Raw genomic sequence first — 56,432 nt, 5'->3', positions numbered from 1 at the left:
TTGGTCTGAGCCTGTTCGCGTTGTACTACCTGCTCATCGAATTCCGTCGATCCCGATCAATGGAAAGCGGCGCGGCGGATTAAACACTTGTATGAACTTTATCTCCTGCGTACCTTGAAGGCCTGGTCGCGCGGGCATAATCTGGGCCGCACGCATCATCGGAATAATGCTGCTGTCGACGTTTTTCAGAGCCGGCTTTCATAAGCATCGGGCCGGATCGTGAAGCGATTCAAGGCAGCATGCCCCTGAAGGGAAGAGAGAACATCATGCTGGAAAGTTGTCAGAACGCTCAGGAACGCTGGGGTGGGGTTCACAAGCTGATCGATCGTTGGCTGCTGGAGCGCAACGAGCTGATCAAGGCTTACGATGATCTGGGTGCGGAGCCGGACGCTTTGTCTGAAACGCGCAAGCAGTTGCAGGAATTCTGCGGCACCTTGGTCGACTACGTGTCGGCAGGTCATTTCGAAATCTACGAACAGCTCACCGGCGAGGCGAAGGCCTTCAATGACCAGCGTGGTCTTGAACTCGCCGACACGATCTACCCACGTATCGATGTCATCACCGAAAAGCTGTTGGCGTTCAACGATCTCTGTGATGAAGGCAAATGCGTCGCCGAGAAGTTCAAGGAACTGGGCGGATTGCTGCACGAGCGCTTCGAACTCGAAGACTGCCTGATCGAAGTGCTGCACAACGCGCACAAGGCACAGGATGCGGTTCAGGCCTGACCTGTAGGGTGATGCAAAAAAGGGTGCCTTGGGCACCCTTTTTTATTGGCTGTGAAACGGCGTTCGTTATTGCGATACGGAGAGCAGCTCGATTTCGAACACCAGTGGCGTGTACGGGTCGATCAGATCGCCGGCGCCTTCAGCGCCATAGGCCTGGGCCGATGGAATGACCAGCCTCCATTTCGCACCGACCGGCATGTCGACCAGCGCGGTGGTCCAGCCCGCGATCACACTGTCCAGACGAAACCACTGAGGCTGCTGGCTCTGATCGAAGATCGTGCCGTCAGGCAGACGTCCAACGTATTTCACCTGAACGCGACCGTTGATGTCTGGTTTGGGTCCGGTGCCTGGCGTCAGTTCGGTCATCAGGATGCCGTCGGCGAGCTGGCGCACACCGGGTTTGGCTTTTTCAGCATCCATGAAGCGGCGCTCTTCCTTCAGCGCGGCTTCGGTCTGGGGTTCGGACTGGCCGGAGTTTTCGGCCTGGGCCAGGGCGGCGTCATGATCACTGAGGATCTGCTCCATGCGCTCCTGCTTTATTGCCAGCGGCTTGTTTTGGTAGGCCTGCTGCAAACCTTCAATCAACGCCGGCAGTTGCAGGTCCGGAGCCTCTTGGCGCAAGCGCTCGCCCAGGCTTGCCCCCAAGCTGTAAGACAGGTCATGAGCGTTGTCGGAAGGTGGAGCGTCGGCCGCGTGAGCAAGGGGTACCAAGAGGAACAACGACATTAACAAGTAGCGCGACATGAATGCTCTCCGGCCTGGGAAGTGAGCGATTATGCCAGCGCCGAGTGCTTAATGTGATGATGATGTGAGGGGATTTTACCCAAGTTGCAACAGACCGTAATTTGTAGTGTCAAGATGGCCTAGCGGCGGTGCGGGCAGAGGTCTAGTATGAGCCGCATTCAAATCAGCCAGGAGGTAAGTCATGTCGGCCACCAAGAAGCCAGTAAACACTCCGTTGCATTTGCTCCAACAACTCTCGAGCAGCTTGCTCGAACATCTTGAAGATGCCTGCTCTCAAGCGCTGGCCGATGCGGAAAAGCTGCTCGCCAAGCTTGAAAAACAACGCGGTAAAGCCCAAGAAAAACTGCACAAGTCCCGCACCAAGCTCCAGGACGCCGCCACTGCCGGTAAAGCCAAGGCACAAGCCAAAGCCAAAGGCAGCGTGGGCGAACTCGAAGCACTGCTCGATGCGCTGAAAGATCGTCAGACCGAAACCCGCACCTACATTCTCAACCTCAAGCGCGATGCTCAGGAAAGTCTGAAGCTGGCGCAAGGCGTGGGTCGTGTGAAAGAAGCCGTGGGCAAAGCGCTGAGCGATCGCGCTGCCAAAGCCAAGGCGACGGCAAAACCTGCTGCCAAAACTGCTGCTGCCAAGGCCCCTGCGAAAGCACCTGTCAAAGCCGCTGCCAAGCCAGCTGCTAAAGCGCCTGCTAAAACCGCAGCGGCAAAACCTGCTGCCAAACCCGCAGCCAAAGCGCCGGTTAAAGCCGTAGCTGCCAAGCCTGCCGCCAAGCCTGCTACCAAGACCGCAGCCGCCAAACCTGCTGCTGCCAAGGCACCTGTCGCTGCTAAAACTGCCGCTAAACCTGCTGCCAAAGCCGCGAGCAAACCTGCCGCCAAACCGGCCGCGAAAGCACCGGTTGCTGCCAAGGCCCCTGCGAAAACTGCCGCCGCAAAACCCGCAGTTGCCAAGCCTGCCGCAAAACCAGCCGCTAAAGCACCCGCGGCCAAACCCGCGGCAAGCGCAGCGGCCAAACCTGCTGCTGCCAAGGCACCGGCTAAACCTGCTGCCGCCAAACCGGTTGCCAAAGCAACCGCTGCAGCGAAACCTGCGACTGCCAAGCCCGCTGCTAAACCTGCCGCTGCCAAGCCAGCCGCTAAGCCAGCGGCCGCCAAGCCTGCCGCAAAACCCGCCGCCAAGCCGGCCACTCCAGCAGCGGCTACCGCTGCCAAGCCAGCGACGCCTGCTCCGGCAGCCTCGACGTCGACCGCCACGCCAACCGCTCCAGCCGCGCCTGCTACGCCAGCCGCCGCTCCAGTGACCGGCTCGACGTCGAACAGCGCTTCCTAAGCAAGGTCTTCCCCGGCGCGCCGCACGACCTGCAGCGCGTCGGGGGCTTTGTTGGCGGCATCGCCTGCGAGTGCTTCCAGCCAGGCGCCAGGCGTCAGGGCCGCTTGCTCGGTCCAGTCCTGAGTCAAACGTTGCAACCTCACCAGCAGCTCACGTTCTGCATCCAGTTCCAGCCCCTTCAGCCGTTCACGCAATGCCCCGAGTTCGACGTCAGTGGCCGTTGCGGCTTTCCATTGCGTGCGCAGCGCTCTTAGCGGGCCGACCACCTGGTCGTGCCACGGGGTCGCCAATTGTCCGATTTCCTGCGCCCGTTGCGGGTTGAAAGGAACGCCCAGCTGATCCAGCCAGGCCCCGCACAACAGCGCACACACGTTGCCGCCGTGGGCTTGCAGCGTGAGACACGCCTGCTCAACGCCTGGACGTGCATAAAAATCCAGCGTGAAACTCCATAGGTCCGAAGGCATCGTCATCTACCTGTTTTGGGCGAAGCTGGTAGACTCCGCCGCCATTATGATCAGACTTCAAAGCCTTACCTTACAGCGTGGTCCGCAACGTCTGCTAGAAGACGCCGAGCTGACCCTGCACGCCGGCCAGAAAGCCGGCCTCATCGGCGCGAATGGCGCCGGCAAATCCAGCCTGTTCGCGTTGCTGCGGGGTGAACTGTCCCCTGACAACGGCGATTGCTCGCTGCCGGCCGACTGGCGTATCGCGCACATGCGTCAGGAGGTCGACACGCTCGATCGCCTGGCCGTGGATTACGTCCTCGATGGCGACCTGCGTCTGCGCCAGGTGCAGCGTGATCTGGCCGCTGCCGAAGCCGCTCACGACGGTGCCGCTCAGGCGCGTCTGCACTCGGAGCTCGACGGCGCCGATGGCTACACGGCTGATGCTCGTGCACGCAAGCTATTGGCGGGTCTGGGCTTCACCAATGAGCAGATGGACCGACAAGTCGGCGACTTCTCCGGCGGCTGGCGTATGCGTCTTAACCTGGCGCAGGCCCTGATGTGCCCATCGGACCTGTTGCTGCTCGACGAACCGACCAACCACTTGGACCTTGACGCCATTCTCTGGCTTGAAGACCATCTGAAGAGCTACCCGGGCACGTTGCTGCTGATCTCCCACGACCGGGATTTCCTCGACGCGGTGGTCGATCACGTCGCCCACGTCGAGCAGAAAAAAATCACGCTTTATCGCGGCGGGTACAGCGCCTTCGAGCGTGCGCGTGCCGAACGTCTCGCCCAGCAACAGCAGGCGTACGAGAAGCAGCAGGCGCAGCGCGCGCACATGGAGAAATTCATCACGCGCTTCAAGGCCCAGGCCACCAAGGCCAAGCAGGCCCAAAGCCGGATCAAGGCCCTTGAGCGAATGGAAGAACTGTCGGCGGCCCATGTCGACTCGCCGTTCGATTTCACCTTCCGCGAATCCAGCAAGATCTCCAGCCCGTTGCTGGATCTGTCCGAAGCCAGCCTGGGCTACGGCGACAAGACGATCCTGCAGAAGGTCAAGCTTCAACTCACGCCCGGTGCGCGGATCGGTTTGCTCGGCCCGAACGGTGCCGGTAAGTCCACACTGATCAAAAACCTGGCGGGCGAACTCGAGCCGTTGAGCGGCCGCATGGTGCGTGGCGAAAACACCGTCGTCGGTTACTTTGCCCAGCATCAGTTGGATTCGCTCGATGCCAAGGCCAGTCCGTTACTGCATTTGCAGCGGATCGCCCCGACAGAGCGCGAGCAAACCCTGCGCGACTTCCTCGGCGGCTTCGACTTCCGCGGCGCGCGACTGGACGAACCGGTGCTGAATTTCTCGGGCGGCGAGAAAGCCCGTCTGGCGCTGGCGTTGATCGCATGGGAAAGGCCAAACCTGTTGCTGCTCGACGAACCGACCAACCATCTGGACCTGGAAATGCGTCTTGCGTTGACCATGGCGCTGCAAGAGTTCAGCGGTGCGGTGTTGGTGGTCTCCCACGATCGTCATCTGCTTAAGAGCACCACCGACAACTTCATGTTGGTCGCCGATGGCGTCGTGCAGGAGTTCGATGGCGACCTTGATGACTACGCGCGCTGGCTGGTGGATTACCGCCTTCGCAACGCGCCGGTCAGCAACGCGCCGGTGAATGCTGACAAGACCGACAAGAAAGCCCAGCGTCAGCAGGCCGCTGCGTTGCGCCAGCAGTTGGCGCCGCACAAGCGCGAAGCCGAGAAGCTGGAGAAAGAACTCGGCACCTTGCACGAGAAACTGGCGAAAATCGAAGCAGCCTTGGGCGACAGCGCGATTTATGAGGCGGCCAACAAGGACAAGCTTCGTGACCTGCTGGCCGATCAGGCCAAGCTGAAAACTCGCGAATCGGAGCTTGAAGAGGCCTGGATGGAGGCGCTCGAACTGCTGGAGTCGATGCAGGCCGAGCTGGAAGCGCTTTCCTGATCTGAGGTCGGCGTTGCCTGGTAACAGGCGCGCCTGCAGTGCTGTGCGGGACAGCCAGCGTTCGCCATGGACCCGCACAGCTATCTGCCAACTCGCCACAACAGTTAGAAATCATTGGTCTTTGAGTGGCGGAAACACTAGGTTAGAGCGAGTTTTCGCTTTTGCTTGAGGTGTGTGATGTCGCTCGAAACGTGGCTGGCGTTTTTCGCCGCTTGCTGGGTCATCAGTCTTTCTCCGGGCGCAGGTGCCATCGCCTCGATGTCCAGTGGTCTGCAGTACGGGTTCTGGCGCGGTTACTGGAACGCGCTTGGGCTGCAATTGGCGCTGATTGTTCAGATCGCGATCATCGCTGCCGGCCTGGGTGCCGTGCTCGCTACCTCGGCGCTGGCGTTCACGCTGATCAAATGGTTCGGCGTTGCCTACCTGGTGTATCTGGGGGTAAAGCAATGGCGGGCTTTGCCGAGCGACCTGTCCGACGACTCGAGCATTCGCCCGATCGGCAAACCACTGGCGTTGGTCGCGCGGGGTTTTCTGGTCAACATCAGCAACCCCAAGGCGCTGGTGTTCATGCTGGCGATCCTGCCGCAGTTCATCGATACCCATCTGCCTTTAGTGCCGCAGTACCTGACCATTGCCGTCACCATGGTGAGCGTCGATCTGATCGTGATGGCGGGTTATACCGGACTGGCGTCCAAGGTGCTGCGTTTGCTCAAGACGCCGAAGCAGCAACGGCGCATGAACCGCACGTTTGCGGGGCTGTTCGTCAGTGCAGCGGCATTTCTGGCGACCTTGCATCGCGCGTGATCAAGGCGTGGCGCAGAAGCCCGTGGGAGCGAATTCATTCGCGAGAGGCCATTAGATCCGACGCATGTGTGTCGGCTGATCAATAGCTTCGCGAATGAATTCGCTCCCACAGTGGTCCTTCATGCTTCATGCTTCATGCTTCATGCTTCGAGGTTCAACGCAAAATCTTCGGCGCTTCGTCTCGTGGCAGGCTGTTGCGTGGCGCGGGCTGTTCCTGCGAATACTCGACCTCACCGCGCAACTGCTCCCTTAACTGACGCGCGACGTCCATCCCGATCGATTTCGACACTTCACGCACCACGCGGCCACGGTTAGGCGAGACGCGGACATCGTTGCCGTTGACCAGCCTGGTGTCCTGACCTTCGCCCATGGCCGTGAAGGCCGAGGTGATTTCGTAGGTCCGCGTATTGATCAAACTGAAATCCCCTACCAGCGTCAGGCCCAATACGGCGGAGTGACTGTTGGTGTTGGCGATCTCGTTGACGTCCTGGCGGAAGTCGATATCTGACACGGTGCCGAACAGCACGTAATCGGCACCCTTGAAGTTGCCGTTCTTGATTCGCTTGATGACGTCGTACACGTCTTCTTTGGCGTCGGCCGTGTAAGGCGTGCCTTGCACCAGTTGAAACATCCCGGACTTGAGAATCTCGCCCTTGATGTCGCCTCTGAATTGACGCAGCTCGCTCTGCTCGATGTAACTCGTGCGCGCTTCGTATTCGTTGTAACTGGCCGATCCGCTGGCGCTGTAGGCATTGGCCTGAAAGCTGCTCTGCGCCGACACCGTGTGGATGTACTGCTCCACTCGCTGTTCGAACGCCATGTCCGTTACCGCGACTTTAGGGGCGGCCTGGACGCCGAAAGCAGTGAGCAGGCCAAGAATGCCGATCCATGCACGCATTGCTCAGCGCTCCGTAGTCTTGCGGATTTCTTTTTCGTCCATCCATTCGGCGATGCCGCTTTCCACGTCGATCAGCTGCAGGCTGAACTTGTAGAAGACGTCCTTATAGTCGCTGCTGCGCTTGACGATCGAGCTGATCGAGCCCTCTAGCCGGTATTTGGCGGCGACCATGTTGCCGGTCTTGCTGACGGTGGAGGGCTTGTACAGGCCGCTCTGATTTTGCAGCTTGAGCTGGTCGACCTGGCTCTGCATGTCGGTGTTGTCGCTGGCGAAACGGGCCGTGCCGGACTTCATCAGCTGGGTCTTGATCGAGGTGGTGATCTCGCGTGTGTCGATGTACTCGCTGGTCTTGTTCTTCACGTCGTAGACCTGAACCACCGGGCGGCCTTGCAGCGTGCCGGACTGCGCGAGCGAGCGGGTCATGCTTTCGGCGATCATCTGCAAGTCGGTAGAACCGAACTCGTTGGTCACGGTTTCGACGGCCTTGGTGTCGCCGTAACGGATGTTCTTGCTGCCCAGCGTGGGCGAGGTGTTGGCGCAGCCGGTGACCAGCAGGGCGACGGCAGCGATAAGCGAAAGACGAAAAGTGGACAGCATGTCTGGGGTCTCGTTGGCTGAGCAAATCTTGGGTGATTAAGGGGTTTTGACTTCGAGGCGCAAGTCAGAGGCCTTCGGCACCGGTGCGATGGCGGGCAGGAAGCTGCTCTGCGAGCCATACAGCGTCAGGCTTTTCCAGGTTTCGGGCTCGGCGACAGGAAACCCGTCGCTGCCAAGCCAGGCGAAGCGGTAATACAGGGTCTTGTTGTAACCGCTGGTGTTGTGCAGCGACACGTTGACGGTCATGAAGCCGTTTTCGCGGGCGACACGCATTGGCCCGATATCAATGTTTTTCAGATCACCCATGGCCACCACCTTGCTGGCGGCACTGCCGGGTGCTGGAGGAGGTGGTGTGGCACAGCCGGCCAGCAACACCAGTGCACTCAGGCCAAAAATCATGTGACGCATGAACTGTCTCCGTTCAGGGTGTGTTGATGGCCACGGCCTGGGGCAGGCCCGAAGGCATGACGTGAGCCGCAAGGCCGCTGGTGTACACCTGATTGCCGATGGCGCGCAGCGTGATCACTTGGTACGGGCGGTCGATCTTGAGCTGCACATGCGTGCCGCCGACCGACGACGGCAGAACGACCTGATGCTCGCCTGGCTTGAGACGCATACGGGCGACGAGTGTGTTGTCCGGCAGCGTGCGCCAGGTGCGGGTGTCTGCGCCTTCGGTGACCGCCGACGCAATGCCGACGGCCAGGCCCGCCAGCGGGTTCGTTTCGTTGAGTTTCTTCTGTGTCACGCCACGGGTGATCGCCCGTACTGTGGTGCGCACGATGATGCCGGGCATGTCATCACGCAGTGCGCGACGGGACATTGCGGTGGTGCTGTTGAGAGCGGTCAGATTGACCGGTTGCCCATCGACGCCGATTTGATTGAAAAAGGGTGTGGATGTGTCGGCCTTGATGACCGGGAACGACAGCGGCGTGATCACCAGATTGTTGTTGATCGGCAACGGCAGCGGGATGCGAACGGAATCACGGGCCGGCGCGAAGCCGGTCTGCACGACGATCAGGACCTCACTGCCTTCGGTCCCGGTGTTCTTGCTGCCGGCAGCATCCAGGTCCAGCAGTGCCTGATCCAGAAACGGGGTGTTCGGCCGCAGTTCTGCAGCTTGACGGTAGCCTGGCGCCGCGAGGTCTTTTTCGCCCAATGCTTCATAGACGAAACCGGACAGGTAGTGGCTGAACGCGCTCTGATAGCTGTTCTTCAGGCCCACCACTTCGGGCGCATCCAGGGACTCGACGGGGTAACCCCGCAGGTCCTTGTACTGAGTCGTCACGCCTTGGTTCCTGGCCTCGTCCTCACTCTTGAGGTACTGCTTGTCGCGCAGCTCGGCAATGACGGCTTCACGCTCGTGGGTCTTCTTAATCTCGGTGCGGGCGCCGTCGAAGTCGTTCTGCGCCAGCAGGTTCAGCGCCATCTGCGTGGTCAGCATGACTTTCTCGTAGTCGTAGCCTTCGTAGCGACGGACCTTGTCGTTGACGAGGAAGCTTCCAAACTGGGCGAGGTATTTGCCGCTGTCGAGCTTTACAGAGTCTTCCCAGGCCAGGACGGTCTGGTCGGCGTGGCGCCAGGCGGTCTGGCTGCCGGTGATGTCGCCCCCGGAGCGCAGCAGTTCACCTTTCTCGAAGTAATAGAGCAGGTCTTTGTCGTCGCCGGTGTTGTTCTTTTCCAGGATCAACAGCGCCGCGTCCACGTTGCCGGTGCTCAGCTGCTGGTTGGTCTGCTGCAGTTCGGTATCGTAATTGCGGAAAGCCGCACAACCGGCCAGTTGCACAGTCGCGATCAGCGCGAGTGCAGTCAATGCGCGAGAAGACATCGAGATCAATCCTTGAATGGGCCAGGCTGGCTTGATAGGTGCCTGACGATGCGATTCCGTGTGTGCGAGGCACGGCGCCTCGGCGTGATGCGATCAGCAAGGGTGGGGTGCTTGCCAGATAGCGGCGGGATTATAGAGAGCATGGCGCTCAAAACAATGGCTTTTTGATATCTCACGGCAGTTTCAGAAGCGTCTGACGCGAGCTGTCGACTTTTGCGGGGCGGCGGTGCCTCGTCAACAGCAGCGCCTCATGGGTGAGATAAACGACGATAAAACCGCCTTTCAGCGAGACGAGACTTGAGTGCGCAGCGTTGTACATGAACAATGACAACCCTTCGCATTTGAATCTGAGATGTACTCATGCTTTCCCCCTCTCGCTTCATGGCCCGGCTGGTTCTGACCTTGCTCAGCCTGCTCGGCACCCACGCCTGGGCAGACACTGTGGACGGTGCCGCTCAGGCATTGCACCTGCTGGACTACGTCAGTGCGGACTATCCGCCCACCGTCTCCGACGGCAAGGTCGTCGATGACGCCGAGTACAGGGAGCAGGTCGAGTTTCTCGGCGCGCTGGAAGGGCTGATCGTCGCGCTGCCGGCACGGGCCGAACGCGCAGCGCTGGAGCAGGGCGTCAAGGCATTGCAAAGCGCGGTCGACCAAAAGCAGGACGGTGCGCAGGTTGCGCGTCAGGCCCGGCAACTGGGCGCCAGGCTGGCCGTCGCCTATGAGGTGAGTCAGGCGCCGGTGATCACGCCGGACGCAGCACGTGGTGCGCCGCTGTACGCGCAGCATTGCTCGGTCTGTCATGGCGATGCGGGGGCGGGCGACGGCCCTGCCGGGATCGGCCTGACACCGCCTCCGGCCAATCTGCGTGATGCGACGCGGCTGGACCGGCTAAGTCTCTACGACATCTACAACACCCTCGGCCTGGGCATCGAAGGCACGGACATGCCTTCGTTTGCCGATCAGCTCGATGATCGCCAGCGTTGGGACGTGGCCACCTACATCGCCAGCTTCAGTGCCGATGCCGCTGCCGTTCAGGGGCAGACATTCAATCTCGCCGATCTGGCGCGGCAAACGCCCGCGGAAATCAATGCCGCTGAAGGCCCGCAAGCCGCCGCGACGTTTCGCGCTCAACGTGCTCAGCCGCCGCAGGTTCAGCGTGGTCCAGCGCAGTTGCTCGATTACACCAGCATGACCCTGGACAAGAGCCTGGCGGCTTATCAGTCCGGTGACCGTGAGCAGGCGTATGACTTGTCCGTCGCGGCGTATCTGGAAGGCTTCGAGCTGGTGGAAAGCTCGTTGGATAACGTCGACGCCAACGTGCGCAAGGACACCGAGAAGGCATTGATGGCCTATCGGCAATCGTTGCAGGACGGCTTGCCCGTCGCTCAGGCTGCGCAAAAGCTTGAGGCGGCGAAGGTCAAACTCAAGGCGTCGGCGAGTCTTTTGGGCAATGACGGCCTGAGCACTTCGTTGAGCTTTATTTCCGGCCTGTTGATCCTGCTGCGAGAAGGCCTGGAAGCGATTCTGGTGCTGGCGGCGATCCTGGCGTTCCTGCGCAATACCGGGCAGCAATCGGCGGTGCGCAGCGTCAATGTGGGTTGGGGCCTGGCGTTGCTGGCAGGGCTGGGCACCTGGGCGTTGGCCGCGTACGTGATTGATGTCAGTGGTTCCCAGCGCGAGTTGCTGGAGGGTGCGACTGCGTTGTTCGCCAGCGTCATGGTGCTGTGGCTCGGTGTGTGGATGCATGACCGGCGTCATGCCGCCGCTTGGCAGGATTACATCAAAAGCAGCCTGGTTGGCGGTGGCGGACGGTTTGGCTTCGCGGTGCTGGCGTTTTTCTCGGTCTACCGCGAGCTGTTCGAGGTGATCCTGTTCTACGAGACCTTGTGGTTGCAGGCAGGTCCCGCCGGGCATAACGCTGTACTGGCAGGCGGTGCGACAGCCCTGGTGCTGCTGATCGGGCTGGCGTGGGTGATTCTGCGTGGCTCGGCTAAATTGCCGCTGGCGCTGTTCTTCGGCATCAATGCGGCGCTGTTGTGCGCCTTGTCGGTGGTGTTCGCCGGTCATGGCGTCAAGGCGCTGCAAGAGGCCGGGATTTTCGGAACCCGTCCGGTGCCGTTCTTCGAGTTCGATTGGCTGGGCATCCATGCCGATGCCTACTCATTGGCGGCGCAGGCTGTGGCGCTGGTCGCGATTGCGGTGCTGTATGGCAGAAGCCGATGGGCGGAGAAACGTCGGACCGAAACCGCGTGAAGGCCACTTACCCTGTAGGAGCGCGCATGGTCTGGGCCGCATTCGGACGATTGCGTCGGATCAGACCCCGCCGGGTTGTCTGACACACTGCAATCGTACGATGGGGCCCAGACCAAGCGCGCTCCTACACGAGCTAGTTGTGGAGTGACGAATATGCGTGTCTGGATCGACGCCGATGCCTGTCCGAAAGCGGCCAGGGATCAGGTGGTTAAGTTCGCCCTCAAGCGTCAGTTCGAGGTCGTGCTGGTGGCGGGTCAAGCCGTACCCCGGCCTACGTACGCGCTGGTCAAGCTGATCGTGGTGCCCAGCGGGCCGGATGCGGCCGATGATTATCTGGTCGAGCACGCGGTCCCGGGCGAACTGGTGATTTGCAGCGACGTGCCGCTGGCGGACCGTCTGGTGAAAAAGGGTGTCGCCGCGCTGGACCCGCGAGGCAGGGAGTTCGATGCCCAGAACATGGGCGAGCGGCTGGCGGTGCGCAACCTGTTCACCGACCTTCGCGAACAAGGGCAGGCGGGAGGCGGGCAGGGCACCTATGGCGATCGTGAAAAGCAGGCGTTCGCCAATTCGCTGGACCGCATTTTGACGCGATTGGCGAGAGGCTAACGTCTGTCAGGTCGAGGGCTGTTCCTCCTTTTCCATCACCAACTCCAGCACCCGATCCACGAGCTTATTGATGCCCGCCGCTGCTTCGCTTATGGAGTTGGCGACCATGTACCCCGGTGTGCTGACCAGTTTGCGGTCCTTGTCTTCAACAATGTCGGCGACGTCGCATTCTTCATGGTTACCACCCATTTTGGTGATCTTGGCGGCGGTGTCGGGGTCGTTGCCGATGGTGCAGGTGACGCCGGGGCCGTAGATCTTCGCGGCAAGCGCGGGTGACACGCAGATCAGGCCAATGGGTTTGCCCGCTTCGGCAAACGCTTCAGCCATGGCGAGAACCTCCGCCTGAACCTTGCAACTGGAGCCTTCTGCGGCGAAATTCGAGAGGTTCTTCGCGGCGCCGAAGCCGCCAGGAATAATCAGTGCGTCGAATTCGGTGATGTCGGCTTCGCGGATGTCTTCGATGGCGCCACGGGCGATGCGTGCCGATTCCACCAGCACGTTGCGTGTTTCGGGCATTTCTTCGCCGGTCAGGTGATTGATGACGTGGTGTTGCGCAATGTTGGGCGCAAAGCATTTCACCTCGGCGCCACGCTGGTTCAGGCGCAGCAGGGTAAGCACGCTCTCATGGATTTCGGCGCCGTCCTGGACGCCGCAACCTGAAAGAATGACGGCCACTTTCTTGCTCATGCAGGTGCTCCCTTTCGTGGGCGACCCAGTAAGCTCCTGGTTCGCCGGTGCTGTCGTTTTCCATGGCGTCCGGCAAGTCGCTTGCCGGGCCAACGATGTCGTCAAATGTCTACTAATTTGTCATTCGTTGCCATAGGGTTTTCCCGTGGCGGCGCCTAATCTTCGAGGTTTCGTCGCTGGGTGGCGTTGATGAATTTCATTCTGTACGCAGTGCCGTTTTTCTTTGTGCTGATCGCAGTCGAACTCCTCGCCGATCGCTGGCGCAAGGTCAACAACTACCGGGTCGCGGACGCGATCAACAGCCTCAGCACCGGTGTGTTGTCGACCACCACAGGTTTGTTGACCAAGGGCGTGGGGCTGGTGACCTATGCCTTCGCGCTGGATCATCTGGCGCTCTGGCGGCTGTCCGCCGAAAGCGTCTGGGTCTGGGTGTTCGCCTTCATTCTCTACGACCTCTGCTATTACTGGCTGCACCGCATGGGCCATGAGCGAAACATCCTCTGGGCGGCGCATTCTGTGCATCACCAGAGCGAGGACTACAACCTGTCGACCGCGCTGCGTCAGACCAGCACCGGGTTTCTTCTGAGCTGGATTTTCTACCTTCCGCTGGCGGTCATCGGGGTGCCGTTGGTGGTATTCGTCGCGGTGGCTTCGCTCAATCTGCTGTATCAATTCTGGGTTCACACCCGGCACATTCCGAAGCTCGGAGGGTTCGAATGGATCTTCGTCACGCCGTCCAATCATCGTGCACACCATGCACAGAACCTTATCTACATGGATCGCAACTACGGCGGGGTGTTCATTGTTTGGGACCGGCTCTTCGGAACATTTCAGGAGGAGCTGGACGAAGAACCGCCGATCTTCGGTGTGACGACGCCGTTAAGAAGCTGGAACCCGCTGTGGGCGAACGTTCAGTTCTACGCCCAACTGGCGGCGGATGCCCGGCGCACGACGTCGTGGCGGGACAAGCTTAAGATCTGGTTCATGCCCACCGGATGGCGGCCCGCCGATGTGGCAGCTCGATACCCTCTGAGCAAGCCGGATTTGAGTCAGTTCCGCAAATTCGACGTGCCGTTGAGCCTGGCGCAGCAGCTGTACGTCGGCAGTCAATTCGGGTTGTACACCTTGCTTGGCAGCTATCTGCTGTCCAATGGCGACGTGCTGCCGTGGCCGGCACTGATCGTCGGTTGGGCATGGGTGGCATTGGGATTGTTCGTGTTTGGCGCGGCGCTGGAGAACAGGCCCGCGGCGCTGAAGCTTGAGGGGTTGAGGCTGGCGGCGAACCTGCCACTGATGGCGTTGGCGCCCGTGGTGGGTCTGTGGCCGGTCACTTCAACGGGATGGGCCGTCTTGCTGACTTACACCGCGTTGAGCGCAATCGCAGTGTATTGCGCCCGGGGGCGTTTCACTCGTCTGGCCGGTTCTTGACGTCGACCGTGGCCGGTATGGCGGCCAGCTTGGCTTCACGGGCAATACGCGCGTTCTTGATGCGACGGCGTATCCACAACAGACCGCCGATCACCAGCAGAGCACCGAGCACCCAGAGCTCGTATTTCTTGACGTTGCCCAACAGGCCTTCCAGCACGGCGCCAAACTTGTAGGCTGCTACGCCCAGCGCTGCCGCCCAGACTGCCGCCCCAATACCGTTGAGTAACAGATAGCGGCCTGGTGGATAGCCCGACAAGCCAATCGCCACCGGCATGACCGTGCGCAGGCCATACACGAAGCGGAAGCTCAGCACCCAGATGTCCGGGTGTTTGCGGATATGCTCCAGCGCGCGGTCGCCAAGCATCTGCCAGCGCGGTTTCCGGGCCAGAAGCTTGCGACCGTGCTTACGCCCCATGAAATACCAGAGCTGGTCACCGGCGTAGCTGCCGAAGAAGGCAACCACCACGACCAGATTGATGTCCATGTACCCACGAAACGCAAGAAATCCGGCAAGAACCAGAATGGTCTCGCCTTCGAAAAAGGTGCCGAGGAAAAGGGCGAAGTAGCCAAATTCTTGTAAAAAATGCTGGAGCATCATTTGGGTGCTGGCGAAATGAACGCGCAGCCTAACTCGCCAAAGACATTCAGGAAAGTGTGCAAATGTGTCACCGCGTTAAACTTTCTTACAGGTCATACGGATTCGTCGTCTAGAAAGCGGGTTTGCGTCCTGCACTATTTGTCGAAATTGATACTGTCACGTAAGCGTCATAATGCAGGCTTATAAATGTCACGCTTGCCCGTTTGCATGGGCTTGGGAGCATTACGTGCGCGTTGCCCTCACTTCTCGATCTCGACCATTTCTCCAGTCTGGTCGTGCTGATCTTTCCGGCCCAGCGGTCCGAAGCGACCTGCTGTCGGCACCCGCTTCACATTTTCTTACGTCGCCCTCAATGCCTGAAATCACGCGGATGCGGACTTGCGTCATCATCGGACGCTGCTATTTGGGCTTGCAGGACGCTGAGAAATGCGTAGCGTGGGGAGTCAACGCGCGTCAAGCGTCGCCCTTCGGGTCTGTCAGATCATTCTCTTGCCCGGGACAGGGCCATCGTCACCACAACCCCCTCGTGGGCGTGACTGGCTCTAAACGCTGGACGTCACCACTGTTGTGGCGCAGACGGCATGTCGACCTCACTCGCCGTTCGCGCGGCCCAACTGCTACAAGGGCGTTTGCCTTACAGGATTATTCATGAGCACCGAAGGAACTACCGAAGCCGCCGTTGAAATTGAACCCCAGGTCCTGAGTCAGGAAATCACCTCCATGGTCGAGCCGACCATCGAGGTGGTGCCAGCGCTGGAGCCCGCGCCGCCGGCCATGCCCGCCCTGGTGATTCCCAACCTGGATGACAGCAGTCTCTACATCCATCGCGAGTTGTCGCAGCTGCAGTTCAACATTCGCGTCCTGGAACAGGCGCTGGACGAGTCCTATCCACTGCTTGAGCGGCTCAAGTTCCTGCTGATTTTTTCCAGCAACCTGGATGAATTCTTCGAAATTCGTGTCGCGGGCCTTAAAAAGCAAATCACCTTTGCCCGTGAACAAGCGGGTGCCGACGGTCTTCAGCCGCACCAGGCGCTGGCGCGCATCAGCGAGTTGGTGCACGGCCACGTTGACCGCCAGTACGCCATTCTCAACGACATCCTGTTGCCCGAGCTTGAAAAACATCAGGTGCGCTTCATCCGTCGTCGTAACTGGACCACCAAGCTGAAGACGTGGGTCCGCCGCTATTTCCGCGATGAGATCGCCCCGATCATCACCCCGATTGGCCTGGACCCTACGCACCCGTTCCCGCTCTTGGTGAACAAGTCGCTGAACTTCATCGTCGAGCTCGAAGGTGTCGATGCCTTTGGCCGCGACTCGGGCCTGGCGATCATTCCTGCGCCGCGTCTGCTGCCGCGCATCATCAAGGTGCCGGAAGACGTGGGCGGGCCGGGCGACAACTATGTCTTCCTGTCGTCGATGATTCACGCCCACGCCGACGACCTGTTCCAGGGCATGAAGGTCAAGGGCTGCTACCAGTTCCGTCTGACCCGTAACGCTGACCTGGCGCTGGACTCCGAAGACGTCGAAGACCTGGCTCGCGCGCTGCGTGGCGAACTGTTCTCGCGCCGTTACGGTGATGCCGTGCGCCTTGAGGTGGCCGACACCTGCCCGAAACAGCTGTCTGACTACCTGCTCAAGCAGTTCAACCTGAGCGAGACCGAGCTGTACCAGGTCAACGGTCCGGTGAACCTGACGCGTCTGTTCAGCATCACCGGTCTAGACAGTCATCCAGAGTTGCAATACGCGCCGTTCACGCCAGCCATTCCGAAGCTGCTGCAGAACAGCGAAAACATCTTCAACGTGATCAGCAAGCAGGACATTCTGCTGCTGCATCCCTTCGAGTCGTTCACCCCGGTCGTGGATTTGCTGCGTCAGGCAGCGAAAGACCCTCACGTGCTGGCCGTGCGTCAGACGCTGTATCGCAGCGGCGCGAACTCGGAAATCGTCGATGCGTTGGTAGACGCCGCGCGTAACGGCAAGGAAGTGACAGCCGTCATCGAACTGCGTGCGCGGTTCGATGAAGAGTCCAACCTTCAACTCGCCAGCCGGCTGCAAGCGGCGGGCGCGGTGGTGATCTACGGCGTGGTCGGCTTCAAGACGCACGCCAAGATGATGCTCATCCTGCGCCGCGAGGCGGGCGAGATCGTTCGTTATGCGCATCTGGGTACAGGTAACTACCACGCCGGTAACGCGCGTCTTTACACCGACTACAGCCTGCTGACGTCCGACGATGCCTTGTGCGAAGACGTCGGCAAACTGTTCAGTCAGTTGATCGGCATGGGCAAGACGCTGCGCATGAAGAAGCTGCTGCATGCGCCGTTCACCCTCAAGAAAGGCATGCTCGACATGATTGCCCGCGAAACCCAGTTCGCGGCTGAGGGCAAGCCTGCGCACATCATCGCCAAGTTCAACTCGTTGACCGATCCGAAGATCATCCGCGCGTTGTACAAGGCCAGCCAGACGGGCGTGAAGATCGACCTGGTGGTGCGCGGCATGTGCTGCCTGCGTCCAGGCGTGCCGGGCGTGTCGCACAACATTCAGGTGCGTTCGATCATCGGACGGTTCCTGGAGCACACCCGCGTCTTCTACTTCCTCAATGGCGGCGACGAGCAGATGTTCCTGTCCAGTGCCGACTGGATGGAGCGCAACCTCGACAAGCGTGTCGAGACTTGCTTCCCGGTGGAAGGCAAGAAGCTGATTCTGCGCGTGAAGAAGGAATTGGAAGGGTATCTGACGGACAACACCCACAGCTGGCTGCTGCAGCCGGACGGGCGCTACATCCGCAGCACGCCGACCGGCAACCAGAACGCCCGCAATGTGCAGGCCTCGCTTCTGGAAAAGCTGAGCAACCCGGTCCTCAGCGTACGCTGAGGACGATGCCGACTCGGGTCAGCCACTCGGCTTCCAGGCCGAAGTCGGCCTGAGTCAGCTGGTTGTTTTCCAGCCAGCCATCCGGGAACAGGATGTCGAGGTTGTTCCCGTCGGCGGTCAACACAGGCTGCGGCATCTCTTGGGTGCCGCGAATGTGGTGAAACAGGATCGCGAAGCGCAGCAGCACGCACAGACGAATCAGCTTTACGCCTTCATCGCCAAACTCGGCGAACTTGTCCTTGGGAATGTTACGACGATGACCGCGCACCAGCAGCGCGAGCATCTGTTGGTCTTCGCGTGAGAAACCGGCCAGATCGGAGTGCTCGATCAGGTACGCTCCGTGCTTGTGGTAGTGGTAGTGGGCGATGTCCAGACCCACTTCATGCACCTTGGCCGCCCAGCTCAGCAACTCGCGATAAAGGTCGTCCTCGAGACCCCAAGCCTTTGCCACCTGCTCCAGCGCAGACAGCGCTTTGCGCTCGACGCGCGCAGCCTGTTCCAGATCGACGTGATAACGGTCCATCAGCGAGCTCAGGGTGCGTTCACGTACGTCTTCGTGGTGATGGCGACCGAGCAGGTCATACAGCACGCCTTCACGCAGCGCGCCTTCGCAGTGGTCCATCCGCTGCAGTTCAAGGGCGTCGAAGATGGCTTCGAGAATGGCCAGGCCAGCCGGGAAGATCGCGCGACGGTCGGGTTTGAGGCCTTCGAAGTCGATCTTGTCGACGTCGCCGAGCTTCATCAGTTTGCGCTTGAGCCAGGCAAGGCCTTCTGCGTTGACTTCACCGTTGCCGTGGCCGCCTGCTTTCAACGCCAGGCCGATGGCGCGGATCGTACCGGACGAGCCGATGGCTTCATCCCACTTCAAGCGATGCAGGGCGTGCTCGATGCTCATGATCTCCAACCGCGCTGCTGTGTACGCCTGGGCGTAGCGGGCCGGGGTGATCTTGCCGTCCTTGAAATAGCGCTGAGTGAAGCTGACGCAGCCCATCTGCAGGCTCTCACGCAGCAGCGGCTCGAAACGCTGGCCGATGATGAACTCGGTGCTGCCGCCGCCAATGTCGGCGACCAGACGCTTGCCCGGTGTGTCCGCCAGCGTATGGGAAACACCCAGATAGATCAGGCGCGCTTCTTCACGACCGGAAATCACTTCAACCGGATGGCCGAGGATCTCTTCGGCGCGGTGAATGAATTCGTTGCGGTTGCGCGCTTCGCGCAGGGCGTTGGTGCCTACGATTCGTACGGCGCCGCTGGGCATACCGTTGATCAGTTGGGCAAAACGCTTGAGGCAATCGAGCCCGCGCTGCATGGATTCTTCGCTGAGCTGGCGCTCGTCGTCGATTCCGGCGGCCAGCTGCACTTTCTCGCCGAGCCGCTCAAGGATGCGGATTTCGCCCTGATTAGCTTTGGCAACAACCATATGGAAGCTGTTGGAGCCCAAGTCGATCGCGGCGATCAGCGAGAGATTTTTGGCGGTGGATGGCGGCATGGTGAAAGGTCTCGGTCGATAACCCCGACATCGTGCCACGATCCATCACTGCCGCCAAACGGGGAAACTGATATCCATGCCTGGCACAGATCACCTGTAGGAGCTGCAGGAGGTTACGACGGTGGCGAACGCGGATTGTCATTCACCACAGATGTCGCCCTGCGACCGAGTTCGCCAGCAAGCAGGCTCACCATTCTGATGGCTGCCTCAACTTCCGGGAACGTCGCAATCCCTGTAGGAGACGTCCGAGGTTACGAGGGCAGCGAATGCTGAGTATCGGCTACTGTGGATGGCGCTGACCCACCGCATTCGCCAGCAAGCCGGCTCCTACAGTGTCCGCATCGTTCTTCAGTCTTCGGAACGACGCAGATCCTGTGGGAGACGTCCGAGGTTACGAGGGCAGCGAATGCGGAGTGTCAGTCACTGTGGATGGTGCTGACCCACCGCATTCGCCAGCAAGCCGGCTCCTACAGTGTCCGCATCGTTCTTCAGTCTTCGGAACGACGCAGATGTTGTGGGAGACGTCCGAGGTTACGAGGGCAGCGAATGCGGAGTGTCAGTCACTGTTGATGGTGCTGACCCACCGCATCCGCCAAGCCGTCACGAGGTTGCGGTGTCCTCAAGCCTGTTCGACGGACCCGATGAAGTTCGCCAGCTCAGGCGTTTTCGGGTTGGCCATCAATTCTCGCGGGTCGCCCACCTCGTGCACTTTGCCTTGATGCATGAACACCAGCTTGTCGCCGACTTCACGGGCAAAGCGCATTTCGTGGGTGACCATGATCAACGTCATGCCGTCTTTGGCCAGCTCGCGCACCACGCTCAGTACTTCATTGACCAGCTCAGGGTCCAGTGCCGAAGTGATTTCGTCGCACAGCAGCACTTTAGGCGACATCGCCAGGGCACGGGCGATGGCGACGCGTTGCTGCTGGCCGCCCGACAGGCGATCCGGAAATGCATCGAATTTTTCACCGAGCCCCACGCGGTTGAGCATCTCCTTGGCCAGCTTGGTCGCCTCTGCCTTGGAAACCTTCTTGACCACCTGTGGCGCGAGCATCACGTTCTCGCCCACGGTCAGGTGTGGGAACAGGTTGAACTGCTGAAAGACCATGCCGACCTTCTGCCGAAGGCTGCGCAAATCCGCGCGGGCGGCGTCCAGGTATTCGCCATCGACTTCGATCACACCGTCGTTGATCGACTCAAGGCCGTTGAGCGTGCGCAGCAAGGTGCTTTTGCCCGAACCGCTGCGACCGATGATCGCCACGACCTGACCTTCTTCGACGGTGAGGTCGATGCCTTTGAGGACGTGGTGGTCGCCGTAATATTTGTGCAGGGCGGAAATTCTAAGCAGAGGCATGAAGTCTCCTTTCCAGGTAGCGCGCGCTGAGCGACAACGGATAGCAAAGCAGGAAGTAGCCCAGGGCGACGAAGCCGTAGACCATGAAAGGCTGGAACGTGGCATTGGCGAGCATGCCGCCGGTTTTGGTCAGCTCGGTAAACCCGATGATCGAGGTCACGGCGGTGCCCTTGACCACTTGCACCGAGAAACCCACCGTGGGCGCCACCGCAATGCGCAACGCTTGCGGCAGGATCACGTAGCGCAGTTGCTCGAATGGCGTGAGCGCCAGGCTGGCCGAAGCTTCCCATTGACCATTGGAAATCGACTCGACGCAGCCCCGCCAGATTTCGGCCAGATAGGCGCTGGTAAACAGCGTCAACGCCAGCGCTGCCGCGAGCCATGGCGAAATGTCGAGGCCCATCAATGCCACACCGAAGAACACCAGAAACAGCTGCATCAGCAGCGGTGTGCCCTGAAACAGCTCGATGTAGCAGCGGGCGAGGGTGCGAACGGCCGAGGTGTCGGAGATGCGCATCGTCATGACCAGCAAGCCGATCACGCCTCCGCCGATGAAGGCCACCAGCGACAGCGCCAGCGTCCATTGCAGGCCCGTGAGCAGGTTGCGCACGATGTCCCAAAGCGTGAAATCCATCAGCTATTCCTCGCGATGTAGCGACGCCCGATCCATGCCAGCAACTGACGAATCAGCAGGGCCATGCACAGGTAAATCAGCGTGGTGATGATGTACGTCTCGAAGGCGCGGAAGTTGCGCGACTGAATGAAGTTGGCGGCGAAGCTCAGCTCCTCGGTGGCAATCTGCGAACAGACGGCCGAGCCGAGCATGACGATGATGATCTGGCTGCTCAGTGCCGGCCATACCTTGCCCAGCGCGGGCACCAGCACCACGTGGCGAAAGGTCTCGAAACGCGTCATCGCCAGCGCGGCGGAGGCCTCCAGTTGTCCGCGAGGTATCGCCTGGATGCCCGCGCGGATGATCTCGGTGGAGTAAGCCCCCAGGTTGATCACCATCGCCAGCACCGCCGCCTGCCACTCGGAAATCTGCACGCCCAACGAGGGCAGGCCAAAGAAAATGAAGAAGAGCTGCACAAGGAACGGCGTGTTGCGTATCAGCTCGACGTAGACCCCGAAGATCACCGAGAAGGGCTGGATCTTCCAGGCTCTGACGATCGCGCCAACGATGCCCACGCTGACGCCGAGCAAGGTGCCGATGGCCGTCAGCTCCAGCGTGAACAGGGCCCCGCGAAGCAGCAAGTCAGCGTTTTGCAGGACCGGAATGAAGTCGAACTGATAAGCCATCTAAAAGCCTCGGGTCAGCAATCGAAAATCAAAGATCGGCCGGCAGAGGCTGCTTGAGCCAGGTCTGCGAGTTCTTTTCCAGCGCACCGTCTTTCTTCGCCGCTTCGAGGATTTCGTTGACCTTGGCCAGCAGCTCAGGCTGACCTTTGTTGACGCCGACATACACTGGCGAGTCCTTGAGCTTCACTTTCAGCGCGGGGATGCGCTTAGGGTTCTTCTCGCTGATCGCGACCATCACCACGTTACCGCTGGCGATCAGGTCGGTCTGGTTGGCCAGGTAGGCGGCGATCGTCGAATTGTTGTCTTCGAAGCGCTTGATGGTCGCTTCTTTAGGGGCGACGGCGGTCAGTTCGATGTCTTCGATGGCGCCACGGGTGACACTGATGGTCTTGCCCTTGAGGTCGTCCACGCCGGCGATGGCAGCGTCAGGCGGGCCAAACACCGCGAGGTAGAACGGCGCGTAGGCGCGGGAGAAGTCGATGACTTTCTCACGGTCCGGGTTCTTGCCGAGGCTGGAAATCACCAGGTCGACCTTGCCGGTGGTCAGGAACGGGATGCGGTTGGTGCTGTTGACCGGGGTCAACTCGAGTTTGACCTTCAATTGATCGGCGATCAGCTGCGCGGTGTCGATGTCCAGGCCGCGAGGTTTCATGTCCGGGCCGACCGAGCCAAAGGGCGGGAAGTCTTGCGGTACGGCGACTTTCAGGACACCGCGTGCGGTCACGTCATCCAGGCCGTTGGCATGGGCAGGGGCCTGGCCGAGCATGAGGCTGGCAAACAGGGCGGCAAGCAGAGCGCTGTAACGCTTGGTCATGTGACGTCTCCGAAATCAGGGCGAGTCGTGGGTGATGACGAATCTCCAGTGCACAGCCCATGCCAGCCGCGAATTCGCGACCATTAAATGCGGGCTGCAAGCCTCTTGCGGTCTAACTGGTCTGAACAGTTGGCGATTCGCTCGCCCTGCTTTGGCGCGCCTCAAAGCCGCGGCGCCCCTTGCTTGGGCGTCACTTGCTGAATCTTCGCGATGGCGATACAAGAGGTTTTTTCCACGGTTATTGCGTTTGAATCGCCATGCACCCGAGCCCAATTGCAGTACCTGAAGCCGCCTTTCAAGCGATCCGCAAACTGATCGCCGAGCAGGGCTATGGCCCCGGCGACAGCTTGCCTTCGCAGCGGGATCTGGCGGTTCGGCTGGGTGTCAGTCGCGCGTCGTTGCGCGAAGCGCTGTCATCGTTAAGCGCGCTGGGTGTGGTCAGTGTGCAGCCGGGGAAAGGCGTATTCGTTCAGGCGATTTCTGAACCACAACAGAGCACGAGTGGTTTTTCCTGGCCTTATGCTGCCCAGGCGTCGCCTTCGGAGACGTTTCAACTGCGTTATGCGCTGGAAGGTTTTGCGGCGGGGCTGGCGGCAGTCACGCTGACGGCCGATGAGCGCGATGTGCTGGAAGACAACGTCGAGGCCATGCGCCTGGAGTTGAAGGCCGGGGATTTCGACTGTGCGGCAAAACTGGATTTCGATTTCCACCGGCGCATTCTGGTCGCCAGCGGCAATCAGGCCATTCTCGGGATCATCACCGCCAGCGCCGACATTTTTCTGGAAAGCCAGAAACTGCCTTTCATTCGAGCGGGCAGGGCGATGGAGACGTGGCAGGAACACCGCAAGATCCTGCGCGCGCTAGCCCGCAACGCCTCGGGCCCGGCGCAAAAAGCCATGCAGGAGCACATCAGAGGCGCTGCGCTGCGGACCGGCATCGTCTTCGTCGCGCCTTCTGCCTAGGTGCACAAGCAGCCAAGTGCATGACCCTGTGGGAGCGAATTCAGTCGCATTGGCCGTGACATCCAACGCATCTTCATTGAACTCACCATCGAATCGCGAGTGAATTCGCTCCCACAGGGCGTCTCGCGCTCTGTATCTGGCACTCCGTGCGTTGTAGGAGCGCGCTTGCCCGCGATCTGGCGCGCAGCGGCAGCAAACCATTCGATCTCGTGGTGTCAGGGCAAACCACGCAGCTGGCGCCTTGGGCAGAAGCGAACTCAGGTTGGTCCGCCAGTCACTTCGATAAAGCTAGTCATAAATGTTCATAGCAAGAGACAATCGCCCGCGCCTTCCTGTCACGGCGTGACACAGTTATGATGGTCCACGTTTTTTTGCCTATGACCTCGGAGACATCTCATGAGTAGCGACCTTATCAAACACGTCAGCGACGCGAGCTTCGACGCCGATGTCCTGAAGGCTAGCGCTAGCGTTCCTGTGCTGGTTGATTACTGGGCTGAATGGTGTGGCCCATGCAAAATGATCGCTCCGGTTCTGGACGACATTGCTGGCACCTACGAAGGCAAGCTGACCATTGCCAAGCTGAACATCGACGAAAACCAGGAAACGCCAGCCAAGCACGGCGTTCGTGGTATTCCGACCCTGATGCTGTTCAAGGACGGTGAAGTGGCAGCGACCAAGGTTGGCGCACTTTCCAAGTCCCAGCTGCAAGCATTCCTCGACGCCAACATCTGATGGCGCAAAGGCCCCGCAAATAGCGGGGCTTTTTTTCTGGTGTTGCACTAGACGCTCGGAAAATCAAGTGGTACATTCGGCCCCGCAACGGCTTCTCCGTTGCCCCCTGCTAGCCGTCGCCGACGCTCTCCTTTCGATTTGTACGCGATCCTGTCGCCTTCTCTGCGGCGCGGCCTCATTAAGCCAAAAGCTTAATTTCCCCCTCCATACATGATTACGTCATTCCTATATGAACCTGACTGAACTCAAGCAAAAGCCTATTACCGATCTGCTCGAAATGGCCGAACAGATGGGCATAGAAAATATGGCCCGTTCGCGCAAGCAGGATGTGATCTTCTCCCTGCTGAAGAAGCACGCTAAAAGCGGCGAGGAAATCTCGGGTGATGGCGTGCTGGAGATCCTCCAGGATGGCTTCGGCTTCCTTCGTTCTGCAGACGCCTCCTACCTTGCCGGCCCAGACGACATCTACGTCTCGCCGAGCCAGATCCGCCGTTTCAACCTTCGCACGGGCGACACCATCGTCGGCAAGATCCGTCCACCAAAGGAAGGCGAGCGTTACTTCGCACTGCTCAAGGTCGACACGATCAACTTCGACCGTCCAGAAAACGCGAAGAACAAGATTCTGTTCGAAAACCTGACGCCGCTGTTCCCGACCGTGCGCATGAAGATGGAAGCCGGTAACGGTTCCACCGAAGACCTCACCGGTCGCGTCATCGACCTGTGTGCACCGATCGGCAAAGGTCAACGTGGTCTGATCGTTGCACCGCCGAAGGCGGGCAAGACCATCATGTTGCAGAACATCGCGTCGAACATCACCCGCAACAACCCTGAAGTTCACCTGATCGTTCTGCTGATCGACGAGCGTCCGGAAGAAGTGACCGAGATGCAGCGCACCGTGCGCGGCGAAGTGGTTGCCTCCACCTTCGACGAGCCACCTACTCGTCACGTGCAAGTCGCCGAAATGGTGATCGAGAAGGCCAAGCGCCTGGTCGAGCACAAGAAGGACGTGGTCATCCTGCTCGACTCCATCACCCGTCTGGCTCGCGCCTACAACACCGTCATCCCCAGCTCCGGCAAGGTACTGACCGGTGGTGTCGACGCTCACGCTCTGGAAAAACCAAAGCGTTTCTTCGGTGCGGCTCGTAACATCGAAGAAGGCGGCTCGCTGACCATCATCGCCACCGCGCTGGTTGAAACCGGCTCGAAGATGGACGAAGTGATCTACGAGGAATTCAAAGGCACCGGCAACATGGAACTGCCTCTGGACCGCAAGATCGCCGAGAAGCGCGTTTTCCCGGCCATCAACATCAACCGTTCCGGCACGCGCCGCGAAGAGTTGCTGACCGCCGACGACGAGCTGCAGCGTATGTGGATTCTGCGCAAGCTGCTGCATCCGATGGATGAAGTCGCTGCCATCGAGTTCCTGGTCGACAAGCTGAAACAGACCAAGACCAACGATGAGTTCTTCCTGTCGATGAAGCGCAAATAACGCGCTGAACGGCGGTAGAAAAATGGTGTCCTTTTGGGGCACCATTTTTTTTGACTTTTTTTCAGTCACAGCGCCAGACAAGGAGCGTCATGCACACTTTTGGCAATCGTCGTGACATCGACGGGCTGCGGGCGATGGCCGTCATTCCCGTGGTGCTCTACCACTTCGGCTTCGGTGCCTTCAGTGGCGGATTCGTGGGTGTCGATGTGTTCTTCGTCATCTCCGGCTTTCTGATCACCTCGATTATCGTTCGGGAAATCAGCGCCGGACGCTTCAGCTTTGTCGATTTCTGGGCGCGGCGTGCGCGCCGTATCATTCCTGCCCTGAGCGTCATGATGCTCGCCGCGCTGGTGGTGGGCTGGATCATCATGCCCGCCAATGATTACTCGCAGCTTGGCCGAGCCGTGCGCTATCAGGCGATGTTCGCGTCCAACATCCTGTTCATGCGCCAGGACGGCTACTTCAACCCGGCTTCGGACTTCAAGCCGTTGCTGCACACCTGGTCGCTGTCGGTCGAAGAGCAGTACTACATTCTGTTTCCTCTCTTGATGGTGCTGTTGACCCGCTTCCTGCGGCACTGGCGCTGGATGTTATTCGGGCTGTTGGTCGTGTCATTTGCGGTCAACGTATGGGCCATCAAACGTGAGCCCGACGCCGCGTTCTTTCTGCTGCCTATGCGGGCGTGGGAGCTGCTGTGCGGCGCGATGCTGGCGGTGATTCCGGCAGCCAGTCGCGAGCGGCCGGCGTGGGTGTATCAACTGGTCAGCACACTGGGCCTTTGTGCGGTGCTGTACGCCATTTTCGGATTTGATAAATACACTCGATTCCCAGGCTGGGCGGCACTGTTTCCCGTGCTGGGCGCTACGGCGATGATTTGGGCCAACGGTCATGCCCCCACCTTGGTTGGGCGCCTGTTGAGCGTGAGGGCAATGGTCGGCGTCGGCCTGATTTCGTATTCGTGGTACCTGTGGCACTGGCCGGTTTTTGTCTACGCCAACGCCGTTTCCGTGGACGGCATGCAGGCGTTGGAGGCCGCTGGATGGGTCGTGTTCACGCTGCTTCTCGCGTGGATGAGCTGGCGTTTCGTCGAGCTGCCCTTTCGCGAAAAGCGTTTGCTGGCCGGGCGTAAGCCCGTACTCGTAGCCGGACTGGCTGCGTTGCTGGTCATTGGCGTCGCCGGGCAACTTGTGCGCGACGCTGATGGCGTGCCGGCACGCCTTTCCGGCCAGGCAATGCAATATGCCAAGGCCCGCGATTGGCAGCAGGGGCAGATGGAGTGCCTGCTGCAGCGTAAAAGTGAGGATCTGACGAAGGTCTGTCGCTTCGGCGGTGACGAGCACACGCCGCCTGTGCAACTGGTATGGGGCGACAGTCATGCCGCCGCGTTGAAGCCTGCAATCCAGGCAGACGCCGAGCGTTTCGGGATTCCCGTCTGGCTCGCCAGTCTCTCCGGTTGCCTGCCGATCCTGGGTCACGAAACCCGTCAGCAATGTCAGGATTTCAATCAGGCTACGCTGCAATCCATTCGCGAGCACAAGATCCGCGACGTCGTCTTGGCCGCGCGCTGGAGCCTGTATCTGTACGGCGAAGAAGACGGTGACATGCAGCACGTGCTGTATCGCGACGACAGCCGCCCGGTCGCCGAGCAGCAAGTGGCGAAGGACCTCACCGCCATGGTTCACAGCCTGCGGGCAACAGGCGCACGCGTATGGATTTTCAAGGAGGTGCCGCTGCAACGGCAGGGCACTGTGGCGCGCCTGGCGAGTCTGGCCATGATCGGGCGGTCTGCCGAACGGTTGGGGCGCCCGATCGCCGAGCATCTTGCCCGTCAACAGTTCCTGAGTTCGCTGTTCAGTCAGTTAAGCAATGAAGACCCGCAAGTACGCGTCCTCGACCCGACGGCATTAATGTGCCCCGGCGGTATTTGTCGCGCTGAGTTCGACGGCTATTCGCAATACATGGATGAAAATCATCTGTCTGATAAAGGTGGCGAGCGCATGAAGCCTTTGCTGGCGCCGATCTTCCTCAGCGAAAACGCCGTCCAAGGCGGGTGATTACGCTTCAGGCTGCTGCCGTCGGCCGTCAGAGCAGGTAGGATGTGCATCTATTTGTTAAGTGGCCGGGTTAATGAAATTCAAGGATCTACGGGATTTCGTGCAGCAGCTTGAGCAGCGCGGAGAGTTGAAACGCATTCAGGTACCCATTTCTCCCGTGTTGGAGATGACCGAAGTCTGCGACCGGACCCTGCGCAACAAGGGGCCGGCCTTGCTGTTCGAGAACCCGACCGGGTTCGATATCCCTGTGCTTGGCAACCTGTTCGGCACGCCCGAGCGCGTGGCGATGGGCATGGGCGCCGAATCGACCGAAGAGCTGCGTGAAATCGGCAAACTCTTGGCGTTCCTCAAAGAACCTGAGCCACCCAAGGGGCTGAAAGACGCCTGGTCCAAGCTGCCCATCTTCAGAAAAGTCATCGCCATGGCGCCGAAAGTCGTCAAGGACGCGCCTTGCCAGGAGATCGTGATCGAGGGCGACGACGTCGACCTCGGCATGCTGCCCGTGCAAACCTGCTGGCCCGGCGACGTCGGCCCGCTGATCACGTGGGGGCTGACGATCACCCGAGGCCCGAACAAAGAGCGCCAGAACCTTGGCATCTATCGCCAGCAGGTGATTGGTCGCAACAAGGTCATCATGCGCTGGCTCAGCCATCGTGGCGGCGCGCTGGACTTCAAGGAGTGGTGCAACAAGCATCCTGGTCAGCCATTCCCGGTGTCCGTGGCCTTGGGTGCAGACCCGGCAACCATTCTCGGTGCCGTGACTCCCGTGCCAGACAGTCTCTCTGAATACGCGTTCGCCGGCCTGCTGCGTGGCAACCGGACCGAGCTGATCAAATGCCGTGGCAACGACCTGCAGGTGCCGGCGAGTGCTGAAATTGTGCTGGAAGGCGTTATTCATCCGGGTGAAATGGCCGACGAGGGCCCTTACGGCGACCACACCGGTTATTACAACGAAGTCGACAGCTTCCCAGTGTTTACCGTCGAGCGCATTACCCACCGCATCAAGCCGATCTACCACAGCACCTACACCGGCCGCCCGCCGGATGAACCGGCGATTCTCGGTGTGGCGTTGAACGAAGTGTTCGTGCCGATCCTCCAAAAGCAGTTCCCGGAAATCACGGACTTCTATCTGCCACCTGAAGGTTGCTCGTACCGCATGGCGGTGGTGACCATGAAGAAGCAGTACCCCGGCCACGCCAAGCGCGTGATGTTGGGTGTGTGGTCGTTTTTGCGACAGTTCATGTACACCAAGTTCGTTATCGTCACCGATGACGACATCAATGCCCGTGACTGGAATGACGTCATCTGGGCAATCACCACGCGCATGGACCCCAAGCGCGATACGGTGATGATCGACAACACGCCGATCGACTACCTCGACTTCGCCTCGCCCGTGTCCGGGCTGGGGTCGAAAATGGGGCTCGATGCGACGCACAAATGGCCGGGCGAGACGACCCGTGAATGGGGTCGCGCCATCGTCAAGGACGAAGCCGTCACTCGCCGGATCGACGACATCTGGAATCAGCTGGGAATAGATTGATGCGCGTAACCTTGCAGCCATCGGGCGCTGTACTTGAGACATTGCCCGGCGAGCGGATCCTCGATGCCGCCCAGCGCCTGGGCTACGAATGCCCGCAGAGCTGTCGCAACGGCAACTGCCATATCTGCTCGGCGCTGTTGGTCGAAGGCAGCGTCGTGCAAAACGGTGAGTTGCAGAGCCACGGCGAAATCTATACCTGCCTGGCTGTGCCGCAGGAAGATTGCGTGGTGCTCTGGGACAGCGTATTGCCGCTGGGAGAGTTGCCGGTGCGCACGTTCGCCTGTCAGGTGACCGAATGCGTCGAGGTCGGCGGGGATGTCTGGCGCGTGATGCTCCGCGCGCCCGCAGGCAAGCCGCCGCGTTATCACGCCGGTCAGTACTTGATGATCGACCGGGACGATGGCGAGAAGTCCGCATTTTCCATGGCTTCAGCGCCTGAAAGCGGCCGTGATCTGGAGTTTCATGTGCTGGCTCGCGAAGCCAGTGCGCAGAATCTGATCAAGCAGTTGCAGCGTGAGGGGATGGCGCGCGTTGAGTTGCCCTTTGGCGACACGCACTTGGGCGAACTGCCTGACGGTCCGCTGGTGTTGATCGCTGCAGGTACCGGTATGGGGCAGATGCACAGCTTGATCGAGCATTGCCGTTCCAAGGGATTCCCGTACCCGGTTCATGTCTACTGGGGCGTGCGGCGGCCTGAAGATTTCTACGAACTCAAACATTGGGACGAGTGGAAAACACTGCCAAACCTGCATTTGCACAAGGTCGTCAGTGACCTGTGTGGTTGGGAAGGTCGGTGCGGCATGTTGCACGAGGCGGTGTGCGAGGACTTCGCCGACCTCAAATCCATTCAGGTCTACGCCAGCGGCTCGCCCAACATGGTCTATTCCACCCTCGATGCCCTCGTGGTCGCCGGCATGGACGCGCATCAGATGCGTGCCGACGTCTTCGCTTACGCGCCACGCTCCTGACCGTCCGCCCGATGGCAGGCGCCGTGGAGAGTTAATTGCATCAGAATAGGTGCAGGGTCGGTTTCAAGTCGTCACGGCCTGCACACTGCCCGCAACGGTGTCTGACTGTTGAATCGCTGTTGCGTGAGCCGCTTTAGACGTGTTCAGCACTACATTGGCATTACGTTGGCCAATGGGGGAGCCAGATGGGGAATCAAATCAATAGCTTGGTGGAAGCCGTACACGACGGCCTCGGGCTGTCTTACCCACCCGTTATCGACCTTGGGCCGAAGCTGACCCGCGACCAACTCCTCGCTTCCATGCATGCCACCATGTCCCGTCACGAAGGCGGTCCTGTTTGGCTGTTCGCCTACGGATCACTGATATGGCGCCCCGAGTGCTCCGCCGTGGAGCGTCAGCGCGGCCGGGTTCATGGCTACCATCGCGGCCTCTACCTCTGGTCCCATGAGCATCGCGGCACCCCCGAGCAGCCGGGACTGGTCTTCGGGCTGGACCGTGGCGGCTCGTGCAGCGGTTTCGCCTATCGCCTGCCGGAAGAAAACATCGAAGAATCATTGTTGGCGCTGTGGCAGCGGGAAATGCCTTTTCCGTCCTATCGCCCACACTGGCTCAGTTGCCGACTCGAAGATGGCACCAAAGTACAGGCCTTGGGTTTTGTGCTTGAACGCCACCTGCCCAGCTACGCCGGCAACCTGCCTGACAGCGTGCTGACCCAAGTCTTGGCCAGTGCCAGCGGTCGTTACGGCACCACGTGGGAATACGTCGAGCAAACCATTCACGCCCTGCGCAGCCACGCCATGCCGGATTTGAGCCTGGAAGAGCGGTTCAAGCGCTGCAAGCCGATTTTGCTGGCGGTTTGAATACGGCACGAACTGCTCCCACTCTAGCCGCGCTCACAGGATTCGCGCGATCTTCCAGGCCCTTGGCGTCGACGCGGTCCCTGTAGGAGACGTCCGAGGTTACGAGGGCAGCGAACGCGGTGGGTCATTCAGCACTGATGCTGCTGATCCAGCGTATTCGTCGGAATGCCGCCCAGATCAAAGTCGATCCCACAGGTTTCGCGTGATGTTCCAGGCCCATGCATCAACGCGGTCCCTGCAGGAGACGTCCGCGGTTACGAGGGCAGCGAACGCGGTGGGTCATTCAGCATTGATGTCGCTGATCCAGCGCATTCGTCGAATACCGCCCAGACCAAGCTCGCACGCCCTCCGGGCAGAAGCCGAGAGTGATGTAATTGCTCGCTGCGTTTGTCTCCCCAGCGATGGCGCTTGTTAGGCGCCATCGCCAGAACAGCCAAGAACGTTTAAGCCGTTGCCTCACGCGACTGACTCGCCACCCGCGTATGCCGCAACGTAGGGATCAGGAAAGCGATCGCCAGTAGGCATGACGCCACGAGAATCACGAAGCCGCCGTCCCAGCCGAAATGGTCAACGGTGTAGCCCATCAGCGCACTGGCGGCGACCGAGCCGCCCAGATACCCGAACAAGCCAGTGAAGCCTGCCGCTGTTCCGGCCGCTTTCTTCGGCGCCAACTCCAGCGCCTGCAAGCCAACCAGCATCACCGGGCCGTAGATCAGGAAGCCGATAGAGACCAATGCGATCATGTCGACCGTCGGGTTACCCGGCGGGTTGAGCCAGTACACCAGCGTTGCGACCGTCACCAGCGCCATGAACACGATGCCTGTCAGGCCGCGATTGCCCCGGAAGATTTTGTCCGACATCCAGCCGCACAGCAGCGTCCCCGGAATGCCCGCCCACTCATAGAAGAAATACGCCCACGAGGTCTTGTCCACGTCGAAGTGTTTGGCTTCTTTCAGGTAGGTGGGCGCCCAGTCCAGCACGCCATAGCGCAGCAGATAGACGAACACGTTCGCCAGCGCGATGTACCACAGCATTTTGTTGCGCAGCACGTATTTGACGAAGATTTCCTTGGCGCTGAATTCTTCTTCGTGGCTCGCGTCGTAGCCTTCCGGGTAGTCGTTCTTGTACTCCTCGACCGGTGGCAAACCCACGGATTGAGGGGTGTCACGCATGGTGATAAAGGCAAACAGCGCCACGAACAATGCCACCGCAGCCGGCACATAGAATGCCGCGTGCCAGTCGTTGGTCCAGCCCAGGCCGAGCAGGAACAGCGGACCAATCAGGCCGCCACCGACGTTGTGCGCCACGTTCCACACCGACACCACGCCGCCGCGTTCTTTCTGCGACCACCAATGCACCATGGTACGTCCGCTCGGTGGCCAGCCCATGCCCTGCGCCCAACCGTTGATAAACAGCAGGATAAACATGATGGTCACGCTTGATGTTGCCCACGGCGCGAAACCGAACACGAACATCACCGCCGCCGACACTAGCAGGCCGAACGCCAGGAAATAACGCGGGTTCGAGCGATCCGAAACCAGCCCCATCAAGAACTTCGACAGACCGTAGGCAATCGCGATCGCCGAGATCGCCACGCCCAGCTCACCTCGGGTGTAACCCTCATCGATCAAGTACGGCATCGCCAGCGAGAAGTTCTTGCGCAGCAGGTAGTAGCCCGCGTAACCGAAGAAAATACCCGCGAAAATCTGCCAGCGAAGGCGGCGGTAGGTGCTGTCGACGCGCTCTGCAGGCAGCGGGGCCTGATGCGCGGCAGGTCGGAAGAAGGAAAACATCGAAACACTCCAAGGGTTTTTATTTTCTTATGCGAAATCGAATATTACATTTTCGTTACAGAAAATAGGAAGGCTTCTCATCGGAAAATATCCCGAATTCAGGCGCATTGGCGTGTTGGATTTCGAACATGGCTTGAGTGTGTAGGCGGACGCTTGATCTTTAGGATCGGTCCTACTCGAGAAACGGACTCGATAACCTTATCCGCGCTGCCTCGCGCACCTACCATCGCGCCCTTCTGTCGTAGTGGCGTTTTGGGGCGAGGTGAATGTGAGCGGGTGGCGAAAGTATGTGAGCGTTCTCGGGCTTTGCCTGATCGCGCTAAGCGGCACTGCCGCAGGCAGAGAGATTCATCCGCTGTTTGATCGGTACATCTCGCCGGCTTACCCGTCCGCGCTACGCGGTGGCCGAATGTTCGCGAGCGTGCGGGTGAATTACGACATCCACAACGACGGGTCTGTCAGCGGAATCAGGGTCACCGAGCAAACTGATCAAAAGTCAGCCAATGTCGTGCTTTCGGCAATCAAGCGCTGGCGGTTCAAGCCATGGGACGTGACCGAAGACATGCCTGCGTCCATCGGCGAATCCGTGCAATTCGTTTTTGATCAGGAGCGACGTGAGCGTCGGTTGAGAATGGTAATTTCGTGGGCGCGGAGGGAAGTACCGTGACACGGATGCTGAAATGGCTGATGTTCGCCTCGTCGCTGATTTCTGGATCGCTGCTGGCTCATGCGGTCGAGCTGAAATATGCGCACCAGCCGGCACCTGCCTACCCGCGCTCATTGTATGAGCAGCGCATGTCAGGGTTGGTGCTCGTCGAGTTTCGAGGGCACAGCGATGGTTCGATTACAGATGTGAACGTTATCGACAGTTCACATCACAACTTCGCCAAGTCAGTTCTGCGCGCAGTCCCGGGATGGCGGCTCAAGCCTTGGCAGGTCGGCTTTGAAACGCCTGAGACGATCAGCTTCAGGCAGGAGCTCTACTTCACCCACTCAAGTGAGAGGCAAGAGCCACACAGGTGGATACGCCGTCACGTTCGCGTGCTGTCCTGCAACGCATTCAACAAAGCACTCAAGACCTTTCGCGCCAACTCGCCCGACCATGATGTGCGGGACATGCATCACATCACCTACACCTTCAGGGTGCTGGGGAGGTCAGCGACGAGGCTGAAAATGACAGACGATCAGAGAGCGGAGCTGGGTGATGATTTTGTTCGGGCAATTCCTGAGGTCATCCAACGATGCAGAGCTCAACCGGGGCTGCGCTACAAAGAAGCGCTGCCGGAAAGTGTGCGTAAGCTGATTTAATTCTGGAGGGGCTTACTTCTTTCGTTAGCGGGCGAAACGCAGAGCGGGTCTGCGTTTCGCCTTTAGTAGGACTTCGTTAGGACTTCATTTACCGGAGCGCGTTAGATGCTGTCCTTGGCCAATGACGGCACGGGTCCGCAGCAGAAGTGGCAGACCGTCAGGCGATTCATCTCACCCCCACCACCACCTTCCCAACCGCCTTCCTCTGCCGCAACGAATCAATCGCTTCCCCGGCCTGCTCCAGCGGATAAACCTTCGACACCAGAGGCTTCAACTTCCCTTCGCTGTACCAGGTGAACAGCTGTTGAAAGTTGGCCGCATTGTCCTGTGGCTGGCGCTGTGCAAATGAACCCCAGAACACGCCGACGACGGAGGCGCCTTTGAGCAGCGCGAGGTTCACGGGCAGTTCGGGGATGCGGCCGCTGGCGAAGCCAACGACGAGGAGGCGGCCGTTCCAGGCGATGGCGCGGACGGCCTGGTCGAAGAGGTCGCCGCCGACGGGGTCGTAGATGACGTCGACGCCGTTGCCGTTGGTAAGGCGTTTGAGTTCGTCCTTGAGGCTGGTTTCGCTGTAGTTGATGAGTTCGTCGGCGCCGGCGTTTCTGGCGACTTCGAGTTTGTCGGCGCTGCTTGCGGCGGCGATGACGCGTGCGCCCATGGCTTTGCCGATTTCAACGGCGGCCAGGCCTACGCCGCCCGAGGCGCCGAGCACGAGCAGGGTTTCATCGGGTTGCAGGTGTGCGCGTTGTTTGAGGGCGTGCATGGAGGTGCCGTAGGTCATGCTGAAGGCCGCGGCAGTGGTGAAGTCCATGGCCTCGGGAATGGGCAGGACGTTGTAGCCCGCGACGGCGATTTGTTCGGCGAAGCTGCCCCAGCCGGTGAGGGCCATCACGCGGTCGCCGACCTTGAGGTGGCTGACCTTTTCGCCCACGGCGGCTACGACGCCAGAAGCTTCTCCACCCGGGGAGAACGGGAAGGGTGGTTTGAACTGGTACTTACCCTCGATGATCAGGGTGTCGGGGAAGTTGACCCCGGCGGCGTGCACGTCCAGCAGGATTTCGTTTTTCTTGGGTTCGGGGGCTGGGATGTCCTCCAGCACCAGATCTTCGGCGGGGCCGAAGGCTTTGCAGAGCACGGCTTTCATCGGGGACTATTCCTTTTCCAGTGATGGCCGATAAGTGTAGGTAGAGGGGGTGTGGGGTCAATGAGCATGCCCCGGCCTGATAGGCGTGCATAAGCTGAAGTAAGCTATGCCGCGAACCGGATTGAGGAGTGGAATGTGAAAGCGTGGATTCTGATGCTGTTGGCGTTGTCGATGCCTGTCGTGGCCCTGGCCGAAGAGGGTGGTGGCGAGAAGGATGACCCGAACAAGGTGTCTTACGTGGCGCTGACCCCACCGTTCGTGGGTAACTACGCGCTGGACGGCGGCCCTAAGCTGCACGTCTATAAGGCTGATGTGGCGCTGCGGGTCAAAGGGGCCGAGGCGCAGAAGCTGGTGAAACAGAACGAGCCGCTGATCCGTAACCAGTTGGTCGCGCTGTTCACGCAACAGACGATCGACAGCATGGGTAACGTCGACGCCAAGGAAAAGCTTCGTCAGGAAGCCTTGAAGCAGACCCAGCAGGTGCTCACCCAAGAGACCGGCCAGCCTGTGGTTGAGGACTTGCTGTTCAATAACTTTATTGCACAGTAAGACGGCTCCCTTTCCGGCGTGAGCGTGCTCGCGATTGCGGTGTGTCAGATTGATGCAATCTGATCAGACAAAAAGCAACCGCGGGCAAGCGCGCTCCTACAGGGATGTGCACCGCCCGCTCAGCGCAACGCCAGTACCGCCGCCCACTGTTCGGCGGTCACCGGCATGACTGACAACCGGCTGCCTTTTTGCACCAATGGCATCTGCTCCAGTGCGGTTTGCTGTTTCAGGTAGCCCAGGTTCAGCACCTTGGGAAAGGTTTCGACAAAGGCGACGTCGATGGCGCTCCAGCGGTTCTTTTCCTGGGTGGCTTTGGCGTCGAAGTAGTGGCTCTTGTTGTCCAGAGCGGTAGGATCCGGGTAGGCGGCCTGGATGATCTTGCCGATGCCGGCGATTCCGGGCTCCGGACAACTTGAGTGATAGAAAAAGAATTCGTCGCCGACCGCCATCGCGCGCACAAAATTGCGGGCCTGGTAATTGCGAACGCCGTCCCAACGGGCTTGGCCGAGTTTTTGCAAATCCGTAATCGAGAGCTCATCGGGCTCGGATTTCATCAGCCAATAGGCCATATGTTGTGTCTCCCGGAGGGTAACTGGACAGGTTGTCCTACGTTTTCATGACAAACCGACAGTCGGCTGGCGCCAGTATTTGCGTGTTGGTTCACGTTATCGCAGAATGCCGGGATTTTAAGGGTTACACCGTTACGCGGCCTACAGAAAGACGCTGCGGACGTCAGTTTTTGATTCGCCAAAGGGGGGCAGTCAATGCAACGCAAGCCGGATTTACTATGGATTTTGGTCATTTTGTTCGGCTTGGGCATTGTCACCACCGGGTATGCGCAGGGTCTGTGGTCCGCCAAGGCCGACGCGCCGGTTGAGATCACTCAGCAGCAACAGCAGCAACCGACCCGCCGTTAGTTTTATTTAGATTTCTTTTTTGTAGGAGCGCGCTTGCCCGCGATGAGGCCCGCGCGGTCGATGCAGGTGTGTTGCCTGGAAGATTTTCGCGGGCAAGCGCGCTCCTACAAAGTCAAAGCCCAGATCAGACTAGATACCATCGCTTGTCCGACACCGTTCCCTGCAACGGCACATCCCAACTGGCGACCGCCAGCTTTCCGACTTTCTGACACTCATGGGCCAGACCGAGCAGCACCGGTTTCTGCCAGGCTTTGCGACGCGCCTGATACGCCAGGCTGCGGTCGTAGAATCCGCCGCCCATGCCCAGTCGACCGCCTTGGTCATCGAAACCCACCAGCGGCATCAGGATGAGGTCCAGCGCCCAGATCTTGCGTTGTTTTCTCGCGTCGATCCGTGGCTCGGGAATGCGGAATCGGTTTGGTCGAAACCTTTCTCCCGGCTTCACCCGCTGAAACACCATTTTGGTTCGGGGCCAGGCACTCAGCACCGGCAGATAGGTTTTCTTGCCCCGTCTCTGTGCTTCGCGAAGCAGCAGGCGCGGATCGATTTCACCGTCCATCGGAAGGTAGAGCGAAACGTGTCTGGCACGACGAAAAAGCGGGTCTTGCGCCAATTGACGGTATAAACCCTGCGCCGCCTGTCGCTGTTCTGCGCGGTTGAGCGAGCGACGGGCCTTGCGCAGGAGACGACGCAATTGTGGACGGGAAAGGGCAGAGGAATCGTTCAGGGAAGCGGCGCCAGAAGAAGTCATGCAGGCGGGTCCGTGCGATCTGGATGGGGGCTCGAGAGATCAGGCTGATTCACGATAGCTGTCCCCAGTTCCACCGCCAGGCGGGGCGCCTGGCAATGGCTTGAGAATGTGAGACTCCCCGACGAACCGCTGTCGGTGTAGCCCTTGAACCCGAAAGTTCAAGGTGGAGATTGCAGGAGGTTTTAAGGCTTTCCGTCGAGCGGACATGCACACCAACCCCAACGTGCAACCCCCGTGGTTGTGCGTATCGGCTCAGGGACATGACCGACTGGCAAGCACTCCAGGGAGCGGTCGCAAGTATACCGAATCATGTCGGAACAATCAGCCTTGTGCTTTTGGTTCATCCGTGGCAAGGACCAGGTCCACTCGGTCCAGAAGGTCGCGCACTTGCTCGCGGGTCGAGCCACTTGCCTGGTTCGCTTCGGGCAGCTCCTGTTTGTGCAACAGGTCATGGGTAATGTTCAGTGCGGCCATCACCGCGATACGGTCGGCGCCGATGACTTTGCCGCTGCTGCGAATCTCGCGCATCTTGCCGTCCAGGTAACGCGCTGCGCTGACCAGATTGGTGCGCTCCTCTTGAGGGCAGATGATCGAATACTCTTTGTCGAGGATTTGCACGGTGATGCTGTTGCCATTACTCATGAGTCTTGCTCCAGGGCCTTGAGGCGCGAAATCATGGACTCGACCTTTTGCCGGGCGATTTCGTTCTTTTCAATGAGGTGAGCGCGTTCCTCGCGCCAGGTTTTTTCCTGAGCTAATAAGAGTCCGTTTTGACTTTTTAGTTGCTCGACACGATTGATCAATAACTCCAGTCGAGCCATCAGCGCTTGCAGGTCGTTGTCTTCCATTGTTTTCCACTGATTACTTTCAGATGAGTGGTGCAGGAGCTGGCGTCTGGATTCGCCTTGAATATCGCCTGATAGCTTGGGCGCGTCTGCCGGTGCTAGGATACAAGGCCTTCATTCTAGACATTGCGCCGCTTGGCGCCTAGTTACCCATGCCCAATCAGAATTCCCCGTATAACGCATTCGCCACCCTGCTCAGCAAGAGTGGTCACCCTATCTCTCCCGCCGAACTGCAGGGGCTGTTGCTCGGCCGCAGTTGCGCGGGCGCAGGGTTCGACGCCGATGACTGGATCGCCGATGCCAAGTTGTTGCTGGAAACCGATCCTGAAGACAACGTCCGTCAGGCGTTGATTGGCTTGCAGGAGATGGTGAAACAGGAACTGACCGGCGACGACATGGTGGTCGTGCTGCTATTGCCCGGCGATGATGAATCGCTGACCGCCCGTACCGCTGCAATGGGCCAGTGGTGCCAAGGTTTCCTCATTGGCTTCGCCCGCGTCGGTGGTCAGTCGCTGAGCGAGGACGCCCGGGACGTGTTGCAGGATCTGGCTGCCATCGCCCAGATTCAGGACACGCTGGAAGAGTCCGAAGACGGCGAAAGCGATTACATGGAAGTCATGGAATACCTGCGCGTCGCGCCGCTTCTGCTGTTCACCGAGTTCAACAAGAAAGCGGAACCTGAAGCGAAACCGTCTTTGCACTGATTGCTCATCGTCGCCGACCCGGTCGTTGCCGCCCGCAGGCGTTGATGACCGGTGCGCTTATCCGGAGGACCGCAGTTGCCCATGATCCATATCCCGAAAGCCGAATACGCCCGTCGCCGCAAAGCCTTGATGGAGCAGATGGAGCCTAACAGCATCGCCATCCTACCCGCGGCAGCTGTGGCCATTCGAAATCGTGATGTCGAGCATGTGTACCGTCAGGACAGTGATTTCCAGTACCTGAGTGGCTTCCCCGAGCCTGAGGCCGTTATCGTGCTGATCCCCGGTCGGGAGTACGGCGAGTACGTCTTGTTCTGCCGCGAGCGCAACCCTGAGCGCGAGCTGTGGGACGGGCTGCGTGCCGGTCAGGACGGAGCGATCAGCGATTTCGGCGCCGACGATGCCTTCCCCATTACCGATATCGACGACATCTTGCCCGGCCTCATCGAGGGCCGTGACCGTGTGTACTCGTCGATGGGCAGCAATCCGGAATTCGACCGTCATGTGATGGAGTGGATCAACGTCATCCGTTCCAAGGCACACCTGGGCGCTCAGCCGCCGAAAGAGTTCGTTGCGCTGGATCACCTGCTGCATGACATGCGCCTGTATAAGTCGGCCGCCGAAGTGAAAGTCATGCGCGAGGCTGCGCAGATCTCGGCGCGCGCTCATGTGCGTGCGATGCAGGCCAGCCGTGCCGGCCTGTATGAGTTCAGTCTGGAAGCCGAGCTGGATTACGAGTTTCGTAAAGGCGGTGCGAAGATGCCGGCTTACGGCTCGATCGTGGCCTCGGGTCGCAATGCCTGCATCCTGCACTATCAGGAAAACGATGCGGCGCTCAAGGACGGTGACCTGGTGCTGATCGACGCCGGTTGCGAGATTGACTGCTACGCCAGCGACATCACACGCACCTTCCCGGTCAGTGGGAAATTCTCCGCCGAGCAGAAAGCGATCTACGAACTGGTGCTCAAATCCCAGGAAGCGGCGTTCGCGGTCATCAAACCAGGCAACCACTGGAACCAGGCGCATGAGGCGACCGTTCGGGTGATCACGGCCGGATTGGTAGAGCTGGGCCTGTTGCAGGGCGAGGTCAATGAACTGATCGCCGCTGAAGCGTACAAAGCTTTTTATATGCACCGCGCCGGTCACTGGCTGGGTATGGATGTGCATGATGTCGGCGAGTACAAGGTGGGCGGCGAATGGCGCGTGCTTGAGGCTGGCATGGCGCTGACGGTCGAGCCCGGTATTTATATTTCGCCGGACAATCAGAACGTCGCGAAGAAATGGCGCGGGATCGGCGTACGAATCGAGGACGATGTCGTGGTGACCAAAAAAGGCTGTGAAATTCTCACTGGCGGCGTGCCCAAATCCGTCGCAGACATCGAGGCCTTGATGGCCGCTGCAAGAGCTGATGCCGCATGAGCCGTTTCAATCTGGCCATCGTCGGTGGCGGGCTGGTGGGCGCGAGCCTGGCGCTGGCATTGCAAGCGGGCGCCAAGGCGCGCGGCTGGAAGATCGTTCTGATCGAGCCTTTTGCGCCGGGCGACACGTATCAGCCGAGCTACGATGCGCGTTCTTCCGCGCTGTCTTTCGGCGCGCGGCAGATCTACGAGCGTTTAGGGCTGTGGCAGCAGATCAGCCGCCGCGCCGAACCCATCCTGCAGATTCAGGTGTCCGACAAGGGCCGCTTCGGCGCAGCGAGACTGTCCTCGATGCAGGAAGGCGTGCCCGCGTTGGGTTACGTCGTCGAGAACGCCTGGCTCGGCCAATGCCTGTGGCAGGGGTTGGATAAAGACGTGATCAGCTGGCGCGTGCCGGCTGAAGTCAAACACATGCAGGCGTTGCCCGAGGGCTATCGCCTGACTTTGAGCGACGAAACACAACTGGACTGCGATCTGGCGGTACTCGCCGATGGCGGTCGCTCCAGCCTGCGCGAGCAGCTGGGTATTGGCGTGCGCACGACACCTTACGACCAGAGCGCGCTGATTGCCAACATAACGCCCGGCGAGGCCCATTGTGGTCAGGCGTTCGAGCGATTCACCGATGAAGGCCCGATGGCGTTGCTGCCGTTGCCGGAAAATCGCTGCGCGCTGGTGTGGACTCGCAAGCCCGAAGAGATAAAGCGCCTGATGGCGCTGGACGACCGCAGTTTCCTCGCCGAGCTGCAAGGCGTGTTCGGCTATCGCCTCGGCGCGTTAAAGCAGGTGGGTGTGCGTCATACCTATCCGCTGTCGCTGATTGAGGCCGAGGAGCAAGTGCGTGCTCACCTGGTCGTTTTGGGCAACGCGGCACACAGCCTGCACCCGATTGCCGGTCAAGGTTTCAACCTGTCGCTGCGCGATGCGGCGTCACTGGCCGAAGCACTGCTCGCCAGCGATGCGAATCCTGGCGATCTGGCGACGCTGCAGGTGTATCGGGATCGGCAGCGCATGGATCAGAAACTCACGGTCGGCTTCTCCGATCAGGTCACCCGCCTGTTTGGCAGCCAGCAACCCGTGATTACGGCAGGCCGCAATATCGGCTTGCTCGGCCTGGACCTGTTGCCTTCGGCCAAGAGCTGGTTCGCCCGCCAGGCCATGGGGCTGGGAACGCGGGCCGATGTTTAACCCCTCTTTTCATTCGTGGCCATTGCCACACGCGAGAACGATTTAAAGCATGGAAACGCGCGCAGATCTGCTGATTGTCGGGGCCGGAATGGTCGGTAGCGCACTGGCGCTGGCGCTGCAAAACAGCGGGCTGGATATTCTGGTGGTGGACGGCAGCCCAATGAGCGTCAAGCCGTTCGATCAGACCGCACCCTTTGAGCCGCGGGTCAGCGCACTGTCTGCGGCCAGTCAACGCATTCTCGAACGCCTGAATGTCTGGGACGGGATCGTTTCACGTCGCGTCAGCCCTTATGGCGAGATGCACGTGTGGGACGGCAGCGGAACCGGCAAGGTGCATTTCTCAGCGTCGAGCGTGCACGCTCAGGTGCTGGGCCATATCGTTGAAAACCGCGTGGTCCAGGACTCGTTGATCGAGCGGCTGCATGACTGCGACATCGGCCTGCTGGCCAATGCGCGTCTGGAGCAGATGCGTCGTTCCGGTGATGACTGGCTGCTGACGCTGGCCGACGGCCGCACCTTGCGCGCGCCGCTGGTGGTGGCAGCCGATGGCGCCAATTCCACCGTGCGGCGCATGACCGGCACTGCGACGCGGGAATGGGACTACCTGCACCACGCCATCGTGACCAGCGTGCGCACGGCAGAATCCCACCGCAAAACGGCCTGGCAGCGCTTCACCGATGACGGCCCGCTGGCCTTCTTGCCGCTTGAGCGTGAAGGTGAGCACTGGTGTTCGATCGTCTGGTCCGTCACGCCGACGGAATCCGAGCGCTTGATGCAGCTGGAAGACGACGGGTTCTGTCGCGAGTTGGAAAAGGCATTCGAGGGTTGTCTCGGGCAGGTCGTTTCGGCGGATGCGCGCTTGTGCGTGCCCCTGCGTCAGCGTCATGCCAAACGTTACGTGGCTGAAGGTCTGGCGCTCATTGGCGATGCCGCGCACACCATCCACCCTTTGGCCGGACAGGGGGTGAATCTGGGTTTCCTCGATGCGGCCGTGTTGGCCGAGGTGCTGCACAGCGCCGTCGAGCGAGGCGAGCGTCTGGCCGATCCAAAAGTGCTGAGCCGCTACGAGCGCCGGCGCATGCCGCACAACCTGGCGCTGATGGCGGCGATGGAAGGCTTCGAGCGGCTGTTTCAGGCCGACCCGCTGCCGGTCCGCTGGCTGCGCAATACCGGCTTGAAGATGGTCGATCAGTCTGCTGAAGCCAAGGCTATGTTCGTGCGTCAGGCGCTGGGGCTGAGCGGGGATTTACCGGAGCTGGCCCGGATTTAATTGCACCGTAGCGGCTGCGGGATAAGCCGGATCCCTTGTAGGAACGCGCTTGCTCGCGAAGCCGTCAGTACATCCACCACGCTTGCAGCGTTAGTCACTCAGCCTTCGCGGGCAAGCGCGCTCGTACAGAAGAGAACGCTTGGGCGCACTCCGCAACATCTCGTAACGGCTCGGCTCAGACTTCGTTGATGCGATTCACTACCATTTCGCCTCATTTTTCAAACGAGGTCTCAGCATGCAGGCGAGCAAGCGTCTTCTGGCTGTCCTGGCATTGGCCGTGCTTGGCAGCACTGCCCAGGCGGCTGACGAAGTGGTGGTGTATTCCTCCCGGATCGACGAGCTGATCAAACCGGTTTTCGATGCCTACACCGCCAAGACCGGCGTGAAGGTAAAGTTCATCACCGACAAGGAAGCGCCGTTGATGCAGCGCATCAAGGCCGAAGGGCAGAACGCGACGGCCGACCTGCTGCTGACTGTGGACGCCGGCAACCTCTGGCAAGCCGAGCAGATGGGCATCCTGCAACCGTTCACGTCCCCGGTGATCGACGCAAATATTCCGTCGCAATACCGATCCTCTGCTCATGCCTGGACAGGCCTGAGCCTGCGCGCACGAACCATTGCCTACTCGACCGACCGGGTCAAACCCGAAGAGCTGACCACCTACGAAGCCCTGGCCGATAAGCAGTGGGAAGGGCGTCTGTGTCTGCGCACCGCGAAGAAGGTCTATAACCAGTCGCTGACCGCAACGCTCATCGAGACCCATGGTGCAGAGGCGTCGGAAAAGATCCTCAAGGGCTGGGTCAACAACCTGTCCACCGATGTGTTCTCCGATGACATTGCGGTGCTGGAGGCGATCAATGCCGGGCAATGCGACGTCGGCATCGTCAACACCTACTACTACGGTCGGTTGCACCAGCAAAACCCGAATCTGGCCGTACGGCTGTTCTGGCCGAACCAGTCGGACCGTGGCGTTCACGTCAATCTGTCGGGCATCGGTTTGACCAAGTACGCGCCGCATCCCGAGGCCGCCAAAGCGCTGGTCGAGTGGATGACCGGGCCTGAAGCGCAGACGATTTTCTCCGGCACCAATCAGGAGTTCCCGGCCAACCCGAAGGTTGCGCCGTCGGCAGAAGTCGCGAGCTGGGGCGCGTTCAAGGCGGACACCATCCCCGTCGAGGTGGCCGGACGACGCCAGGCCGAAGCGATCCGCATGATGGACCGCGCTGGCTGGAACTGAACATCTCACCCCTGTAGGAGCGCGTTTGCCCGCGAATGCGGTGGAAGAAACTGGGCCCTGTGGGAGCGAATTCATTCGCGATGGGCCGGTGCATCCGCCACATTTCCATCGGCTGTGCCAACGCATCGCGAATGAATTCGCTCCCACAGGACGCATCCGCTAACTCCGACGCCTCACGAGACCTCCCCGTGGCCCATCCCGCCCAGCGTCGCTGGTATCCCCAGGTTTTCGCCATCGCCGCGCTGGTGTTGCTGCCGCTGAGCGTGCTGCTGCTCTCTTGGCAAACCATTGATCACGAGATCTGGTCCCACCTGTGGGAAACCCAGATGCTCCGGCTGCTCGGCAACACGCTGACGCTGGTGGTGGGCGTAGGGCTGGGCGTGACGCTGTTGGGCGTGAGCCTTGCCTGGCTGACCGCGCTCTGTGAGTTTCCGGGCCGGCGCTGGCTGGACTGGGCGCTCATGTTGCCGTTCGCCATTCCGGCGTACGTGCTCGCATTCGTCTTCGTAGGTCTGCTCGATTTTGCAGGCCCCGTCCAGACGCTGATGCGTGAGTGGTTCGGCACGGGCCTTCGCTTGCCACGTGTACGTTCCACGGGCGGCGTGATCACCGTGCTCGTGCTGGTGTTTTACCCGTACGTCTACCTGTTGGCCCGCACCGCGTTCCTTGCGCAAGGTAAAGGCCTGATGGAAGCAGCACGGATTCTTGGGCAGTCGCCCTGGCAGGCGTTCTGGCGAGTGGCATTGCCGATGGCCCGGCCAGCCATCGGCGCGGGCGTCGCGTTGGCGTTGATGGAAACCCTGGCCGATTTCGGTGCGGTGTCGGTGTTCAACTTCGACACGTTCACCACCGCGATCTACAAGACCTGGTACGGCTTCTTCAGCCTGTCGAGCGCGGCGCAACTGGCGAGCCTGCTGCTGTTGGTGGTGATGGTGCTGCTCTACGGCGAGCGCCGCGCACGAGGCGCCAGCCGGGCGAGCAACGAGCGGCCTCGTGTAAGCGCGCTGTACCACTTGCACGGTTTTAAAGCTGCCGCGGCGAGCACATGGTGTGGGTTGGTATTCGCCTGCGCGTTCGTGGTGCCGCTGATGCAACTGATCGTCTGGGTCTGGCAGCGGGGCCGTTTCGATCTGGACGAGCGCTACACCGGCCTGATCCTGCACACCTTGTACCTGGGGGGCATTGCGGCCTTGGTCACGGTAAGCGTGGCGATGATTCTGGTGTTCGCGCGTCGTTTGGCGCCCACCCGTGCGATCCGCTCAGGCGTGAGTCTGGCGAACATCGGCTATGCGTTGCCGGGCTCGGTGCTCGCGGTGTCGATCATGCTGGCCTTCAGTTATCTGGACCGAGAGCTGGTCGTGCCGCTGTCCGGTTGGCTCGGTGGCTCAGGCAAGCCATTGCTGCTCGGGAGTCTGGCGGCGTTGGTGATGGCGTATCTGGTGCGCTTCATCGCCGTGGCTTACGGTCCTCTGGAAAACAGCCTGTCGCGGATTCGCCCGTCTTTGCCCGAAGCGGCGCGCAGTCTCGGAGTCGGGGGACCGCGTTTGTTTTTCAAGATTTATCTGCCGTTGCTCATTCCAGGCACGTTGAGCGCTGCCTTGCTGGTGTTCGTCGATGTGCTCAAGGAAATGCCCGCCACCCTGCTGATGCGCCCGTTTGGCTGGGACACGCTGGCGGTGCGTATCTTCGAAATGACCAGTGAAGGCGAGTGGGCGCGCGCGGCTTTGCCCGCACTGACATTGGTCATGGTCGGTTTACTACCGGTAATTGGCTTAATCAGACGTTCGGCCAGACCGATCGGCTAGGTGCGGGGTCACAACCTTGCGGCTACAATGCGCCGCAATCGACACGGTCTGTCAGACAATTCCGCAAATTACCAAGGGTTCCAGACCCCGAGTCATGGGGGATTTGCCGTTATTGTGAGCGACCGTGTCTTCGCCAAGCCCGGAAGGAGACACCCATGGGACAGCGCACGCCCCTCTTTGACCTGCACCTCGCGCTTGGCGCGAAGCTGGTCGATTTTGGTGGTTGGGATATGCCGTTGCACTACGGTTCACAAGTCGAAGAACACCATCAGGTGCGCCGCGACTGTGGGATTTTCGATGTGTCGCACATGCACGTCATTGACGTTTCAGGCAGCCAGGCCAAGCCATGGTTGCAACACCTGCTGGCCAACGACGTCGGCCGACTGCAGCACACCGGACGAGCGCTCTACAGCGCCATGCTCGACACCCAGGGCGGGATCGTCGACGACATGATCGTCTACCTGACCGAACAGGGTTACCGATTGGTGGTCAACGCGGCCACCGGCGCCAAGGATCTGGCCTGGATGAATGCCCATCTTTCCGGTTTCGACGTGCACCTGACTCACCGCGCCGAGTTGGCCATGCTGGCCATTCAGGGTCCGCACGCCCGGCAGAAGATCGGCGAGCTGGTGACACAGGCCCGCGCTGAACTTATCCACACCCTGCGACCGTTCGAAGGCCAGCAGGAAGGCGACTGGTTCATTGCCCGTACGGGTTACACCGGCGAGGACGGGCTGGAAATCATCCTGCCGGCCGAGCAAGCCTGCAGCTTCTTCAACGACATGGTCGGAGCGGGCATTTCCCCGATCGGGCTGGGTGCGCGCGATACCTTGCGTCTGGAAGCCGGCATGAACCTGTACGGTCAGGAAATCGACGAGCAGGTGTCACCCTTGATTTCCAACATGGGCTGGACGGTGGCCTGGAAACCGGAGGACCGCGATTTTATCGGCCGTGCTGCGCTGGAAGCCGAACGCACCAAAGGAATTGCCTCCAAGCTTGTCGGGCTGGTGCTCGAAGAACGGGGTGTTCTGCGCGCGCATCAGGTCGTCCGAATAGCGGAAGTTGGCGAAGGAGAGATCACCAGTGGTAGTTTCTCTCCTACGCTAAGCAAGTCGATTGCCTTGGCGCGTGTTCCGATGGCGACCGCTGACCGTGCCGAGGTGGAAATCCGTGGCAAGTGGTACCCGGTTCGCGTGGTCCAGCCGACGTTCGTGCGCCATGGAAAGGCCCTGATTTAACAACTCCCTGGCGGGTTTCTCCGCTGACCTGATGATGTAGAGAGGATAAAAAATGAGCACTATTCCCGCCGAACTGCGTTTTGCCGAAAGCCATGAGTGGGCCAAGCAAGAGGGTGATCTGATCGTGGTCGGTATCTCCGATCATGCGCAAGAAGCGCTAGGCGACGTGGTGTTCGTCGAGCTGCCGGAAATCGGCAAGGTTTTCGTCGCTGGCGATGCAGCCGGTGTCGTGGAGTCTGTAAAAGCCGCTTCCGACATTTACTCGCCGGTGGCTGGCGAGGTGGTCGAAGTCAACGAAAGCCTGGGTGAAACACCGGAAGAGCTGAACAATTCGCCTTACAGCTCGTGGATCTTCAAGGTCAAACCAAGCAACGCCGACGGTGATCTGGCCAAACTGCTGGATGCGGATGCTTACAAGGCTGCGATCGGCGAGTAATTGCGTAGATCTAACACTGTAGGAGCGTGGCTTGTCCCGCGATCTGCTGCGCAGCAGCAGCAAAATCAGACGTAATCTCTGCGTCAGGCAAACCGCGTTTACCGGGTTTGCTGCCGGTGCCCGGCAGATCGCGGGACAAGCCACGCTCCTACAACGATTGCATTGCTGGCCACGCTCCTGCAGTGACTGCATTGCACTCATCTATAGACTTTCTCCACACAACCGCCAATCCCTTTCTAGACTCTAAAGCTCCGCCCATCGCGGCTTAGTCGTCCAGTAAAGAGAGAGGCCGTTATGTCCACGTCGCCATCCCTGAGCCAGTTGCACGACCCCAATGCGTTTCTGCGTCGCCACCTCGGCCCCGATGCCGCCGAGCAGCAGGCGATGCTTGAATCCCTCGGCCTTGCCAGCCGCACCGAGCTGATTGAACAAACCGTCCCGCCTGCCATCCGGCTGAACCGTGCGCTGGACTTGCCCGCAGCACTGAGCGAAGAAGCCGCGTTGAGCAAGCTGAAAGCTTATGCCGGTCGCAATCAGGTGTGGACCAGTGTCATCGGCATGGGCTATCACGGCACAATCACGCCCAACGTTATCCTGCGCAACGTGCTGGAAAATCCCGGCTGGTACACGGCCTACACGCCTTATCAACCCGAAATCGCCCAAGGTCGACTCGAGGCGCTGCTCAACTTTCAGCAGATGACCATCGACCTCACCGGTCTTGCCATGGCCAACGCTTCGCTGCTCGATGAGGCCACGGCAGCAGCTGAAGCGATGGCGTTGGCCAAGCGCATCGCCAAATCCAAAAGCAACGCCTTCTTCGTCGACGAAAACTGTCACCCGCAGACACTGTCGGTGGTGCAAACCCGCGCCGAGGGTTTCGGGTTTGAGCTGATCGTGGGGCCTGTGGATAACCTCGCCAGCCATCAGGTGTTCGGCGCGCTGCTGCAATACCCAGACACCCATGGCGAGATTCGTGACCTGCGCCCGCTGATCGAACATCTGCATGCACAGCAGGCGCTGGCCTGTGTGGCTGCCGACTTGCTGAGTCTGCTGATGCTTACACCGCCAGGGGAAATGGGCGCCGATGTCGTGTTCGGTTCGTCTCAGCGCTTTGGCGTACCGATGGGGTATGGCGGCCCACACGCGGCTTATTTCGCTTGCCGTGAAGAATTCAAGCGCGGTATTCCGGGCCGCATCATCGGCGTGTCCAAAGACGCACGCGGCAACGTCGCGTTGAGGATGGCGCTGCAAACCCGCGAACAACATATTCGTCGCGAGAAGGCCAATTCCAACATCTGCACCGCCCAGGTGCTGCTCGCCAATATCGCCAGCCTCTACGCGGTGTATCACGGGCCCGAAGGCCTCAAACGCATTGCCCAGCGCGTGCACCGGCTGACCACGATTCTGGCAACCGGCCTTGAGCGCAACGGCATTCGGCGCGTCAATCAGCACTATTTCGATACGTTGACCCTGGATGTCGGCGGCGCGCAGACAGCGATTCTGGAAAGCGCCAGCGCTGCGCGGTTCAACCTGCGAATACTGGGCGGCGGCAAGCTAGGCCTGAGTCTGGATGAAAGCTGTGATGAGCAGACCGTCGACACGCTGCTGGATATTTTCTGCGGTGCCGATCATGGCTTGAAGGTCGCGGACCTCGATGCCGAAATGTTGGCATCGGGCATTCCTGACAGCCTGGCGCGCAGCTCGCCTTATCTCACGCACCCGGTGTTCAACGCTCATCACAGCGAAACCGAAATGCTGCGTTACCTCAAGCAACTGGAAAACAAGGATCTGGCGCTGAACCAGTCCATGATCCCGCTGGGCTCCTGCACCATGAAACTCAACGCGACCAGCGAGATGATCCCGATCACCTGGCCGGAGTTCGCCAACGTGCATCCCTTTGCGCCCGTCGAGCAGGCCAGGGGTTACAAGGCAATGATCGATGAGCTGGAGGCCTGGCTGTGCGCGATCACCGGGTTCGATGCGATTTGCATGCAGCCCAACTCCGGCGCCCAGGGCGAGTACGCGGGTTTGCTGGCCATCCACAAGTACCACGAGAGTCGTCAGCAGGGGCAGCGTGATATCTGTCTGATTCCGTCATCGGCCCATGGCACCAACCCGGCTTCGGCGCAGATGGCCGGGATGCGCGTGGTGATCGTCGAATGCGACGCCGCAGGCAACGTCGACCTTGAGGATTTGAAAGCCAAGGCCCAGGCCGCTGGCGAACACTTGTCGTGTCTGATGGCGACCTATCCTTCGACCCATGGCGTATACGAGGAGGGTATCCGGGACATTTGCGAGGTGATCCACCAGCACGGCGGTCAGGTGTACATGGACGGCGCCAACCTCAATGCACAGGTCGGCCTGGCGCGTCCGGCCGACATCGGCGCAGACGTGTCCCACATGAACCTGCACAAAACCTTCTGTATTCCCCATGGCGGCGGTGGCCCGGGCATGGGGCCCATTGGCGTGAGGGCGCACCTGGCGCCGTTCGTGGCCAACCATCCGGTGATCTCGCTGGAAGGCCCGAATGCCGAGAACACCGCTGTCAGCGCAGCCCCGTGGGGCAGTGCGAGCATCTTGCCGATCAGCTGGATGTACATCGCGATGATGGGGCCGCAACTGGCAGACGCCAGCGAGGTGGCGATTCTGTCGGCCAACTACCTGGCTCAGCAACTTACAGGCGCGTTTGCGGTGCTGTACACCGGGCGCAACGACCGCGTCGCTCACGAGTGCATTATTGATCTGCGCCCGCTCAAAGCGGAAACCGGAATAAGCGAGGAGGACGTCGCGAAACGCTTGATGGATTACGGTTTCCACGCACCGACCATGTCATTCCCGGTGCCCGGAACGCTGATGATCGAGCCCACCGAGAGCGAGCCCAAGGCGGAACTGGATCGCTTCATCGAAGCGATGCTGAGTATTCGCGCCGAGATCACTCAGGTTCAGAACGGCACGTGGCCTGCAGAAGACAACCCGCTCAAGCGCGCGCCGCACACATTGGCGGACATCACGGGTGTCTGGGACCGTCCCTACAGCATTGCCGAGGCGGTAACGCCGACGGCGCACACGCGTCAGCACAAATACTGGCCGACCGTGAACCGGGTCGACAATGTCTACGGCGACCGCAACCTGTTCTGCGCCTGCGTGCCGGTGGACGATTACCGTTGACACAAAAATGCCGCTCCGAAGAGCGGCATTTTTGTGTGCAGCATGTTTACTGTTCGGCGACGAGGTTCTTCGCCAGAATCGCGTTGGCCAAGTCCATGTCCGAGGCGTTCAGGCCAGGGTTGTCCTTGCGAACCTGATCCATGGCCGCTTCCAGGTAAGGACCGCGGATCGCGCCGTTGCTGGCGACGAAGCTGCCGGCGTCATCCTGCGCCGCGACGATCAGCTTGTGGTGCCGGAAGGTCAGGTAGGTAGAGCCTGTGGTTGCGCCGGACGAAATGACGTCGCGCAAGAAGCCGTCAGCCATTGCTGAACCGACTGGCAGGGAAAGCAGAGCTAACGTGGCTACAGCAAGTTTGAGACGCATGGCGGGTTACTCCGACTTGGGTTGTTCTGAAATGATTTGATACGCCCGGCCCCGATCTAGTTCCGTGAGGGCAATGAAAACCGGGCGGCTCTGGCCAGATCAGGCATTCCATGTTGACGAGCGCGAATCACACCGCCTCGACCTTCAGAATCGCGCCGTCTTGAGCGATGACCCTCACCTGATTGCCCACCGGTGTATCGGGGCCGACCACCATCCACACGCCGTCACCGACCTTGATCTTGCCGCGCCCTCCGACAATCGCGTCGTGCACCGCGAAAGTTCTGCCGATCAGCTCTGAGCCACGCATGTTCAGGCCCGGTTGATCGGATTGACGCAACACGCTGCGCTGGCGCCGCCACCAATACAACGCGGTCAGCACCGACAGCACCGCGAACAGCAGAAACTGCACCTCCCAGCTCATCGCCGGAATCACGTACGTGAGGATGCCGACCCCCGCTGCCGCCACGCCAATCCACAGCAGATACCCGCCAGCGCCGAACACTTCCAGGATCAGCAGTACCGTGCCTAGCCCCAGCCAGTCCCAGAACGACAGATTTTGCAGGTAATCCCACATGGCTCAGACTCGCCGGCCGGCATCGGGGCGGTTTTTGTCGGGACCGCCTTTGTCGAATGTGGCTTTGACGATCTCGCCAATGCCGCCAATGGCACCGATCATCTGGCTCGCTTCCAGCGGCATGAGGATCACCTTGCTGTTGTTGGCCGATGACAACTTGCCCAGGGCATCGATGTACTTTTGCGCAACGAAATAGTTGATGGCCTGCACGTCACCGGCGGCAATCGCCTCGGACACCACCTGTGTGGCGCGAGCTTCCGCTTCGGCCTGACGTTCGCGGGCCTCGGACTCCAGAAAGGCGGCCTGACGCTCGCCTTCGGCTTCCAGAATCTGCGCCTGCTTTTTACCTTCAGCGGTCAGAATCGCCGACGCGCGCGAGCCTTCTGCTTCCAGGATCTGAGCACGTTTGATCCGCTCGGCTTTCATCTGCCCGGACATCGCCGCCATCAGGTCGGCGGGCGGGCTGATGTCCTTGATTTCGATCCGGGTGATCTTGATGCCCCATGGCGCGGTGGCTTCATCAATGATGCGCAGCAGGCGTTCGTTGATACCGTCACGCTGGCTGAGCATGGCGTCCAGTTCCATGGAGCCGAGTACGGTACGGATGTTGGTCTGTAGCAGATTGCGAATGGCATGCTGCAGGTTGTTGACCTCGTACGCGGCCTGGGCGCAGTTCACGACCTGGTAGAAGCACACGGCGTCGATCTGCACGGTGGCGTTATCCGAGGTGATGACTTCCTGCGGCGGAATGTCCAGAACGGTTTCCATCATGTTGATCTTGTGCCCGATGCGATCCATCACCGGCACGATGATGTTCAGGCCTGGCTTGAGGGTGTTGGTGTAGCGACCGAAGCGCTCGACGGTCCACTGATAACCCTGCGGCACGACCTTGAAGCCCATGAACACGATGGCGATGGCCAGCGCGACGAACAGTAAAACCACACTACCGATTTGCATAACGTATCCCTGTTGGCTGCTGATGAATTAAAGATCCGGCAGAGAGTACGGGGATCGGAATCCGCTCTGCGACTTTTTCTGTATCAATTAAAGAATAGCTCGCGCATCAGATTGAAGGCTGTGGTCTTCACGGCGGTGTCCAGCGACGTCCAGCCCAGGCCGGTGACGGCACGGAAATCACCGAGGTTCAGCGGGCGCGACACCACGTTGGGCGGCAGCGCGCGTCCCGCATGTTGAGGTAACAGGCCGATGCCAAGACCTGCCGACACCAGCGCGAGCATCGTCGTGAATTCACCAAGCTCGTCGGCGATGTCCAGTTTGCCGCCGTGTTCGGAAATCGCGCGCATAAGCCCGTCATGAAAGCCGGCGGCGTAACGCCGGGCGAGCACCAGAACGGGCTGTTGTGCCAGTTCCGTGACCTCGATGATCGAATGCGCGGCAAGCGGATGATCGGCCGGCAGCGCGACGATGATCGACTCGTGCAGCACGACCTGCGTTTGCACGCCGGAGTACGGAGCGGGCAGGCGCATCAGGCCGAAGTCGAGTTGACCGCCTTTGAGGGCCTGCACCTGATCGGGCCCGGGCATGTCCTTGAGCTCCAGCTTGATGCCGGGGTAACGCTGGTGGGCGTGTCGAATCAGCGTCGGTAGCAGCTCTGGCAACACCGAGGACACGAAGCCGAGACGGATTCGACCGGTTTCCCCTCGCCCCAGCCCCCGCGCCACGTCGGCCGAGTGTTGTGCCTGGTGCAGGGTGGCACGGGCTTCTTCGAGAAACAGCCGGCCCACGTCGGTGAGCATCACTGAGTGTCGATTGCGATCGAGCAAGCGAACGCCCAGCCACTCCTCAAGTGCCTTGATCTGCATGCTCAGCGCCGGCTGCACGATGGCGAGCCGCTGCGCCGCCCGCCCGAAATGCAGCTCCTCGGCCAATGTGACAAAGGCTCGCAGGTGTTTGAGTTCCATGAACGGATCCGCGGGTTATCAAAAAACATGATCAGGACATCACCAATCACCATTGGACGAAGGGCCGTAGGTGAGCTGAAGTGCTGTCATGAAAGGATGATGGGCCCTGCAGCCCTTCATCACAACGCATGATCGATTGTCGACCGCACAAGAGGAGAAAGACTAATGGCTGTTCTGGAAAGTTTTCGTCTCGACGAAAGAGTCGCGCTGGTAACCGGCTCCAGTGCCGGTATCGGGCTGGCCATCGCACGAGGATTGGCCGAGGCGGGAGCCACCGTTGTCCTCAACGGCAGAAACGCCGACACCCTGAACTCCGCAGCCGCCACATTGGCTGCGGACGGGCACGAGGTTCACACTCAATGCTTCGATGTCACCGACAGCGCAGCGGTCAGTGCTGCCATTCAGGCGATCGAAAGCCGGGTCGGACCGCTGGATATCTTGGTCAACAACGCCGGAATCCAGCGACGCGGGCCGCTGGCGGATTTCACCGAAGCGAACTGGCACGAGTTGATGCGCACCAATCTGGACAGCGCCTTTTTCGTCGGTCAGGCGGTGGCGCGTTGCATGATTCCTCGCGGGCGCGGGCGAATCATCAATATCTGTTCGGTGCAAAGTGAGCTGGGCCGGCCCGGCATTGCGCCCTACACCGCCAGCAAAGGCGCCTTGAAAATGCTGACCAAAGGCATGGCGATCGACTGGGGGCCGTATGGCATCAACGTCAACGGCATCGGGCCGGGTTACTTTAAGACCGAGCTGAACGCTGCGTTGGTCGCCAATCCTGAATTCAGCGACTGGCTAGTGCAGCGTACGCCGAGCCGACGTTGGGGCGAGGTGTCTGAACTGAAAGGCGCGGCGGTGTTCCTCGCGTCCGACGCCGCCAGTTTCGTTAACGGCCACATCCTTTACGTCGACGGCGCCATCACGGCGTCGTTGTAATCCGGAGAACCTTCATGCAAGCCATTGTCTGCCACGCCCCGAAAGACCTTCGCGTAGAAGCCGAAGACCAGCCTGCTGCGCTGACGTCCGGCCAGCTTCGCGTGCGCGTTGCCCGGGGCGGGATTTGCGGCTCGGATCTGCATTACTACCAGCATGGCGGTTTCGGTGCGGTGCGTCTGAAAGAGCCGATGGTGCTCGGCCATGAAATCTCGGCCGTTATCGCGGAAGTGGGTGATGCGCAGAGCGGGTTCAGTGTCGGCCAGCGTATTTCTGTTTCACCTTCCCGGCCGTGTGGCGGCTGCACGTACTGCCACGAGGGCATGCCCAATCACTGCCTGAACATGCGTTTTTACGGCAGTGCGATGCCGTTCCCCCATATTCAGGGGGCGTTTCGGGAAACGCTGGTGATCGAGAGCAGCCAGGCGCATGTGCTGGCGCCGACGACAACCTTGGCTGAAGGGGCGCTGGCCGAACCGTTGTCAGTCGGCCTGCATGCGATTCAGCGCGCGGGCGGTGTGTTCGGCAAGCGTGTTCTGGTGACTGGCTGTGGGCCGATTGGCAATCTGTTGATCGGCAGCCTGAAAGCGGCAGGAGCGCTGCAGATCGTTGCCGCAGACTTGAGCGACAGTGCGCTGGCGTGCGCGCGGCGGATGGGCGCCAGCGACATCCACAACCTCAAGCACGAGCCCGAAGCCCTGGCGCGATACACCGCCGAAAAAGGCCATTTCGATGTCATGTTCGAAGCCTCTGGCAGCGCCCAGGCACTGCGTGACGGCCTGGCCTGCATGAGGCCGCGAGGTGTGGTGGTCACGGTCGGACTGGGCGGGGATGTGTCTATCCCGCTGAACCTGATCGTCGGCAAGGAAATTGACCTGCGCGGCACGTTTCGCTTTCATCCCGAATTCGCCCAGGCAGTGGACCTGCTCAATCGGAAAGTGATCGATGTAACGCCTGTCATCTCCCACACCCTACCGTTTCACGAGGCAGTGCAGGCGTTCGAGCTGGCGGGGGACAAGCAGCAGGCGATGAAAGTCGTGCTGGATTTCGGGGTGAAGGATGTGTGAGTCACCCCTGTAGGAGCGCGCTTGCCCGCGATGGATGTATCAGGCGACACAGGTGCATCGGATGTACCGGCATTTCGCGGGCAAGCGCGCTCCTACAGTTGATTGAGGTACGACGCAAAATCGCTGACACCGCATGATTTGTAGGAGCGCGCTTGCCCGCGATAGATGTATCAGGCGACACAGGTGCGTCGGATGTACCGGCATTTCGCGGGCAAGCGCGCTCCTACAGTTGATTGAGGTACGACGCAAAATCGCTGACACCGCATGATTTGTAGGAGCGCGCTTGCCCGCGATGGATGTATCAGGCGACACAGGTGCATCGGATGTACCGGCATTTCGCGGGCAAGCGCGCTCCTACAGTGTAAGCGTACGGGGAATACGCCTTGCGTAGATCAGCCAGGCATCCACTGATGCGGCAGTAGATGCTCGATCTCACTAGCTTTCTGCGTCGGCAAT

General features: G+C 60.2%; 54 protein-coding genes and 1 other RNA gene (1 of these 55 running past the window's edge). 31 read left to right on the top strand and 24 right to left on the bottom strand.

The features are described 5' to 3' along the window. Both BLS87_RS19290 and BLS87_RS19285 read left to right on the top strand, forming a co-directional pair. Nucleotides 1–83, top strand: partial view of a disulfide bond formation protein B gene (locus BLS87_RS19290; protein ID WP_074754591.1) — the end only. 445 nt of this gene lie to the left of the window's left edge; the window shows 83 of its 528 coding nt (coding positions 446–528); its start codon lies off the left edge, out of view; the stop codon is at nt 81–83. 183 nt (nt 84–266) lie between these two features. After that, nucleotides 267–725 (top strand): Rsd/AlgQ family anti-sigma factor, encoded by a 459-nt coding sequence (locus BLS87_RS19285; RefSeq protein WP_074754590.1) that lies wholly within the window; start codon nt 267–269, stop codon nt 723–725. Nucleotides 726–791: 66 nt separating this feature from the next. Here the strand turns inward: BLS87_RS19285 and BLS87_RS19280 are convergent, their stop codons facing one another. Continuing rightward, on the bottom strand, nt 792–1,469 hold the full coding sequence (locus BLS87_RS19280; protein ID WP_074754588.1) for an FKBP-type peptidyl-prolyl cis-trans isomerase: 678 nt from the start codon (nt 1,467–1,469) through the stop codon (nt 792–794). 181 nt (nt 1,470–1,650) lie between these two features. On the opposite strand from BLS87_RS19280, the gene BLS87_RS19275 reads away from it, so the two are divergent. Then, a complete protein-coding gene (locus tag BLS87_RS19275) occupies nt 1,651–2,799 on the top strand; it encodes an AlgP family protein (RefSeq protein ID WP_074754586.1) in 1,149 nt (382 codons plus the stop codon). Here BLS87_RS19275 and BLS87_RS19270 read toward each other — a convergent pair. Beyond that, on the bottom strand, nt 2,796–3,263 hold the full coding sequence (locus BLS87_RS19270; protein ID WP_074754584.1) for a TIGR02444 family protein: 468 nt from the start codon (nt 3,261–3,263) through the stop codon (nt 2,796–2,798). The two genes, BLS87_RS19275 and BLS87_RS19270, sit on opposite strands and share 4 nt — an antisense overlap. A 46-nt stretch (nt 3,264–3,309) precedes the next feature. Here BLS87_RS19270 and BLS87_RS19265 point away from each other — a divergent pair, with 46 nt between their 5' ends. Next, a complete protein-coding gene (locus BLS87_RS19265; RefSeq protein WP_074754582.1) occupies nt 3,310–5,220 on the top strand; it encodes an ATP-binding cassette domain-containing protein in 1,911 nt (636 codons plus the stop codon). 177 nt (nt 5,221–5,397) lie between these two features. Beyond that, nucleotides 5,398–6,024, top strand: coding sequence for a LysE family transporter (locus BLS87_RS19260; RefSeq protein ID WP_074754580.1), 627 nt, complete (start codon nt 5,398–5,400; stop codon nt 6,022–6,024). Between the two features lie 154 nt (nt 6,025–6,178). Here BLS87_RS19260 and BLS87_RS19255 read toward each other — a convergent pair whose 3' ends face one another. Genes BLS87_RS19255 through BLS87_RS19240 form a run of 4 tightly spaced genes read right to left on the bottom strand, consistent with a single transcriptional unit; the run spans nt 6,179 to nt 9,344 of the window. Beyond that, nucleotides 6,179–6,922, bottom strand: a complete 744-nt coding sequence (locus tag BLS87_RS19255) for a penicillin-binding protein activator LpoB (protein WP_074754578.1) — start codon at nt 6,920–6,922, stop codon at nt 6,179–6,181. Between the two features lie 3 nt (nt 6,923–6,925). Continuing rightward, nucleotides 6,926–7,519: a penicillin-binding protein activator LpoB gene (gene lpoB / locus BLS87_RS19250; protein WP_074754576.1), complete on the bottom strand. Its 594-nt coding sequence runs from the start codon at nt 7,517–7,519 to the stop codon at nt 6,926–6,928. 36 nt (nt 7,520–7,555) lie between these two features. Further along, nucleotides 7,556–7,927 (bottom strand): YcfL family putative periplasmic lipoprotein, encoded by a 372-nt coding sequence (locus BLS87_RS19245; protein ID WP_074754574.1) that lies wholly within the window; start codon nt 7,925–7,927, stop codon nt 7,556–7,558. Between the two features lie 13 nt (nt 7,928–7,940). Continuing rightward, nucleotides 7,941–9,344, bottom strand: a complete 1,404-nt coding sequence (locus BLS87_RS19240) for a COG3014 family protein (RefSeq protein ID WP_074754572.1) — start codon at nt 9,342–9,344, stop codon at nt 7,941–7,943. Nucleotides 9,345–9,704: 360 nt separating this feature from the next. Between BLS87_RS19240 and BLS87_RS19235 the strand changes: the two genes are divergently transcribed. Both BLS87_RS19235 and BLS87_RS19230 read left to right on the top strand, forming a co-directional pair. Continuing rightward, nucleotides 9,705–11,600: a cytochrome c/FTR1 family iron permease gene (locus BLS87_RS19235; protein ID WP_074754570.1), complete on the top strand. Its 1,896-nt coding sequence runs from the start codon at nt 9,705–9,707 to the stop codon at nt 11,598–11,600. A gap of 153 nt (nt 11,601–11,753) precedes the next feature. Beyond that, on the top strand, nt 11,754–12,206 hold the full coding sequence (locus BLS87_RS19230) for a YaiI/YqxD family protein (protein WP_074754568.1): 453 nt from the start codon (nt 11,754–11,756) through the stop codon (nt 12,204–12,206). A gap of 6 nt (nt 12,207–12,212) precedes the next feature. Here BLS87_RS19230 and elbB read toward each other — a convergent pair whose 3' ends face one another. Then, on the bottom strand, nt 12,213–12,893 hold the full coding sequence (elbB, locus tag BLS87_RS19225) for an isoprenoid biosynthesis glyoxalase ElbB (RefSeq protein WP_074754566.1): 681 nt from the start codon (nt 12,891–12,893) through the stop codon (nt 12,213–12,215). 189 nt (nt 12,894–13,082) lie between these two features. On the opposite strand from elbB, the gene BLS87_RS19220 reads away from it, so the two are divergent. Continuing rightward, complete coding sequence (locus BLS87_RS19220) at nt 13,083–14,321, top strand: sterol desaturase family protein (protein WP_074754564.1); 1,239 nt, start codon at nt 13,083–13,085, stop codon at nt 14,319–14,321. Here BLS87_RS19220 and BLS87_RS19215 read toward each other — a convergent pair. Beyond that, nucleotides 14,299–14,919, bottom strand: coding sequence for a DedA family protein (locus tag BLS87_RS19215; RefSeq protein WP_244165867.1), 621 nt, complete (start codon nt 14,917–14,919; stop codon nt 14,299–14,301). The genes BLS87_RS19220 and BLS87_RS19215 overlap by 23 nt on opposite strands. A gap of 648 nt (nt 14,920–15,567) precedes the next feature. Between BLS87_RS19215 and ppk1 the strand changes: the two genes are divergently transcribed. Then, nucleotides 15,568–17,790, top strand: coding sequence for a polyphosphate kinase 1 (gene ppk1 / locus BLS87_RS19210; RefSeq protein ID WP_074754562.1), 2,223 nt, complete (start codon nt 15,568–15,570; stop codon nt 17,788–17,790). On the opposite strand, the gene ppx is transcribed toward ppk1, so the two are convergent. From ppx to BLS87_RS19185, 5 genes are all read right to left on the bottom strand, one after another. Then, the gene (gene ppx, locus BLS87_RS19205) at nt 17,777–19,279 is read right to left on the bottom strand and encodes an exopolyphosphatase (protein ID WP_074754560.1); all 1,503 of its coding nucleotides are present in this window, start codon (nt 19,277–19,279) and stop codon (nt 17,777–17,779) included. The two genes, ppk1 and ppx, sit on opposite strands and share 14 nt — an antisense overlap. A 619-nt stretch (nt 19,280–19,898) precedes the next feature. Next, entirely contained in the window at nt 19,899–20,633 is a 735-nt protein-coding gene (locus BLS87_RS19200) for an amino acid ABC transporter ATP-binding protein (RefSeq protein WP_074754558.1), read from the bottom strand. Further along, nucleotides 20,620–21,270, bottom strand: coding sequence for an amino acid ABC transporter permease (locus BLS87_RS19195; protein ID WP_074754555.1), 651 nt, complete (start codon nt 21,268–21,270; stop codon nt 20,620–20,622). Before BLS87_RS19195 ends, BLS87_RS19200 begins: the two co-directional genes overlap by 14 nt. Beyond that, nucleotides 21,267–21,932 carry an amino acid ABC transporter permease gene (locus tag BLS87_RS19190; RefSeq protein WP_074754553.1) on the bottom strand — a complete coding sequence of 222 codons (666 nt, stop codon included), beginning with the start codon at nt 21,930–21,932 and terminating at the stop codon, nt 21,267–21,269. The genes BLS87_RS19195 and BLS87_RS19190 overlap by 4 nt, the downstream gene beginning before the upstream one ends. Nucleotides 21,933–21,960: 28 nt before the next feature. After that, the gene (locus BLS87_RS19185) at nt 21,961–22,746 is read right to left on the bottom strand and encodes a transporter substrate-binding domain-containing protein (protein ID WP_074754551.1); all 786 of its coding nucleotides are present in this window, start codon (nt 22,744–22,746) and stop codon (nt 21,961–21,963) included. A gap of 257 nt (nt 22,747–23,003) precedes the next feature. Here BLS87_RS19185 and BLS87_RS19180 point away from each other — a divergent pair, with 257 nt between their 5' ends. The 7 genes from BLS87_RS19180 (at nt 23,004) to BLS87_RS19150 (ending at nt 31,351) form a co-directional block, all read left to right on the top strand. After that, nucleotides 23,004–23,708: a FadR/GntR family transcriptional regulator gene (locus tag BLS87_RS19180; RefSeq protein WP_074754549.1), complete on the top strand. Its 705-nt coding sequence runs from the start codon at nt 23,004–23,006 to the stop codon at nt 23,706–23,708. Between the two features lie 396 nt (nt 23,709–24,104). Then, on the top strand, nt 24,105–24,440 hold the full coding sequence (trxA, locus tag BLS87_RS19175) for a thioredoxin TrxA (RefSeq protein ID WP_074754547.1): 336 nt from the start codon (nt 24,105–24,107) through the stop codon (nt 24,438–24,440). A gap of 229 nt (nt 24,441–24,669) precedes the next feature. Then, nucleotides 24,670–25,929, top strand: coding sequence for a transcription termination factor Rho (rho, locus tag BLS87_RS19170; protein WP_027979976.1), 1,260 nt, complete (start codon nt 24,670–24,672; stop codon nt 25,927–25,929). Between the two features lie 89 nt (nt 25,930–26,018). Continuing rightward, the gene (locus BLS87_RS19165; RefSeq protein ID WP_074754545.1) at nt 26,019–27,983 is read left to right on the top strand and encodes an acyltransferase family protein; all 1,965 of its coding nucleotides are present in this window, start codon (nt 26,019–26,021) and stop codon (nt 27,981–27,983) included. A 73-nt stretch (nt 27,984–28,056) separates the two neighbouring features. Then, a complete protein-coding gene (ubiD, locus tag BLS87_RS19160; RefSeq protein ID WP_074754543.1) occupies nt 28,057–29,523 on the top strand; it encodes a 4-hydroxy-3-polyprenylbenzoate decarboxylase in 1,467 nt (488 codons plus the stop codon). Next, nucleotides 29,523–30,491, top strand: a complete 969-nt coding sequence (locus BLS87_RS19155; RefSeq protein WP_074754541.1) for a CDP-6-deoxy-delta-3,4-glucoseen reductase — start codon at nt 29,523–29,525, stop codon at nt 30,489–30,491. Before ubiD ends, BLS87_RS19155 begins: the two co-directional genes overlap by 1 nt. Before the next feature lie 185 nt (nt 30,492–30,676). Then, nucleotides 30,677–31,351 (top strand): gamma-glutamylcyclotransferase, encoded by a 675-nt coding sequence (locus BLS87_RS19150; protein ID WP_074754539.1) that lies wholly within the window; start codon nt 30,677–30,679, stop codon nt 31,349–31,351. Nucleotides 31,352–31,794: 443 nt separating this feature from the next. Here BLS87_RS19150 and glpT read toward each other — a convergent pair whose 3' ends face one another. Next, nucleotides 31,795–33,144, bottom strand: a complete 1,350-nt coding sequence (gene glpT / locus BLS87_RS19145) for a glycerol-3-phosphate transporter (RefSeq protein WP_074754537.1) — start codon at nt 33,142–33,144, stop codon at nt 31,795–31,797. Between the two features lie 289 nt (nt 33,145–33,433). Here glpT and BLS87_RS19140 point away from each other — a divergent pair, with 289 nt between their 5' ends. After that, nucleotides 33,434–33,811 (top strand): TonB family protein, encoded by a 378-nt coding sequence (locus tag BLS87_RS19140; protein WP_074754535.1) that lies wholly within the window; start codon nt 33,434–33,436, stop codon nt 33,809–33,811. A gap of 5 nt (nt 33,812–33,816) precedes the next feature. Continuing rightward, nucleotides 33,817–34,452 carry an energy transducer TonB gene (locus BLS87_RS19135; protein WP_074754533.1) on the top strand — a complete coding sequence of 212 codons (636 nt, stop codon included), beginning with the start codon at nt 33,817–33,819 and terminating at the stop codon, nt 34,450–34,452. A gap of 166 nt (nt 34,453–34,618) precedes the next feature. Here BLS87_RS19135 and BLS87_RS19130 read toward each other — a convergent pair whose 3' ends face one another. After that, a complete protein-coding gene (locus BLS87_RS19130; protein WP_074754531.1) occupies nt 34,619–35,596 on the bottom strand; it encodes an NADPH:quinone oxidoreductase family protein in 978 nt (325 codons plus the stop codon). Between the two features lie 135 nt (nt 35,597–35,731). Between BLS87_RS19130 and BLS87_RS19125 the strand changes: the two genes are divergently transcribed. Beyond that, the gene (locus BLS87_RS19125; RefSeq protein WP_074754529.1) at nt 35,732–36,145 is read left to right on the top strand and encodes a flagellar basal body-associated protein FliL; all 414 of its coding nucleotides are present in this window, start codon (nt 35,732–35,734) and stop codon (nt 36,143–36,145) included. 119 nt (nt 36,146–36,264) lie between these two features. Here the strand turns inward: BLS87_RS19125 and BLS87_RS19120 are convergent, their stop codons facing one another. Then, on the bottom strand, nt 36,265–36,714 hold the full coding sequence (locus BLS87_RS19120) for an EVE domain-containing protein (protein ID WP_074754527.1): 450 nt from the start codon (nt 36,712–36,714) through the stop codon (nt 36,265–36,267). A gap of 195 nt (nt 36,715–36,909) precedes the next feature. Here BLS87_RS19120 and BLS87_RS33820 point away from each other — a divergent pair, with 195 nt between their 5' ends. Further along, nucleotides 36,910–37,062, top strand: a complete 153-nt coding sequence (locus tag BLS87_RS33820) for a hypothetical protein (RefSeq protein WP_143024423.1) — start codon at nt 36,910–36,912, stop codon at nt 37,060–37,062. A gap of 124 nt (nt 37,063–37,186) precedes the next feature. On the opposite strand, the gene BLS87_RS19115 is transcribed toward BLS87_RS33820, so the two are convergent. The 4 genes from BLS87_RS19115 to BLS87_RS19100 all read right to left on the bottom strand — a co-directional run bounded on the left by BLS87_RS19115 (nt 37,187) and on the right by BLS87_RS19100 (nt 38,661). Beyond that, nucleotides 37,187–37,813 (bottom strand): 5-formyltetrahydrofolate cyclo-ligase, encoded by a 627-nt coding sequence (locus BLS87_RS19115; RefSeq protein WP_074754525.1) that lies wholly within the window; start codon nt 37,811–37,813, stop codon nt 37,187–37,189. Between the two features lie 111 nt (nt 37,814–37,924). Next, a non-coding RNA gene (gene ssrS, locus BLS87_RS19110) (6S RNA) lies at nt 37,925–38,103 on the bottom strand. 31 nt (nt 38,104–38,134) lie between these two features. Then, complete coding sequence (locus BLS87_RS19105; RefSeq protein WP_074754523.1) at nt 38,135–38,455, bottom strand: cell division protein ZapA; 321 nt, start codon at nt 38,453–38,455, stop codon at nt 38,135–38,137. Beyond that, a complete protein-coding gene (locus BLS87_RS19100) occupies nt 38,452–38,661 on the bottom strand; it encodes a TIGR02449 family protein (RefSeq protein ID WP_062379587.1) in 210 nt (69 codons plus the stop codon). Before BLS87_RS19100 ends, BLS87_RS19105 begins: the two co-directional genes overlap by 4 nt. Nucleotides 38,662–38,810: 149 nt before the next feature. On the opposite strand from BLS87_RS19100, the gene BLS87_RS19095 reads away from it, so the two are divergent. The 9 genes from BLS87_RS19095 (at nt 38,811) to gcvP (ending at nt 51,116) form a co-directional block, all read left to right on the top strand. Beyond that, a complete protein-coding gene (locus BLS87_RS19095) occupies nt 38,811–39,362 on the top strand; it encodes a YecA/YgfB family protein (protein ID WP_074754521.1) in 552 nt (183 codons plus the stop codon). An 81-nt stretch (nt 39,363–39,443) separates the two neighbouring features. Continuing rightward, nucleotides 39,444–40,778 (top strand): Xaa-Pro aminopeptidase, encoded by a 1,335-nt coding sequence (pepP, locus tag BLS87_RS19090; RefSeq protein ID WP_074754519.1) that lies wholly within the window; start codon nt 39,444–39,446, stop codon nt 40,776–40,778. Then, a complete protein-coding gene (ubiH, locus tag BLS87_RS19085) occupies nt 40,775–41,962 on the top strand; it encodes a 2-octaprenyl-6-methoxyphenyl hydroxylase (RefSeq protein ID WP_074754517.1) in 1,188 nt (395 codons plus the stop codon). The genes pepP and ubiH overlap by 4 nt, the downstream gene beginning before the upstream one ends. Nucleotides 41,963–42,011: 49 nt before the next feature. Then, nucleotides 42,012–43,232, top strand: a complete 1,221-nt coding sequence (locus tag BLS87_RS19080) for a 2-octaprenyl-3-methyl-6-methoxy-1,4-benzoquinol hydroxylase (protein ID WP_074754515.1) — start codon at nt 42,012–42,014, stop codon at nt 43,230–43,232. Between the two features lie 235 nt (nt 43,233–43,467). After that, nucleotides 43,468–44,469: an extracellular solute-binding protein gene (locus BLS87_RS19075; protein WP_074754513.1), complete on the top strand. Its 1,002-nt coding sequence runs from the start codon at nt 43,468–43,470 to the stop codon at nt 44,467–44,469. A gap of 188 nt (nt 44,470–44,657) precedes the next feature. Next, the gene (locus BLS87_RS19070) at nt 44,658–46,274 is read left to right on the top strand and encodes an ABC transporter permease (protein ID WP_074754511.1); all 1,617 of its coding nucleotides are present in this window, start codon (nt 44,658–44,660) and stop codon (nt 46,272–46,274) included. Nucleotides 46,275–46,429: 155 nt separating this feature from the next. Next, complete coding sequence (gene gcvT, locus BLS87_RS19065) at nt 46,430–47,512, top strand: glycine cleavage system aminomethyltransferase GcvT (protein WP_074754509.1); 1,083 nt, start codon at nt 46,430–46,432, stop codon at nt 47,510–47,512. Between the two features lie 52 nt (nt 47,513–47,564). Next, nucleotides 47,565–47,948 carry a glycine cleavage system protein GcvH gene (gcvH, locus tag BLS87_RS19060; protein WP_074754507.1) on the top strand — a complete coding sequence of 128 codons (384 nt, stop codon included), beginning with the start codon at nt 47,565–47,567 and terminating at the stop codon, nt 47,946–47,948. Nucleotides 47,949–48,242: 294 nt separating this feature from the next. After that, entirely contained in the window at nt 48,243–51,116 is a 2,874-nt protein-coding gene (gcvP, locus tag BLS87_RS19055; protein ID WP_074754505.1) for an aminomethyl-transferring glycine dehydrogenase, read from the top strand. A 46-nt stretch (nt 51,117–51,162) separates the two neighbouring features. On the opposite strand, the gene BLS87_RS19050 is transcribed toward gcvP, so the two are convergent. From BLS87_RS19050 to BLS87_RS19035, 4 genes are all read right to left on the bottom strand, one after another. Then, nucleotides 51,163–51,480, bottom strand: coding sequence for a DUF2388 domain-containing protein (locus BLS87_RS19050; RefSeq protein WP_074754503.1), 318 nt, complete (start codon nt 51,478–51,480; stop codon nt 51,163–51,165). A 127-nt stretch (nt 51,481–51,607) separates the two neighbouring features. Next, the gene (locus tag BLS87_RS19045) at nt 51,608–52,054 is read right to left on the bottom strand and encodes an NfeD family protein (protein ID WP_074754501.1); all 447 of its coding nucleotides are present in this window, start codon (nt 52,052–52,054) and stop codon (nt 51,608–51,610) included. 3 nt (nt 52,055–52,057) lie between these two features. Then, nucleotides 52,058–53,011: an SPFH domain-containing protein gene (locus BLS87_RS19040; protein WP_074754499.1), complete on the bottom strand. Its 954-nt coding sequence runs from the start codon at nt 53,009–53,011 to the stop codon at nt 52,058–52,060. Between the two features lie 83 nt (nt 53,012–53,094). Beyond that, complete coding sequence (locus tag BLS87_RS19035) at nt 53,095–53,976, bottom strand: LysR family transcriptional regulator (RefSeq protein ID WP_074754497.1); 882 nt, start codon at nt 53,974–53,976, stop codon at nt 53,095–53,097. A gap of 165 nt (nt 53,977–54,141) precedes the next feature. Between BLS87_RS19035 and BLS87_RS19030 the strand changes: the two genes are divergently transcribed. Both BLS87_RS19030 and BLS87_RS19025 read left to right on the top strand, forming a co-directional pair. Then, nucleotides 54,142–54,912, top strand: coding sequence for a glucose 1-dehydrogenase (locus BLS87_RS19030; RefSeq protein WP_074754495.1), 771 nt, complete (start codon nt 54,142–54,144; stop codon nt 54,910–54,912). A gap of 14 nt (nt 54,913–54,926) precedes the next feature. Further along, nucleotides 54,927–55,976: an L-idonate 5-dehydrogenase gene (locus tag BLS87_RS19025; protein WP_074754493.1), complete on the top strand. Its 1,050-nt coding sequence runs from the start codon at nt 54,927–54,929 to the stop codon at nt 55,974–55,976. Nucleotides 55,977–56,432 lie beyond the last annotated feature (456 nt).

Source organism: Pseudomonas abietaniphila (assembly GCF_900100795.1).
GTDB lineage: Bacteria > Pseudomonadota > Gammaproteobacteria > Pseudomonadales > Pseudomonadaceae > Aquipseudomonas > Aquipseudomonas abietaniphila.
Note: the sequence above shows the minus strand (reverse complement) of the source record. Positions and strands in the feature narration are given on the sequence as shown.

Coding starts and splice junctions, on each gene's coding strand:
- ubiD (WP_074754543.1), top strand. CDS start 28,057: ATGAAATTCAAGGATCTACGGGATTTCGTGCAGCAGCTTGAGCAGCGC.
- BLS87_RS19025 (WP_074754493.1), top strand. CDS start 54,927: ATGCAAGCCATTGTCTGCCACGCCCCGAAAGACCTTCGCGTAGAAGCC.
- BLS87_RS19270 (WP_074754584.1), bottom strand. CDS start 3,263: ATGCCTTCGGACCTATGGAGTTTCACGCTGGATTTTTATGCACGTCCA.
- BLS87_RS19185 (WP_074754551.1), bottom strand. CDS start 22,746: ATGACCAAGCGTTACAGCGCTCTGCTTGCCGCCCTGTTTGCCAGCCTC.
- BLS87_RS19135 (WP_074754533.1), top strand. CDS start 33,817: ATGCTGAAATGGCTGATGTTCGCCTCGTCGCTGATTTCTGGATCGCTG.
- BLS87_RS19120 (WP_074754527.1), bottom strand. CDS start 36,714: ATGGCCTATTGGCTGATGAAATCCGAGCCCGATGAGCTCTCGATTACG.
- BLS87_RS19130 (WP_074754531.1), bottom strand. CDS start 35,596: ATGAAAGCCGTGCTCTGCAAAGCCTTCGGCCCCGCCGAAGATCTGGTG.
- BLS87_RS19200 (WP_074754558.1), bottom strand. CDS start 20,633: ATGCCTCTGCTTAGAATTTCCGCCCTGCACAAATATTACGGCGACCAC.
- trxA (WP_074754547.1), top strand. CDS start 24,105: ATGAGTAGCGACCTTATCAAACACGTCAGCGACGCGAGCTTCGACGCC.
- BLS87_RS19095 (WP_074754521.1), top strand. CDS start 38,811: ATGCCCAATCAGAATTCCCCGTATAACGCATTCGCCACCCTGCTCAGC.
- BLS87_RS19235 (WP_074754570.1), top strand. CDS start 9,705: ATGCTTTCCCCCTCTCGCTTCATGGCCCGGCTGGTTCTGACCTTGCTC.
- BLS87_RS19040 (WP_074754499.1), bottom strand. CDS start 53,011: ATGCAAATCGGTAGTGTGGTTTTACTGTTCGTCGCGCTGGCCATCGCC.
- BLS87_RS19045 (WP_074754501.1), bottom strand. CDS start 52,054: ATGTGGGATTACCTGCAAAATCTGTCGTTCTGGGACTGGCTGGGGCTA.
- BLS87_RS19255 (WP_074754578.1), bottom strand. CDS start 6,922: ATGCGTGCATGGATCGGCATTCTTGGCCTGCTCACTGCTTTCGGCGTC.
- BLS87_RS19035 (WP_074754497.1), bottom strand. CDS start 53,976: ATGGAACTCAAACACCTGCGAGCCTTTGTCACATTGGCCGAGGAGCTG.
- BLS87_RS19230 (WP_074754568.1), top strand. CDS start 11,754: ATGCGTGTCTGGATCGACGCCGATGCCTGTCCGAAAGCGGCCAGGGAT.
- BLS87_RS19150 (WP_074754539.1), top strand. CDS start 30,677: ATGGGGAATCAAATCAATAGCTTGGTGGAAGCCGTACACGACGGCCTC.
- ppk1 (WP_074754562.1), top strand. CDS start 15,568: ATGAGCACCGAAGGAACTACCGAAGCCGCCGTTGAAATTGAACCCCAG.
- gcvP (WP_074754505.1), top strand. CDS start 48,243: ATGTCCACGTCGCCATCCCTGAGCCAGTTGCACGACCCCAATGCGTTT.
- rho (WP_027979976.1), top strand. CDS start 24,670: ATGAACCTGACTGAACTCAAGCAAAAGCCTATTACCGATCTGCTCGAA.
- BLS87_RS19220 (WP_074754564.1), top strand. CDS start 13,083: ATGAATTTCATTCTGTACGCAGTGCCGTTTTTCTTTGTGCTGATCGCA.
- BLS87_RS19245 (WP_074754574.1), bottom strand. CDS start 7,927: ATGCGTCACATGATTTTTGGCCTGAGTGCACTGGTGTTGCTGGCCGGC.
- gcvT (WP_074754509.1), top strand. CDS start 46,430: ATGGGACAGCGCACGCCCCTCTTTGACCTGCACCTCGCGCTTGGCGCG.
- BLS87_RS19180 (WP_074754549.1), top strand. CDS start 23,004: ATGCACCCGAGCCCAATTGCAGTACCTGAAGCCGCCTTTCAAGCGATC.
- BLS87_RS19190 (WP_074754553.1), bottom strand. CDS start 21,932: ATGGCTTATCAGTTCGACTTCATTCCGGTCCTGCAAAACGCTGACTTG.
- BLS87_RS19075 (WP_074754513.1), top strand. CDS start 43,468: ATGCAGGCGAGCAAGCGTCTTCTGGCTGTCCTGGCATTGGCCGTGCTT.
- BLS87_RS19030 (WP_074754495.1), top strand. CDS start 54,142: ATGGCTGTTCTGGAAAGTTTTCGTCTCGACGAAAGAGTCGCGCTGGTA.
- glpT (WP_074754537.1), bottom strand. CDS start 33,144: ATGTTTTCCTTCTTCCGACCTGCCGCGCATCAGGCCCCGCTGCCTGCA.
- BLS87_RS19285 (WP_074754590.1), top strand. CDS start 267: ATGCTGGAAAGTTGTCAGAACGCTCAGGAACGCTGGGGTGGGGTTCAC.
- BLS87_RS19275 (WP_074754586.1), top strand. CDS start 1,651: ATGTCGGCCACCAAGAAGCCAGTAAACACTCCGTTGCATTTGCTCCAA.
- BLS87_RS19215 (WP_244165867.1), bottom strand. CDS start 14,919: ATGATGCTCCAGCATTTTTTACAAGAATTTGGCTACTTCGCCCTTTTC.
- BLS87_RS19155 (WP_074754541.1), top strand. CDS start 29,523: ATGCGCGTAACCTTGCAGCCATCGGGCGCTGTACTTGAGACATTGCCC.
- ppx (WP_074754560.1), bottom strand. CDS start 19,279: ATGCCGCCATCCACCGCCAAAAATCTCTCGCTGATCGCCGCGATCGAC.
- elbB (WP_074754566.1), bottom strand. CDS start 12,893: ATGAGCAAGAAAGTGGCCGTCATTCTTTCAGGTTGCGGCGTCCAGGAC.
- BLS87_RS19105 (WP_074754523.1), bottom strand. CDS start 38,455: ATGAGTAATGGCAACAGCATCACCGTGCAAATCCTCGACAAAGAGTAT.
- gcvH (WP_074754507.1), top strand. CDS start 47,565: ATGAGCACTATTCCCGCCGAACTGCGTTTTGCCGAAAGCCATGAGTGG.
- BLS87_RS19115 (WP_074754525.1), bottom strand. CDS start 37,813: ATGACTTCTTCTGGCGCCGCTTCCCTGAACGATTCCTCTGCCCTTTCC.
- lpoB (WP_074754576.1), bottom strand. CDS start 7,519: ATGCTGTCCACTTTTCGTCTTTCGCTTATCGCTGCCGTCGCCCTGCTG.
- BLS87_RS19265 (WP_074754582.1), top strand. CDS start 3,310: ATGATCAGACTTCAAAGCCTTACCTTACAGCGTGGTCCGCAACGTCTG.
- pepP (WP_074754519.1), top strand. CDS start 39,444: ATGATCCATATCCCGAAAGCCGAATACGCCCGTCGCCGCAAAGCCTTG.
- BLS87_RS19080 (WP_074754515.1), top strand. CDS start 42,012: ATGGAAACGCGCGCAGATCTGCTGATTGTCGGGGCCGGAATGGTCGGT.
- BLS87_RS19240 (WP_074754572.1), bottom strand. CDS start 9,344: ATGTCTTCTCGCGCATTGACTGCACTCGCGCTGATCGCGACTGTGCAA.
- BLS87_RS19260 (WP_074754580.1), top strand. CDS start 5,398: ATGTCGCTCGAAACGTGGCTGGCGTTTTTCGCCGCTTGCTGGGTCATC.
- BLS87_RS33820 (WP_143024423.1), top strand. CDS start 36,910: ATGCAACGCAAGCCGGATTTACTATGGATTTTGGTCATTTTGTTCGGC.
- ubiH (WP_074754517.1), top strand. CDS start 40,775: ATGAGCCGTTTCAATCTGGCCATCGTCGGTGGCGGGCTGGTGGGCGCG.
- BLS87_RS19280 (WP_074754588.1), bottom strand. CDS start 1,469: ATGTCGCGCTACTTGTTAATGTCGTTGTTCCTCTTGGTACCCCTTGCT.
- BLS87_RS19100 (WP_062379587.1), bottom strand. CDS start 38,661: ATGGAAGACAACGACCTGCAAGCGCTGATGGCTCGACTGGAGTTATTG.
- BLS87_RS19050 (WP_074754503.1), bottom strand. CDS start 51,480: ATGCGTCTCAAACTTGCTGTAGCCACGTTAGCTCTGCTTTCCCTGCCA.
- BLS87_RS19165 (WP_074754545.1), top strand. CDS start 26,019: ATGCACACTTTTGGCAATCGTCGTGACATCGACGGGCTGCGGGCGATG.